Annotated in this window: 52 protein-coding genes and 1 pseudogene (1 of these 53 running past the window's edge); 14 read left to right on the top strand and 39 right to left on the bottom strand. The window is 36.5% G+C overall.

Going from position 1 to position 57671, the window contains the following annotated elements:
* The 17 genes from ACX3PU_RS03595 to rfbB (ACX3PU_RS03515) all read right to left on the bottom strand — a co-directional run.
* Window positions 1–1011, bottom strand: the 5' portion of a protein-coding gene (locus ACX3PU_RS03595) for a DUF4138 domain-containing protein (RefSeq protein WP_459083546.1). The gene continues 39 nt to the left of window position 1, outside the view; 1011 of the gene's 1050 nt are visible here — the first part of the coding sequence; its start codon is at window positions 1009–1011; the stop codon falls past the left edge of the window.
* A 12-nt stretch (window positions 1012–1023) separates the two neighbouring features.
* Window positions 1024–2313: a conjugative transposon protein TraM gene (traM, locus tag ACX3PU_RS03590; protein WP_459083545.1), complete on the bottom strand. Its 1290-nt coding sequence runs from the start codon at window positions 2311–2313 to the stop codon at window positions 1024–1026.
* Entirely contained in the window at window positions 2288–2698 is a 411-nt protein-coding gene (locus ACX3PU_RS03585) for a hypothetical protein (protein ID WP_459083544.1), read from the bottom strand. Before ACX3PU_RS03585 ends, traM begins: the two co-directional genes overlap by 26 nt.
* Complete coding sequence (traK, locus tag ACX3PU_RS03580; protein ID WP_459083543.1) at window positions 2688–3302, bottom strand: conjugative transposon protein TraK; 615 nt, start codon at window positions 3300–3302, stop codon at window positions 2688–2690. Before traK ends, ACX3PU_RS03585 begins: the two co-directional genes overlap by 11 nt.
* Window positions 3303–3331: 29 nt before the next feature.
* On the bottom strand, window positions 3332–4531 hold the full coding sequence (locus tag ACX3PU_RS03575) for a type IV secretion system protein (protein WP_459083542.1): 1200 nt from the start codon (window positions 4529–4531) through the stop codon (window positions 3332–3334).
* A gap of 1 nt (window position 4532) precedes the next feature.
* Window positions 4533–5408 (bottom strand): hypothetical protein, encoded by an 876-nt coding sequence (locus ACX3PU_RS03570; RefSeq protein WP_459083541.1) that lies wholly within the window; start codon window positions 5406–5408, stop codon window positions 4533–4535.
* Between the two features lie 76 nt (window positions 5409–5484).
* The gene (locus ACX3PU_RS03565; protein WP_459083540.1) at window positions 5485–6156 is read right to left on the bottom strand and encodes a hypothetical protein; all 672 of its coding nucleotides are present in this window, start codon (window positions 6154–6156) and stop codon (window positions 5485–5487) included.
* On the bottom strand, window positions 6153–6860 hold the full coding sequence (locus ACX3PU_RS03560; protein WP_459083539.1) for a hypothetical protein: 708 nt from the start codon (window positions 6858–6860) through the stop codon (window positions 6153–6155). Before ACX3PU_RS03560 ends, ACX3PU_RS03565 begins: the two co-directional genes overlap by 4 nt.
* Window positions 6860–7609, bottom strand: a complete 750-nt coding sequence (locus tag ACX3PU_RS03555) for a hypothetical protein (protein WP_459083538.1) — start codon at window positions 7607–7609, stop codon at window positions 6860–6862. The genes ACX3PU_RS03560 and ACX3PU_RS03555 overlap by 1 nt, the downstream gene beginning before the upstream one ends.
* A gap of 43 nt (window positions 7610–7652) precedes the next feature.
* Window positions 7653–10616: a TraG family conjugative transposon ATPase gene (locus ACX3PU_RS03550; protein WP_459083537.1), complete on the bottom strand. Its 2964-nt coding sequence runs from the start codon at window positions 10614–10616 to the stop codon at window positions 7653–7655.
* A gap of 103 nt (window positions 10617–10719) precedes the next feature.
* Window positions 10720–11001, bottom strand: coding sequence for a DUF4133 domain-containing protein (locus ACX3PU_RS03545; protein ID WP_459083536.1), 282 nt, complete (start codon window positions 10999–11001; stop codon window positions 10720–10722).
* Window positions 11001–11291, bottom strand: a complete 291-nt coding sequence (locus ACX3PU_RS03540) for a DUF4134 domain-containing protein (RefSeq protein WP_459084011.1) — start codon at window positions 11289–11291, stop codon at window positions 11001–11003. Before ACX3PU_RS03540 ends, ACX3PU_RS03545 begins: the two co-directional genes overlap by 1 nt.
* 184 nt (window positions 11292–11475) lie before the next feature.
* Entirely contained in the window at window positions 11476–12366 is an 891-nt protein-coding gene (locus ACX3PU_RS03535; protein WP_459083535.1) for a hypothetical protein, read from the bottom strand.
* A 64-nt stretch (window positions 12367–12430) separates the two neighbouring features.
* A complete protein-coding gene (locus ACX3PU_RS03530; RefSeq protein ID WP_459083534.1) occupies window positions 12431–13099 on the bottom strand; it encodes a ParA family protein in 669 nt (222 codons plus the stop codon).
* A complete protein-coding gene (locus ACX3PU_RS03525; protein ID WP_459083533.1) occupies window positions 13096–14625 on the bottom strand; it encodes a relaxase/mobilization nuclease domain-containing protein in 1530 nt (509 codons plus the stop codon). Before ACX3PU_RS03525 ends, ACX3PU_RS03530 begins: the two co-directional genes overlap by 4 nt.
* A 366-nt stretch (window positions 14626–14991) precedes the next feature.
* On the bottom strand, window positions 14992–15852 hold the full coding sequence (gene rfbA / locus ACX3PU_RS03520; protein ID WP_459083532.1) for a glucose-1-phosphate thymidylyltransferase RfbA: 861 nt from the start codon (window positions 15850–15852) through the stop codon (window positions 14992–14994).
* Window positions 15853–16067: 215 nt separating this feature from the next.
* On the bottom strand, window positions 16068–17123 hold the full coding sequence (rfbB, locus tag ACX3PU_RS03515; RefSeq protein WP_459083531.1) for a dTDP-glucose 4,6-dehydratase: 1056 nt from the start codon (window positions 17121–17123) through the stop codon (window positions 16068–16070).
* Window positions 17124–17648: 525 nt separating this feature from the next.
* Between rfbB (ACX3PU_RS03515) and ACX3PU_RS03510 the strand changes: the two genes are divergently transcribed.
* Window positions 17649–18755 carry a Fic family protein gene (locus tag ACX3PU_RS03510; protein WP_459083530.1) on the top strand — a complete coding sequence of 369 codons (1107 nt, stop codon included), beginning with the start codon at window positions 17649–17651 and terminating at the stop codon, window positions 18753–18755.
* A gap of 546 nt (window positions 18756–19301) precedes the next feature.
* Here ACX3PU_RS03510 and ACX3PU_RS03505 read toward each other — a convergent pair.
* Window positions 19302–19892, bottom strand: a pseudogene (locus ACX3PU_RS03505) (DNA-processing protein DprA); the annotation flags it as partial.
* Window positions 19893–20276: 384 nt separating this feature from the next.
* Here ACX3PU_RS03505 and ACX3PU_RS03500 point away from each other — a divergent pair.
* The 4 genes from ACX3PU_RS03500 (at window position 20277) to ACX3PU_RS03485 (ending at window position 23061) form a co-directional block, all read left to right on the top strand.
* Window positions 20277–20687: an Rrf2 family transcriptional regulator gene (locus ACX3PU_RS03500; protein WP_459083529.1), complete on the top strand. Its 411-nt coding sequence runs from the start codon at window positions 20277–20279 to the stop codon at window positions 20685–20687.
* A 57-nt stretch (window positions 20688–20744) separates the two neighbouring features.
* Entirely contained in the window at window positions 20745–21392 is a 648-nt protein-coding gene (locus tag ACX3PU_RS03495; RefSeq protein WP_459083528.1) for an NAD(P)-dependent oxidoreductase, read from the top strand.
* Between the two features lie 310 nt (window positions 21393–21702).
* Window positions 21703–22650: an aldo/keto reductase gene (locus ACX3PU_RS03490; protein WP_459083527.1), complete on the top strand. Its 948-nt coding sequence runs from the start codon at window positions 21703–21705 to the stop codon at window positions 22648–22650.
* 15 nt (window positions 22651–22665) lie between these two features.
* Entirely contained in the window at window positions 22666–23061 is a 396-nt protein-coding gene (locus ACX3PU_RS03485) for an OsmC family protein (protein WP_459083526.1), read from the top strand.
* Between the two features lie 204 nt (window positions 23062–23265).
* Here ACX3PU_RS03485 and ACX3PU_RS03480 read toward each other — a convergent pair whose 3' ends face one another.
* On the bottom strand, window positions 23266–23793 hold the full coding sequence (locus ACX3PU_RS03480) for an SRPBCC family protein (protein ID WP_459083525.1): 528 nt from the start codon (window positions 23791–23793) through the stop codon (window positions 23266–23268).
* A gap of 664 nt (window positions 23794–24457) precedes the next feature.
* On the opposite strand from ACX3PU_RS03480, the gene ACX3PU_RS03475 reads away from it, so the two are divergent.
* Entirely contained in the window at window positions 24458–25624 is a 1167-nt protein-coding gene (locus ACX3PU_RS03475; RefSeq protein ID WP_459083524.1) for a DUF4236 domain-containing protein, read from the top strand.
* Window positions 25625–25896: 272 nt separating this feature from the next.
* Here the strand turns inward: ACX3PU_RS03475 and ACX3PU_RS03470 are convergent, their stop codons facing one another.
* Complete coding sequence (locus ACX3PU_RS03470; RefSeq protein ID WP_459083523.1) at window positions 25897–26685, bottom strand: hypothetical protein; 789 nt, start codon at window positions 26683–26685, stop codon at window positions 25897–25899.
* Between the two features lie 437 nt (window positions 26686–27122).
* Here ACX3PU_RS03470 and ACX3PU_RS03465 point away from each other — a divergent pair, with 437 nt between their 5' ends.
* From ACX3PU_RS03465 to ACX3PU_RS03430, 8 genes are all read left to right on the top strand, one after another.
* Window positions 27123–27314: a hypothetical protein gene (locus ACX3PU_RS03465; RefSeq protein WP_459083522.1), complete on the top strand. Its 192-nt coding sequence runs from the start codon at window positions 27123–27125 to the stop codon at window positions 27312–27314.
* 95 nt (window positions 27315–27409) lie between these two features.
* Entirely contained in the window at window positions 27410–29062 is a 1653-nt protein-coding gene (locus tag ACX3PU_RS03460) for a tetratricopeptide repeat-containing sensor histidine kinase (RefSeq protein WP_459083521.1), read from the top strand.
* A 10-nt stretch (window positions 29063–29072) separates the two neighbouring features.
* Entirely contained in the window at window positions 29073–29738 is a 666-nt protein-coding gene (locus tag ACX3PU_RS03455; protein ID WP_459083520.1) for a response regulator, read from the top strand.
* 627 nt (window positions 29739–30365) lie between these two features.
* Complete coding sequence (locus ACX3PU_RS03450) at window positions 30366–32354, top strand: phospholipase D-like domain-containing protein (protein WP_459083519.1); 1989 nt, start codon at window positions 30366–30368, stop codon at window positions 32352–32354.
* A gap of 13 nt (window positions 32355–32367) precedes the next feature.
* Complete coding sequence (locus ACX3PU_RS03445) at window positions 32368–33348, top strand: hypothetical protein (RefSeq protein ID WP_459083518.1); 981 nt, start codon at window positions 32368–32370, stop codon at window positions 33346–33348.
* A 108-nt stretch (window positions 33349–33456) separates the two neighbouring features.
* Window positions 33457–33582: a transposase gene (locus tag ACX3PU_RS03440; RefSeq protein ID WP_459083517.1), complete on the top strand. Its 126-nt coding sequence runs from the start codon at window positions 33457–33459 to the stop codon at window positions 33580–33582.
* Window positions 33583–33860: 278 nt separating this feature from the next.
* Window positions 33861–34265: an IS3 family transposase gene (locus ACX3PU_RS03435; protein ID WP_459083516.1), complete on the top strand. Its 405-nt coding sequence runs from the start codon at window positions 33861–33863 to the stop codon at window positions 34263–34265.
* A gap of 129 nt (window positions 34266–34394) precedes the next feature.
* The gene (locus tag ACX3PU_RS03430; RefSeq protein ID WP_459083515.1) at window positions 34395–36227 is read left to right on the top strand and encodes an acyltransferase family protein; all 1833 of its coding nucleotides are present in this window, start codon (window positions 34395–34397) and stop codon (window positions 36225–36227) included.
* 337 nt (window positions 36228–36564) lie between these two features.
* On the opposite strand, the gene rfbA (ACX3PU_RS03425) is transcribed toward ACX3PU_RS03430, so the two are convergent.
* The 19 genes from rfbA (ACX3PU_RS03425) to ACX3PU_RS03335 all read right to left on the bottom strand — a co-directional run.
* Entirely contained in the window at window positions 36565–37449 is an 885-nt protein-coding gene (gene rfbA / locus ACX3PU_RS03425) for a glucose-1-phosphate thymidylyltransferase RfbA (RefSeq protein ID WP_459083514.1), read from the bottom strand.
* A 71-nt stretch (window positions 37450–37520) separates the two neighbouring features.
* Window positions 37521–38600 (bottom strand): dTDP-glucose 4,6-dehydratase, encoded by a 1080-nt coding sequence (rfbB, locus tag ACX3PU_RS03420; RefSeq protein ID WP_459083513.1) that lies wholly within the window; start codon window positions 38598–38600, stop codon window positions 37521–37523.
* Between the two features lie 24 nt (window positions 38601–38624).
* Window positions 38625–39170 (bottom strand): dTDP-4-dehydrorhamnose 3,5-epimerase, encoded by a 546-nt coding sequence (gene rfbC / locus ACX3PU_RS03415; RefSeq protein WP_459083512.1) that lies wholly within the window; start codon window positions 39168–39170, stop codon window positions 38625–38627.
* Between the two features lie 5 nt (window positions 39171–39175).
* Entirely contained in the window at window positions 39176–40306 is a 1131-nt protein-coding gene (locus tag ACX3PU_RS03410; protein WP_459083511.1) for a DegT/DnrJ/EryC1/StrS family aminotransferase, read from the bottom strand.
* 30 nt (window positions 40307–40336) lie between these two features.
* Complete coding sequence (locus tag ACX3PU_RS03405; RefSeq protein WP_459083510.1) at window positions 40337–40951, bottom strand: acetyltransferase; 615 nt, start codon at window positions 40949–40951, stop codon at window positions 40337–40339.
* Window positions 40952–40956: 5 nt separating this feature from the next.
* Window positions 40957–41568, bottom strand: coding sequence for a sugar transferase (locus ACX3PU_RS03400; RefSeq protein WP_459083509.1), 612 nt, complete (start codon window positions 41566–41568; stop codon window positions 40957–40959).
* Between the two features lie 11 nt (window positions 41569–41579).
* Window positions 41580–42779, bottom strand: a complete 1200-nt coding sequence (locus tag ACX3PU_RS03395) for a glycosyltransferase family 4 protein (RefSeq protein WP_459083508.1) — start codon at window positions 42777–42779, stop codon at window positions 41580–41582.
* Window positions 42780–42865: 86 nt separating this feature from the next.
* Window positions 42866–44032: a nucleotide sugar dehydrogenase gene (locus tag ACX3PU_RS03390; protein ID WP_459083507.1), complete on the bottom strand. Its 1167-nt coding sequence runs from the start codon at window positions 44030–44032 to the stop codon at window positions 42866–42868.
* Between the two features lie 90 nt (window positions 44033–44122).
* The gene (locus ACX3PU_RS03385) at window positions 44123–44992 is read right to left on the bottom strand and encodes a glycosyltransferase family 2 protein (RefSeq protein ID WP_459083506.1); all 870 of its coding nucleotides are present in this window, start codon (window positions 44990–44992) and stop codon (window positions 44123–44125) included.
* Window positions 44989–45786 carry a glycosyltransferase family A protein gene (locus ACX3PU_RS03380; RefSeq protein ID WP_459083505.1) on the bottom strand — a complete coding sequence of 266 codons (798 nt, stop codon included), beginning with the start codon at window positions 45784–45786 and terminating at the stop codon, window positions 44989–44991. Before ACX3PU_RS03380 ends, ACX3PU_RS03385 begins: the two co-directional genes overlap by 4 nt.
* Entirely contained in the window at window positions 45776–46819 is a 1044-nt protein-coding gene (locus ACX3PU_RS03375; RefSeq protein WP_459083504.1) for a hypothetical protein, read from the bottom strand. Before ACX3PU_RS03375 ends, ACX3PU_RS03380 begins: the two co-directional genes overlap by 11 nt.
* Window positions 46816–48063, bottom strand: a complete 1248-nt coding sequence (locus ACX3PU_RS03370) for an O-antigen polymerase (RefSeq protein WP_459083503.1) — start codon at window positions 48061–48063, stop codon at window positions 46816–46818. Before ACX3PU_RS03370 ends, ACX3PU_RS03375 begins: the two co-directional genes overlap by 4 nt.
* Window positions 48060–48980: a glycosyltransferase family 2 protein gene (locus tag ACX3PU_RS03365; RefSeq protein ID WP_459083502.1), complete on the bottom strand. Its 921-nt coding sequence runs from the start codon at window positions 48978–48980 to the stop codon at window positions 48060–48062. Before ACX3PU_RS03365 ends, ACX3PU_RS03370 begins: the two co-directional genes overlap by 4 nt.
* Complete coding sequence (locus tag ACX3PU_RS03360; protein ID WP_459083501.1) at window positions 48958–50400, bottom strand: lipopolysaccharide biosynthesis protein; 1443 nt, start codon at window positions 50398–50400, stop codon at window positions 48958–48960. The genes ACX3PU_RS03365 and ACX3PU_RS03360 overlap by 23 nt, the downstream gene beginning before the upstream one ends.
* 113 nt (window positions 50401–50513) lie before the next feature.
* Window positions 50514–52874 (bottom strand): GumC family protein, encoded by a 2361-nt coding sequence (locus ACX3PU_RS03355; protein ID WP_459083500.1) that lies wholly within the window; start codon window positions 52872–52874, stop codon window positions 50514–50516.
* A gap of 28 nt (window positions 52875–52902) precedes the next feature.
* Window positions 52903–53724 (bottom strand): polysaccharide biosynthesis/export family protein, encoded by an 822-nt coding sequence (locus ACX3PU_RS03350; RefSeq protein ID WP_459083499.1) that lies wholly within the window; start codon window positions 53722–53724, stop codon window positions 52903–52905.
* Window positions 53725–53979: 255 nt separating this feature from the next.
* Complete coding sequence (locus tag ACX3PU_RS03345; RefSeq protein WP_459083498.1) at window positions 53980–55917, bottom strand: polysaccharide biosynthesis protein; 1938 nt, start codon at window positions 55915–55917, stop codon at window positions 53980–53982.
* 414 nt (window positions 55918–56331) lie between these two features.
* Complete coding sequence (locus tag ACX3PU_RS03340; protein ID WP_459083497.1) at window positions 56332–57192, bottom strand: RteC domain-containing protein; 861 nt, start codon at window positions 57190–57192, stop codon at window positions 56332–56334.
* An 85-nt stretch (window positions 57193–57277) separates the two neighbouring features.
* A partial coding sequence (locus ACX3PU_RS03335) for a helix-turn-helix domain-containing protein (RefSeq protein ID WP_459083496.1) occupies window positions 57278–57671 on the bottom strand: 394 nt, incomplete at its 5' end.

Genomic DNA, 57671 nt, shown 5'->3' with positions numbered 1-57671 from the left:
TTCAAGGGTGAGACTTCGTCCCGAAAGCTCCTCTTCCACGAGTCGAACCCGAAGTGTTTTTGAGTTCGGGAAACTAAACTTCTCGAAGACAAAGACATTGCGGTAGGTAGATCGAAACTCCTTTTGACTGTGATGAGAATACACCGGACTAAGGGCAATGGATTGATGGTTCGTTGCTTTGTAAATCTTTTTGTCTTCTACCGAAAAGAGAATGGATTCCATCTGGAATTTCAGATTGGTTTTGTTTTCAATGAGCACATCCAAAAACACATAATCCCCTACCACATAAAGCCCATTTAGATTTAGGGTTAAGCCAAAGCCTTTTTTTCTAGCCAGAGGCCTTAACTCCTTGCGAGAAAGGATTTTCTCGCAGAAATTTAAGAGCTCCCTTGGCGAAAGAGAATTCCGGCTAAACTCCAGGGGCTGCATATGCTGAGGATAGATATAGATGCTGCTTTGAATCTCGTGAGAGCCCTGGCTCCCATACACCGCTCGGTACTGCGCCATAAAGGATTTGGCTACAATGGTCACAATGCCTAAATCTAGCTCCTGATAGGTGTAAGGCGATCTTTCCGCAAATGAGAAAGAAGATAAATTAGAAGAAAGTCCACTTTCCCCTCGGGATTGCTTTTCTAAAACCGCTAAAGAATCTTCTAACACTTTAATCCGAGCTAAGTTCTCCGTAGGAAGATCTCCAAGTAAATAAGACGTAGAGAGGTCCACAAACTCAATCGGTTCCGGAGATACAATGTGCACATTCACTCCCGGTTTCATTTTCAAAACGGGAAGAGAAGAAAGCGATTTTTCTTTCTCGGTGCTTTGGGATTTGGCTAGCGTACATAGAAGAAGACTAGAGACAAGCAAAATTCGCTTTGCCACTTCTCGATTTCTGCTGCTCATAAAGAAGCAGCATGCGGGTTTCTGAAGCACTCTAGGCATTTGATCTCCGAGAGATTGCGAAGCTTTGGAAAAGGGTACGCGAGTACAGGATAGGGTAAAAAGCGTTTTCATAGTTGATCAAGTTTAATGAGCCTCCTCTAAAAGCAGCACCTGGGTACCGTACTTTAATTTGGCTTTGTTGGTTCGTAAAAGTTTTGCAGCGCTTTGAGAGGCGCTTCGAAAAGCAGTAGACAAAAGACTAGAGTAAAAAGACGGCTCAGCAGAGTCGAGGCTTTGGCCTTGGACGGAGCTCGAACCTAGTTCTTTCATCATGTTTCTAAATTCACTTCCGGGCACGTAGAGTCCTTTTTGTCCATCCAAATCGTACAGCGTTAAATGAATGGGAAGGATTTCTTCTTTGACAAGAACAGAAACGATCGAAAGGTTCGCTCGTTCAAAGGAAAACCCTGAGACTTGTGCATAAAGAATCTGACCCTTGAACAGCTTTTTATTGCCTACAAAAATGTCTTCCAAGAGTCTCAGCCGAATCCGACTTCCTAGGAACCCCGAAAGATCTTCATCGATTACAGCCTTGATAAAAAAGGATTCGCTTCGCTTGTAAACCGCGTTAAAATGCGGACTGTGAGTGGTTTTGCTCACCCGAAGTGTAGAGGATAAAAACTCATTCAATTTTTCTTTATGCGCTAAGAGTTTTTTCTGGGCCCGATTCTCGGCTTGGAACTCAGGATCTCTCGATTTCTCTAACGAATCCATCACGAGCATTTGAGAGCGCAGAATGCGGATCGGATCCATCTTCTCTTCTGCATTCTCACTTACTCCATATTCTGCAAGGTTCTTAACAGGTGTCCTATCCTCACCATACGCATTACTCAATCTCGTATCCGTACTTATACTGCTTCTCGTAGGGTTCTTTTCCAAAGTTCCAAAAGGGGCACTTCCAAAACGAGGGCTGTTTGCTTCCTCTGCAAGGGATGCTTTCTCTACTTTCTCTGCTTCCATGCGATTCGTGCTCTGTCTTTCCCTTGGAGACGCATTTGGAGCTCTTCCAAGTGCCTTTTCATTAAAGAGACGAATGAAATCGCGCGAGTCTTTGGGCAGGCCTGAACTCACTTCCTCTTCTTTAAGAGGATCGAAAGGACTTTCTTCTTCTTTTAGCGAAGCCTTTTTCTCGCTGGAATCCAGCGCGAAAAAGCCGTCGCCATTTTTAAAGAAGGCATCGTACGCCTCGTTTTTAGAAAGGATGGGGTCACTCGATTCCCCGAAGGAAAGCGAAAGTCCAGCCTGCTCACTACGCGCAGGCTGCTCACGCGCTGAAAAGCGTTCAAATTGATACCCTAAAAACAAAAGAAAGGGTAGCATAATAAGTGGAATGACGTAGCGTGGCTTTTTATAAGGAATCCGATTGGTAAGCATGCAGTAAGGTTTTGTATTGGGTATAGAGCCTGTCCATTTCAAGGCTATCGACTTGGGTTAGTTCTCCCTGCTTCTCCTTTGTTAAATAACTCTGAAGCGATTGAATCGTTTGTCTTAATTCCGGGCGGAGCCTTTCTCTTTTGAGGCTCATTTTCTTACGATACTCTAAGCGGTCCATGGTATCTTCCCTTGCAACCAAAAAATCCCTCCTTTCTTTTTCCTCCTTGGAGAGAAAGTACTTGTACTGCGCAAGATTTAGGACAAGAGCAAACAAAAGCACAAGCAATAAAAAGCCAAGTACTTTTTCAGGATGCTTCTTAAGCCGCTCTCGAAGCGGAGAAAGTTTCTTAACAACCTGGGCGAAGAATTTTTTGTTAGTATCCATAAAGCGTTTCGTTTGAAAGTTCAGAATTGTCCGTAATGCGCCAATCCAGAAGAAGGATTCCGTGAGGATTTTGAGGAGTGCGAATTAAGTCCTTGTAATAGCCTTCGGACCGCAGAAGCCTTACCATACGGCGGGTCCTGCGCTGAATCGATTGCTTGCCATAAAATTTAAAATACCTTTTCTCAAGATCGATTTGAATGGAATCCACCTGAATACTCACCATCGAGCTCGAGGAGATCAGTTGATTGTAAAAACCCTTTTCTCTTAAGTTTGAGTACTCCTTCTTTCCAGAATCGTCAATGAGGTAAAGAGACTTTTCAATGTTCTGCTGGATGTACTCATCGTCCGGAGGCAGCGTAAAGAAGAGGCGATGAAAAAGTTCCACTTGAGACTTGTACTCCACTTCTCGATTCAGTAGGGCGCTCGTTTGGTTTAGTAAAATGGGCACGCCCGCATCGAGTACATAAAGGGATTTTCGGCTGTCGCGAACCTGCATGTGCGCAAACAAAAGCGCGGCGCATGAAATGAAAAGGGATATCCATAGGGCAAGGATCCCTAAGTTTCGGTTTTGTTTGAACCTTTGTTCAATAGTTTTTATGATCATCTCAAATACGTTTTAAGTAAGACTTAGGGTTATCCTTTTCTAGATTGTCCCGAACTGCGATAAGAAGATTTTACACTTTGAATTATTTGGCGAGTTGCGCCGCTAGAAGCGCTCAAAAGCTTTCCAGCTCCTGCTTTTCCTTTGCTCATAACGCCCGCACCTGCCGCGGAGACAATGGAATCCGCAATGGTGGGTGTCATTAGAATTCCAATACCGGTTACCAGGTAAGCCACGCAGGGAAACAAAACGGTGTGAATGAGTCCATTGTTCGAAATGTAGTACGAGAGCGTCGTGAGATCCGTCACGGTGCCAGAATCTAAGAGTCGGTCGTAGCGCTCCATTTCGAGGTGGTACCCCGAGATAATGAGCTGCTGCCCCAGACTTACAATGGTAAAAGCCACAAACGTGTACAAATTGACATTAATGAACTTACTTACCCAATTCTGAAACGAGTGTTCAAACCCGGGAATTAGCGAGATTCCAAGTGCAATGGGCCCTAGAAGAATCAAGATGTAAGACCAAACCTTTTGAAGGAAAAACACGAGGTACGTGCACACTCTTAAGAGCGTTAAGCAAATGGCTTCAATCAAATCCGCCGTAAATTTTTGCGACTCAAAGTCCATCCGAATTTTCCATTCTTCAATGGGCTGAAAAAGCTCACTCATCCCTTCAATCATTCGCTGGGAAAAACCACTGTCTTCCCCCAAAGCAAGTTCTCTTTCCTTTGCTTTTTCATGGGCCTGCTGCTGAATTAAAAAATCGAGGAGCTGGGTTTGTTTTGTGAATCTTTCAATTCGAACCTTATTGGCCTCGCGCTCGAGGCCTAAAAAAGCTGCTCTTGAAGGCACAGCAAGCTGCTCAAGTGGATATTGAATCATTTTATAAAACCCGGTCCAGTGCAAAAGGATAAGTCCAATAATGAAAGGACGAAGCATGGGCGTAATCTCCCAAGGTCTAGCCCCTTCCTGCATCTGAAAACCAAGGTAGCCTAAGTAAATAAGCGAACCGATTCCTCCTAGGGTTCTTCCCAGCATACTTGCAGAAAGAGCTCGAGACTCTAAATCGTGGTCCATTTGGGTAAAGACCTCAAAAAACCAACTCTCAAACGCTCCGTCTCCCATCAGAAATTCTAACAAACCGCTAGAGTTAGAAGAGTCCTGAGCAAAGAGTAGTTGTGGCAATAAAACCACACAGAGGGAAATTCCTTTTAAAATAGGCAATGCTTTCATTTCAACTGGTTTGTTTCCATTGGGTTAAAAGTTCTCTTACAATCTGCTTATCGCTCTTTGAAAACCCTTCCAATTGAACAAAGGAGTTTGTAGGGTAAAAGCTTCTGTTTTCAGATAGATAAAAGGAGGAACGGTCATGGACTTCACTTAATAAGACCTCATGCTGCAAGTTCCTTTCAAACGCTCTTAAATCCATTAAACAGGCGTGGTAGAGAAGAATTCGTTTCCCTCTTGGAAGGACCGATTTACTCGCTAGTCTGTATTTACTTTTGATTAGCGCTAGCTCTTCTGTTAGAGGACTTAGTCCCCCATTTCTAGAAAGAGCTAGAAGGCTCTTTTCGGACTTTAAATTCCAGTCTGTGAAATGCGTAGGCACCTGAGGATAAGCTAAAATAGGTTCCAACTTTTCCTTATAATACAGTTGCCAAAGCGGCTCACTCGATTGAATAACACTCGTATGGTAAGAAAGATCAAGCAAACTTTGTTTGTGTAGAGAATCTACGCTTGTTGCTACCCGCTCTGTTTCCTTCTCCTGTACCTTAAGAGACAAGAGCCTCTCAGACTCCGCTCCCCCAAGACGAAGAGGTCTTAAATCCGGTCCTTCTTTATAAGCTCTGTTTCGAGCCGGAGCCCAGAATCCCCAAACGGTCGCATACGCGAAGTTCGTTTGCACTCCCAAAAGGTACTTTGGATAAGGACTGAAATTCCCCCAGCTTTCATAGACCATTCGCTTCTGTTGATTCACAATAGAAGGATCGTTGAGTCTTTTCTGCGCCTCTAGCTTTCCTGCAAAGAGTAAAGAAAACACGAGAAATAAGACGGGCAAAAGTTTCTTTGAAACGTACTTTCGATTCTGTACTGTCATTTGGAATTTCATCTGGAGATGGAATTAAATTGTTGAAATAGAGCGTAGCCAAGAGAATTTGGAAATCAAATCTCTAAAGAGATCTTCTTTAGTTAAATTCACTTCGATATCTTGAGAGTAAATTCTTTACAATCTGCTTGTCTAGATTAATGTAGTCTGCCAGAGCCGGAATCTGACTTAAAGCCGACTTGGGATGCGCAGATTTAAGTCGTAAAATCAGGTAAAGCAAATACCCATGAATGCTTCTCGCGCGGGAAAGTAGCTTCTCAAGCAAAAGTTGCCGGTCGTATGAATTTAACAGAACATCGATGTCTTTCGAAAGAACACTTGTGAGCAGTTCTTCCTGTAGAAGGTAGCTTTGCTTCAAAATAGAAGTGTAGTATCCGGAGAGCAAAACAGCATGCTCAGGTGCTTTCGAAGAAAGAACCAAAAGCTCTGCGCTTTTGGATGAAATTTGCTCCAAATACCAATAAAAGTATTCAAGCTGCTTCCCCGAGAGTATGAGCGAGTTCACCTCATAGAGTTGTTGGTAGAGATATTCCTCAATAGAAATAATCTGCGTCATCGTAGAGGAAATTTGTCCATAGGCTTTTCGTTGTGTTTCCACACTCGCGCGAAGGGCCTCACTGCTACCCAGTCGTACGACTTGGTTCTTTGAAACTTGCTCAAGCAGTTTGTCGTTGACCACGACGGGGACACCCTGCGCTTTTAAGCGAGCTAAGGCCAGAATAAGAAAAAAAGGAAGAGTTTTTGGATTCATGATTTCAAAGATTTTAATTGATTTAAAATAGACTGGACAAGACTCTTGTCACGCTGCAAATAATAGCGGAACTGGGATTTTTGGGTTTCTACTTTCTGCCTTGATTCCCTAAGGGTGAAAAGGAGATAACGACTCTTTGATTCCAACTCCGAAAGTTCCTCAAGCGCAAAATCAAAAAGGATTTTTCGATCGGCGCGCTCCATTTGATTGATTTCACCTAGAGTCAAACTAAGCCCCAGTAAATACCGAAGTAGAGACTCAAAATCCTTTGTCCACTGAACTTTCTCTTTCAACGCCTCGGGAATTAAATAGGGTGCCTGCTTTAATTCCAAAAGGAGATTTTCTTCTAGGCTCTCGATTCGTTTTCCTCTTTCCAGGATGGCCATCGCATAAACGCCGCTTTGCATCCAATTTTCCGCTGTGGAGAGCCTTTTTAAAACTAGGCTGCTTGTCTTCTCGTACTCCTTCCACTGCTGTGAATTGGAGTGCTCAAGAACGACACTTTGGTTCTGGGTTTCTAAAAGGCTCGACTGCCTTTCGTGCTCCTCCAGCTGCGATCGAATCTGCTGATTGAGCATGGGAAAAGAAACATTCTCCCTTTGCCAAGGCTCAGAAGGTTTCCCTCCGCTGGAACTAAGGATTCCTCGCAACAGAAAAAGAACGAGTCCATACGAGCCTACTTTTAGAACCATCCGATTTCCCATCAGAACTCGGATTTATACCTCGTTAATACGGACGAGACAATCGCTTTGTCCGCTCGTATATACCCTGCAAAGGGTTCTAAGGATCTTAGAAAACCGACTCGTTTGGCTCTTTCCATATGAATGGAAATGGACATGAGCCAGAGTTTAAGCGATCGAACTTTCTCACTTACACTGTAGAGCAGTCGATAGCGATCTCCTGCGCTTGCAAGGTTTAAATTCCCAGAGCGTAGAAGCTCCGTAAGATCGCTTGACATCTCTAAGATCGATGCGTAAGTTTGACTAGAAGCTTTCACTCCAAACACAGCGTACTGGGGACTGCTTTGTACAAATTGCTCGATACTGCGGGCCTGCGCCGCGCACTGAGAGAGTTCTTCCAAAAGGGTTTTCACTTGAATCCCATTTTGTAGCGTTCCTGAGACTTCGGAGAGTCCCAGTAAAATCGTATTTTGAATTTCTCCTACTACAGCGAGCTGCCCAGCCACGACCATTTGAGCAGAGCGAAGATTTCTTTTCTCTTGCAAGAGCTTGTTTTGTGCGGACTCGAGTGCATCCGAGTACACAAAAAGAGCCGCCGTCGTGGTAGGATCTATGTAAGTCGCTTGTGCTTTTAGCCTCGCGGGCTCTAAACATAGACTTAAGATCAGCACTGCAGAAAATAGTCTTTGACATGGCCACGCTAGCCAAGGCATCCCTAGGGATTCAAGATTTCTATTGGAATAAACAGCTTTCATCTTATAAGCGGGTTTCATCTGGTAGGTCTTTAACAGGTTTGCACTTTTTAAAAGGACCGAATTAGTTAAGGTCTTTTTGGGAGTCCGTAAAAGAATTGAAATTCAATGCTCTCTTAGGCTTTAAGTCGATGCTTTGACTTAAAGGCCTATCCCGCTCATTTACTTGCTTAACCATCTGACTTAATGTTAGGCCTGAGTTCTTCAGATCCGATAAGAAATTCTCGAGTGCCCATTCAAAATCAGAATAGAAACTTAGGTACACTTCAAAAGCGGTTTTTTCTGGCTTTTCGGTCGTAAAGGTCATGTACTGGGCGAGTGAAACTTCATTCCCATACACTTCCCCACTCGCGCCTCGTTTTATATAGAATTCTTTGAAGCGGCTTCGATTCTCTTTGTTGTCAAGTTGATTCAAAGTGAAAATCTTATTCTGCTCCACTGGATTTAAGGCAAGTAGGGAAGCAATTTTTGAGAAATTATCCCGGAATTTTGTTTGGTCCAAGAGAATGAGTGTATCCGAATTGTTCAAAATCGAATCCTTCACAATGGGACTTGAAATTACATCGTCCAATTCTTGGGTGACCACAATGGCCTCTCCATAAAATTTCCGAACCGTTTTGTACAAATACAAAATATAACTTCCCATAAGTTCTGAGGCAATGGCTTTCCATGCTTCCTCAATAATGAGGGCTTTTCTTCGGTTTTTACGGAGTCTCATTTTCTGTAAAAACGTATCCATGATAATCAGCGTGACGATGGGAAAAAGCTTCGGATTATCCTTAATGGAATCAATTTCAAACACGAGAAAAGATTCTGTCAAAAGACCTCGATCTGCTTTTTCGTTTAGGGTTCGAGCATACCTTCCCCCACGATAGAAATCTTTTAAGACTAGAAAGAAGGTACTTAGGCTAAATTCCCTCTCGGAAATCTCATACCTCTTTCCTCGTAGGAAAAGCGGTAAAAAGACCGAAGCAAATTCATAGAAAGAATTAAAACTAAGCTCGCTTACGCGAAGCTCTTTGTGCAATTCAGTTACTTTTTCAAGCAGCAATGGACGGATCGGTTCCAATTTGAAAGAAGAAGAAGAAGAAGAAGAAGAAGAAAATCTACCACTTCCAATTCCTTTCCCAAGGGTTCCAAAAGAATTTCGAACTCTCGGGCTAGTTTTCTTCTCCCGCGCTTCGATCGTTAGAGGTTCTACGCCATACTCTGCGACGGGATCATTTAGTTGACTGTAAGGGATTTCAAGCCTTGATTGTAAAGCCTTTTTCGACTTTTTAGACTCTACTTTTGTTTCCGCACTCTCTTTGTCAAAAGCGAAGGTTTCCACCTCAATTCCAAAGTCTTTTAAATACTCTGCGAGTTCCATTGGGGTAAGCGATTCAAATCTCTCAATACCCGAATTAAAGTAATGTTCATAGTAAGTGAGTACTAGTTTATCTAGGATGGATTTTTGAGCGCTAGACATAGAGCTTTCACTCCCCTTCCAAACCAGAAAAACCAAGCTTGTCAAAAACTCTATTTTCTCGAGTGTTAATTCTTCCTTTGAAATCAAAAAGGGATTCATGGTAATCGGATCCGCCTCCGTATACTGAATGTATCTTCCCTTCTTATAAAGGCTCAGACCTTTGTAAGAATCTCCGGTATCGACAATCACCACATCGTAATTGTAATTTAAGTACTGCTCAACCAGGCTGTTCATCAGAAAGGATTTTCCGGATCCCGAAGGACCTAAAACAAACTTATTCCGATTGGAGATTCTTCCATTTTGCATCGGAAGGTCCGATGGGTCTAGTTTAATCGGCACTCCTTGCCGATCGGTAAACTCAAGGAAAAAATCAGAATCTTCGCTTTGTAGATAGCGCTCATTAAAAAAGAAGCATAGGGCGGCACTTCGGCTTGTCAAAAACAAGTCGTACGATTTTAATTCCGCCGCATTACCCGGCAATGCGCAGCGAAACAATTCCAACTGATTGTACGAATTTTTTGAAATTAAAATCCCTTGGTTAAAAAGGTTTTGCTCGATCTGAGACTGCACTTTCGATAGCTTTTCTAGGTCTTCACAGCGCACCGCAATAGAAAAGTGCGCTTCCACCAGAAGTTCAGATTCAAACGCTAAACTTTTGATAAACTCCTCGATTTCCTGTGCGACCAGCGCGTTTGAAGGGGCGCTAGAAGCAACTCCTTCATGTTTTTTCCTTTTCTTCTCTAGAGACCTCAGCGTTTGTTCTTGCGGAGGAATCCGAATCATTTGATGGTATACCAGGGACTGAGATTCCTTTACATGATGCAAAAAAGAAAACTTATCTACAGCTCCCTTGAGTCCGCTACCCATGGAACTGCCTAGAGACATTTCGCCATAGGGTTTCACTAGGCTCGGGAGCTCTACTTTCTCCACATCCACAAGAGAAAATACTTTGATGTAGCTCTCCCCGATTCGAAGATGCTCAGAGGTACTTAAAAGAGTATCCCAACTTGGCACCTTTGAAAAATTCATGGAGAGCACTTGGTTTATTTTCGTCTCAAATTCTTTTTGCATTAGAAACTTCGGTTCAAAACGACTGGATTCTAAAAGAAGAAAAATCCTCTCCGCTTTTTCGCGCAGCAACTTGTAATTTGCATTTGCCACTTTAAACAAGTTCTTCTTTTTAGAATCCTCGAGATACGGACTTACAAGAAGCAAAGTTTCTAGTCCACTAAAAATCCTTCCTTCAAAATGCTCTTTAAATTTCTTTTTCAAAAAGGGCTGCTGCGGTTCTATCTCCGAAGCGTAGGTTTCTTTTGAAAAAAGATCTAATTTTTGAAGCGTAAAGCCTTCGCCAAGAATACTCACGATTTGACTTAAGACACGATGCTGCTCTAGATACAGATTTGGATCGCAACTATGCTGGGGCGACAGATTCTGAATCGAGAGACCGATCACAGGCATTCCGTAGGAATCGATGAGGACATCATAATCCCATCCGTTCTTAAGTCCCAAATCAAACCCTAAGTAGGGCGACTGAAAAATCGTTTTTTTGAGTGTCATGGTTGAAATTTAAAAAGTGAGAGGCTATTTAGAATCAGAAGATTCTTTCCAAAGAATTGAATTGATAAAGAAGCATTGTCTTCGTTATTCCCAGAGAGCAACGCTAGAAACGAGCATTGATTCTCGAAGCGCGCACATAGAGAAAATTCTCGTTTCTCGTTTTGCGATACAAACCTACTTTCGTCTGCCGTCTAAAAGTGAACAAGATTCCCGCTGCAGAAAAACCTAGACCTAGGAATAGTCCCATAAGGCCGATTAGGCTCGAAAGAACGATGGCAAGGCCTGCGCCTGTGGCCGCAAGGCCAAAAGCCCAATAAATATAATGGTCTTTTAAGCCCAGCAGAAGCAGGGGCTTTTTTACGCCCCTGAAAATCTCGAACTCCATTAGACCATTCCGAAAAAGGATCCGACAAAAGAAGGAACGATCACTAAAAACAGACAAGCACCACTCCATCCCAGAATTTCTTTATTGATATCCTGATCTCCATTGGTCCATTTGTTATAGATGCGAATGCCTCCAATTAAACCGACCAATGCTCCAATCGCCTGAATGATCAGTTTGATCGGATCCCAATACAACCGGATCGTGGAATTCGCAGAAGTTAATGCGGCAGCTCCCGGGCCGCTTTGAGCTAGCAAAAAGTCTGTTGTGCTTAGCAGAATGGCGCAGGCCATTAATTTGATGAACGTCGAGTTCGAAATTGAAATTGTTCTCATAAGATTAAAAATTTAGATTAATATTCGTTTTGTTAAAATTGAGTTCTTTGATTTTTTAAGAAATTCTTGTGCTACAGAGTGCCTCTCAAGTATGAAAAGAACACTTGAGATTCGCTTGAATTCTTAGCGGAAGAAGTCCTAATCACGATTCATTTTCCGTATCCGAATCGAACAGTGTAGATTTATAAACTTTGATACCATCCACCCTCTCCACGACAATACTCGTTTCCGCTAAATTCATAAGATGTCTCCATCTGGCTTTGGTATCTTGCGCTTCCACCTTTTCCCCTTTTCCGATAGGTATTTCAGATTCTACAACAGGATCCTCGGGCAATGGGGTATCGGGTTCTGATACGAATATCGGTTGAGTGGAGGGTGCATTCCTGCTTTCCTTTGCACTTACTTTCTTAGCAACTTTTGAACGAACCTCAGTTATAGGTTGCAGCAGCACATTTTCAGGCATTTCATGGACTTGTGAAGGCTTTGGAGATTCGGTGCTTTCACTCAGTCTAATTTCCTTTTGCTTTGCTCCCTGCCGGTTACGGTTAATATTTTCAAAGACTCGCCTTGAAACCGCATCTAATCGTTCCTTGCGCGTCCGTTGGTCAAACAGTTCTACAGGTACGCTAGCGTGAAATCTGCTGTTCTCTTCTTGTACCCTTGCTTCTGCCTGCTCTATTTTTTTCCTCTTTGCTTCCTCACGCCACCGTGAAAAACGGCTAAATTTAGAAGGGGTCAGATTCCTCACTGGGGGAGTAATCGTTTCCCCCGTGAAAGAATGGGAAGAAGTTCTCGGATTAGAAAGAGGGGCCGTGGGAGACTTCGAAAGTCTAGGCGAGTTTGGCTTGAGTATACCAGCGAAATCCTTTTGAAGAACTTCTTCCCTTTGGCTTTTTTCAGGTTTATCGATTTCGTATTGAACGAAATAATTGGGATCCTTATCTAGTTTCGGACGATGGACTAAATCGTAATAAATATTGAAGCCGAAATAGAAGAAATAGATCATTAATATGAGCAGCACGATTGTAAACATAGAGGCATGGGTTATTTTTTGTGGTTACAGTTAGATTAACAAAGGCATTCAAAGACTTACTTCGTCATTTTGAAGCTTCTTCTACAGCATATTTTTTTCGAAGCATTTGAATTTCATCGATGTACACAAGCAGCTCGTCAAATACGCGATAGACTGGCTTTCGCTGCTCTTTGCTCATGCCCGTTACGGAAATATCCGTGAGAGAGGAGAAATCATAGACCGGCTGCATTAAGAAAGAACTCGCTTCACTAAGCATTAAATCGCTAGCCATTTGATTTTTATAGTTCCGTCTTGAATCCAATTTCCAGCGGACAAGAAGGTTTTTGGTATTGCCACCGATGAGTTTCAAATAGTTTAAGTACTGCATCGTAGATTTGATTGTAAGAAGAGAATACTCAAAGGGAATCAAATGAATATCACTCAATTTCAGAACCTTCTGATGTTTTTCCTCAAGGGAAGAAGGTAAGTCCACAACCATAATGGTGGAACTGTTTTTTAAGCTGAGAAGAAACTCTTTCTCAAGCGCTAAGGACTTCCCTTTTCCCGATTGAACCGTATAGGGAAGCAGTTTTCGGTCTGACAGTTCTTCCTGATAGAGTCCCATCACGGCTGAGTTTTGTCCCAAATCGAGAAGCTGCACGTCACGCGTATTCTTTGAAAGATAGTTGCACAAACTCATGGCGAGCGTACTTTTCCCAACCCCTCCTTTTGTATTTCCTACACTTAGTATCATATCGATCTTTTTTTACGTTTTCTCTTTTGCTCTTCTTTATCTGTATTCCCAACCAGCGTTGGGACCAGCAGATCTTGCAGAATAGTCACAAGGCCTTTCTCCTCAAGTCCTTGCCTGTCATCCGGCTCGAAATCAGGGTCAAGCTCACACTCATGCAGAGCTCCCTTTGTAGGCTCTATCTTTTTCACTGTCAAATCAGAACTTTCCTTTTGTGCTCCAAACTTGCGCTCCATTTCTAGGTATTTATTAACAACCTTTGGCTCTACTAGACTCTCTAAAGCCTCCACATGATGCAGTCTTTCGTGGAATGCGTAATGCTTGTTATCACTAGGAAACTTTAGGATTCGGACTCCCGATTGGAGGGGATTGTGGATGTACTCAAGAACCTCTATTCTCGCGGTCTGGCGTAAGGAAGGGTGAGGCTTCTCTAACTTCTTAAAAAGCATGTACTCTTTTAAATTTGATTTAGAATTTAGCGACAATACGAGCTTCTTTTGAAGTGCTCCTTCAATATTGTACGCATTGAAACTAAAAAACTTTGTAGCCTCTAAGTAGGTATCCGTCCATTTGAAAAAATTGACAAGTGCTACGGTATGTTCTGGACCAAAGACGCTTGAAGTCTTTGGATCGATTAATGTGCCCTCAAGGCTCCCGTTTTCGGGATTCATTTTCAGAATTAAATCCAGCTGATAAAGGCTTTTCATTCGATACCCAAGTTCCGATAGGTAGAGAACTTTTGAATCCTTAGTGGGTCTCTTGGGCACTTCTTTCCTACTATTAGCAAAAGGTTTTCGAAACTCGATCGCACCAAATACGAGATTGCTCGCATTGGATTTCTCGCTTTCAAAGAGCTCTTGTACTGCTTGCAGGCGAGAAAGTGGTAGTTCCTGGGAAAAGGAAATCTCGTCAACCTTTCGGCGAAGAAGAGTACCAAGGCCGTACACAATTTTAAAATCGTCGTTTCTTTTGCTATAGTACAGTTGAAAGTAGTTTGAAGCGAGCAGCGTCTTTAAATCTTGCCGCGTTGAGTATCGATAATTCAGTAGAGCTTCCGCCTGGGCTTGAAAATCAAGTCCATGGGCATCCTTCAAAGCCCTTACTAGAGCGTCATTCAGAGCGACCATTTCATAAAAGTCTCTTAATTTGAAACCTGTTTCAACGGAGATTCGAGTGGAGACGATATGAACATGATTATGCTCTGTGTCTCGATGAAAGATTATAACATAAGGCTGCTTTTCATACCCATGCTCTCTCATGAGTGCCTGCGCTACTTTAGAAAGTTCTTTTTTAGAATTGGTTTGCTGAAAAGAGGTGACTACCGCATGAAACTGGGGCTGCTTTGAGCGACTTTTTTGACTTACCTTTTGTAAGTAGGCTCTAATCTCGGCTGGCTCTTTTGATTCCATGATTGACTCTGGAAAATTCTGAATGGCCATCAGTTCTCCTGTCTCATAATCCAGTTTGTCCCGATGGTATCGAACCACCGCAAAATCTGTACTCTTTGAACCTAATAAAAAGACTCTCATTTCTCCCTTTTAGTTTAATGATCAGAAGTTGAGATGGTTTCATTTACGATCTCTAAAAACTTCTATATCAAACTTCGAGAGTTCGGATGAATTCTGGGTACTTATGCTAGAAATTCGAACTATAAAGGACTCATTTGAACTATATAGGACGAATTGTTTTGTAAATTCAAACTATGCTGAACTTAAATGGACGAAATAAAAACAGAAAACGAAAGGGAAAAGTGCGAGTCGATTACGAAAATAAAGGACCATAGGGCAAGAATGGAAAACAAAGGTAAAAAAAACTAAAAAAAAATGCGAGATTTTGTCGAATCTCGCATTACTTTCAATTAATAAATTATTCTTCTTTATAAATCCCCTATAAACCTATACTAGCAGAGACTTAAGGTAATCGCCATATCCACTTTTACCGTATTTTTCAGCTGCTTCTAAAAGCTGCTTCTCATTGATAAAGCCTTTACGAAAGGCAATCTCTTCGATACAGCAAACTTTAAAGCCTTGCCTCTTTTCTAGTACCTTTACGAATTCTGAAGCTTCGTGTAGAGAATCAAAGGTACCTGTGTCAAGCCATGCGGTTCCTCGACTCATCACTCCTACCTCAAGATTTCCTTTTTCAAGGTAAATCTTATTGATGTCGGTGATTTCTAGCTCTCCTCGTTTCGAAGGCTTTAAATCTTTCGCATACTGTACGACAGAATTATCATAGAAATAAATTCCGGGTACCGCAAAGGTTGATTTTGGATGGGAGGGTTTTTCTTCAATACTAATCGCTTTTCCATTTTCATCAAATTCAACGACACCATAACGTTCCGGATCTCGAACTTGATATGCAAAAACACAGCCTCCCTGGATATTTGTTTTACTTTCTAAAAGAGCTTCTAGACCTGACCCATAGAAAATATTGTCCCCAAGGACAAGGGCTACGGAATCTTTTCCGATAAACTCTTCTCCTAGTACAAAGGCCTGAGCAAGTCCATCAGGTGAAGGCTGTACTACGTACTCAAAACGACAACCAATTTGACTTCCATCACCAAGCAACTTTTTGAAAGCCTGCTGATCATCCGGCGTCGTGATTATGAGAATCTCGCGAATCCCAGCAAGGAGTAAGACTGACAAAGGATAATAAATCATCGGTTTGTCATATACAGGCATTAACTGCTTACTTACCGCAATCGTAAGTGGATAGAGTCTAGTTCCGGATCCGCCGGCAAGTATGATTCCTTTCATCAATGGCTTGGTTAGGGTTGAAATAAAATTCTTCGATGAATTTTATTTATTACAAATTTAGCTTTTTATACGACAACAAGAATAGCATCTTTTTCTGTGCTAGATTTTACTTTGTGAAAATTTGCATCAAAACTGAACGCCTAACATATGTAAAAAATTGACTAAAAATCTGATTCTATGAGTCAAGTCCTCTGATTAAATTTTTCAATCGAGATTTAGATTTGTCCCCGTGATTTAAGATTCTCTATCCACTCAGGATTTGCCAGATACCAATCAATGGTTTTTGAAAGCCCTTCTTCAAATGTGACCGAAGGGAACCATCCCAAATCTTCATTTAGTTTAGTGGCATCTATTGCATAGCGTTTATCGTGCCCCGGTCTATCCACTACATATGAGATTAGTTTTGTTGAATACCCTTTGGGTCTTCCAAGCTTTTGATCCATCTGCGAGATTAGTTCTTTAATAAGATCAATATTTTGCCATTCGTTGAAACCTCCAATGTTGTAAGTGTCTCCTGTCTTTGCTTCATGAAACACTTGAAAGATGGCTCGCGCATGGTCTATCACATACAGCCAGTCTCTAGTGTATTCTCCATCACCATACACAGGAAGTTGTTTTTCTTCAATTATGTTTGAAATAAAAAGCGGGATTAGCTTTTCAGGAAAATGATTAGGGCCGTAATTGTTCGAACAATTTGAGATTATAAAAGGCAGGCCGTATGTGTTCCCATAGGCTCTGACCAAATGATCTGATGCGGCTTTGCTTGCAGAGTAAGGGGATTTGGGATCGTACGATGTTTTCTCTGTGAAAAGTCCAGTTTCTCCTAGCGCTCCATAGACTTCGTCTGTAGACACATGATAGAACAAATTGGTTCGAGGTTCACTGGGGAAGTTTCCATGAGAATGCTCCGCATTAAGAGTCCAAAATTCCCGACAGGCATTTAAAAGATTGGCTGTGCCCACTACGTTTGTATTAATAAAGGCATTGGGATCCGTTATGCTTCGATCTACATGGGACTCTGCAGCTAAGTGAATGATTGCATCGGGCTTATACTTTGCAAAAACTTTGTGGATCTGCTCTGGCTCCGTAATGTCTGCTTTTTCAAAAAAATAGTTTTCACGAGATTCTATATCGGTTAAATTATTTAAGTTTCCAGCGTAGGTCAGAGCATCTAGATTAATGATTTTAGTATCCGGTAAACGAGTGACAAACTCACGAACCACATGTGAACCTATAAATCCTGCACCGCCAGTAATAACAATCGACTTCATTCTTTATTATTTTTGAATTAAAAAAATCACCAACCCAAATTAGTGATTTAGAGTTCTAAGCAAAGATAAGTTTTTCAAGTGGGAAAGTAGCCAGGAATAGCTTCCGCAAAAGCTTTGGCTTGCGGTCTGAATTATGAATTCATTGTTGCAAAAAACTCTGTAGTTTTACTGTCCCTTAACAAAGAATCACATGGTTCTAATTTCGTTGTTATATTATACATAACACAAGTATAAGGGCCGATCTGATTGTAGCACTTTATAAAAAACAGGTAGTCAAAGTAGAAATACCTTACGATATTGTATAAATTAAAAAACATTTCCTAGATAAAACCCAATATTAATTTAAGTTTTAATTAGAGTAATATTTAATTCAAAAAAAATTACTATTTTTAAAATATTCAGAACCAATTTTAAAACAGATTTGAATTGCTGTTCTAAAATTAGTTCATCACGTTATAGAATCGCAACTTCGTTATGCACCTGTTTGCATTCAAAAAAATTAGATCCTTTATCAAACGCATGAAAATGAGTAATTATATAATCCCCAATTTGCCTTTGGCGACAGAGGTAGAAACTAAAATTATTTTGAAAAAATTAGTTTCTGCTAATAAAGCATTGGCAGAATTAAATGGAGTGTCAGAAACAATTCCCAATGAGCAAATTATTTTAAATACACTTTCATTGCAGGAGGCGAAAGATAGTTCTGCTATAGAAAATATTATCACAACACATGATGAACTTTTCAGTAGTGATTCTTTGTCTCAACAATTTACAAGCGCTGCTGCCAAAGAAGTGTATAATTATGCATCTTCTTTAAAGTATGGCTTTCAACTTGTAAAGGAAAAGAATTTGTTGACATCGAATAATATCATTGATATTCATGCCGTACTGGAACAGACCAGAACAGGATTTAGAAAATTGCCAGGTACTTCATTGAAAAATCATCAAACAGGAGAAATCATTTATATACCCCCCCAAAGTTTTGCTAAGATAGAGCAGCACATGATTAATTTAGAAAACTTTATTAACAATGAAGCCTTGTCAGATTTAGATCCTTTAGTGAAAATGGCGATTATCCATCATCAGTTTGAAAGCATACACCCATTTTATGATGGAAATGGCAGAACAGGTCGTATTATTAATATTCTTTATTTGGTGAAAGAAGATTTATTGAAGTTACCTATTTTATATCTGAGTAGATATATCAACCAAAATAAAAGAGATTACTATCGATTGTTACAACAAACTCGAGAAACCAATGAGTGGGAAGATTGGATATTATTTATTTTGGATGCAATTGAAAAAACATCAATTCAAACCATTTTTATTATCAGAGGTATTAAAGGAATTTTGCAGCTTTGTAAGGAAAAAGTAAGAACAGAATTACCTAAGATATATTCTCAAGATTTAATTAATAATCTATTCAAACATCCTTATACTAAAATCGATTTTCTAGTGGAAGATCTTGGTGTAACACGTCAAACTGCATCTCGGTATTTAGAACAATTAATGGAATTAAATATTGTTGTTAAGCAAAAAATCGGAAAAGAAAATTTTTATATCAATGTTGAACTTTATAAGTTTTTGAACAAGGCAACTCAATTACATAAATTGACCGAAGATATGCGATAATAATTAGAAATGTTGCAATTATTCTATGTTGCAAAAACTTGAAATAACTAACATGTTTTTGAAACATGTTACAAAAATTCGAAAATTGTAACACATTAAAAAGACATGTTGTAAAAACAACAAAAATAAAACTTAAGGAATTTAAACATGAAATAAAGAAACTAACTCAAAAACGCATTCATAGATCTTCAGAAAACAGAAAGATACAATTATGTTTTTGGTCAAAACATCGAACTTAAATATCCAATCCACAAAGGTTAGAAATTTAGAAACGAAAAACTGAAACTTAGAATTAAAAGACCAATTTACAGACAAGAAGATCGTGTAAAAAGTAAAATCAAATTAAGCAAGCATGCTTTCGACAACGAGCGAGTATAATGGAGGTGGACTTCTAACCCGAGCTTCATTTGGATAAGAACAGGTTTATGTGGCTTCGACACTGGACCTTTAAAAAGGAATGAAAACCTAATCAATACTGGAGCACCAGAAACCAGTAAAAGATGTTGTAGAAAACCTCTTGGAGAATAGGCTAGAAAAGTAAGAAACTCAAAAGGCATACTCTTTCTTTGTAGTTAAGTAAGGAATATCTCCAATCAAAATTTCAAAGTTATCATTCGTCAGTACCTGTGCGCCAAAGTTTAGCATTTCTTCTGCCCACGATATTTTACTGCTAATGACATTTTCCATTATAAACAACTGCCTCCCCAATCTTAACGCTTCCCAACCCTGATGTTTGGTTCCGCTTTTCTCACTTGCTTCAATGATAATGGTCGCATCGCTTATCAGTGCCATCGTTCGGTTTCTGATAGGGAAATTCTTAGGCGTTACGGGATAATCTTCAGGGAATTGAGAAATCAGGAGATGATTTTTCGCAATATCTTGCTGAAGATCTTTATTCTCAGCAGGGAAATACTTATCCAGTGGGGTCCCAATCACACCAATTGTTCTTCCACGAAATTCAATCGCTGTTCTATGAGCAATTGAGTCAACTCCTTCGGCCAAACCACTGACCACTGTCATCTCATTTTCCACCAATAGCCGTGCAATCTTCCTAGTTCTCCTTACCCCCAATTCAGATACTTTCCTGGAACCTATGACCGCTACCCTCCGACCGTTATCCAATAAAGAAAAATCCCCTTGATAAAATAATTCTTAGGGACTGTTTTTTTTCTCAATGGGAGTCAGTTTATGGTAGTAATCATTAAAAGCACTGATCTTCATTAGTATTCAAGATTTTAAATAGACAATATAAATATAGTGTATTTACTATGCACATACAAATTGAAAAACAACAAAACCGACCAAATACGAAAACATATACATAGCGCAAAATGAACAATCTGCTTAATATTCTTGTGCTGCATACGCACATGCATTCAAGCAAATCGTAGAACCACATATTTTTTAAAGTGTTGAAGCCTCACATCAAAACTTTACCATCAAAACAACTATTGCTATAATAGATTTTATAATGTAACAATTAATGTTACATTATAAAATTATTTATATCTTTGTACCCTGATGAACAACACACGCTTTGCAACACATATCCATATTCTGACCCTACTCGCCAAATTTCCTGACGAGTGGCTAACCTCGGAATGGATAGCAGAGAGCATATGCGTCAACCCTGTAATCGTAAGAAAAGAACTGTCTATCTTAAAACAATTTGGATGGGTTCATTCAAAGAAAGGAAAAGACGGTGGTTCGCAGCTTGCGGTTGCCACTACTGAAATTTCGATAGGAGACATCTATAACGGCGTAAAGAACTCAAATGTACTTGGAAAGAAAAACAATTGTGATTCAACTAAGTGCCTTGTGGGAAAAGAAATCAATTTAGAATTAGAAACTCTATTTAAAGACACAGACTCAATCGTCTCAAATTATTTGAAAACAAAAACTTTAACTGATTTTGTAAAACAATTTCAATAAAAAAAAAATTTAAACCCAATTGTAACACATATTGTTACAATATTAAAATACCCTTTTATGAAAGTAACCATTATTGGCGCAAGCGGATTCGTAGGATCCAAATTAGTACAAGAAGCAGCAGACAGAGGACTGGAAGTTACAGCAATTGCTAGAAACATCGATAAAATATCCACTGAAAACGCACGGAAGGTATCTCTAAATGTAAACGATACGGATTCCTTAGCGCAAACTTTAGAAGGTCAAGACGTTGTCATCAGCGCCTTTAATGCCGGATGGACCAACCCAAATCTTTACAATGATTTCCTAGAAGGTTCTAAATCCATTCAGTCGGCAGCGAAGAAAGCAGGCGTCAAAAGACTTATCATCATTGGAGGAGCCGGAAGTTTGTATGTCAATGAAACAGACCAACTTGTAGATTCAGAAGATTTTCCAAAAGAAATTAAACCTGGAGCCCTTGCAGCGAGGGATTATTTAACGTCTCTCAAAGATGAAAAAGACATCGACTGGGTTTACTTTAGTCCTGCCATCGAAATGCATCCCGGCATTACAGAAGGAAGAACCGGAAAGTATCGCTTAGGAAAAGACAATCCTGTCTTTGATGAAAATAAAACTTCAAAATTATCGCCAGAGGATTTGGCGGTCGTATTAGTAGACGAAGTGGAAAACCCAAAACATCATCAAGAGCGTTTTACAGCTGCATATTAATTATACCCTAAATAAATCTACCCTCATTCGTTATCAATCACTTTAATGGTTGAAAACTATTCTAGTACCAATATTCACTACGCAAAGCCGTTGAATAGGAAATAGAAAAGGGCTGTGGAGTTTGCGTCGCAATATTCAGAGCCACAGCACACCCCCCTATTTGAATCTCCAATTGGATAGTGATTACGAGCGAGAAGGCTTGGATTTCAAATTAGAAACTGGCAAACAGTTCCACTCTACTTGGCAGATAGTAGGATGGGACAATAAAATAATATAATATAGACACGAAACGATTTAACAAAAATAAAAAATGCAAAAAATAAAATTAGGACAAACCAATTTAGAAGTAGTCCCTTTCAACCTAGGAGGAAATGTGTTCGGATGGACCGTAGACGAAGAAAAATCATTTGAGATCTTAGATGCTTATGTGGCAGCGGGCTACAATTTTATTGATACGGCTGATATCTACTCCTATTGGATCAATGGAGGTGAAGGTGGCGAATCCGAAACCATTCTTGGAAAATGGATGAAATCCCGCGGTAACCGTGATCAAATAGTCCTTGCCACCAAGGTCGGAGCAGCCAACGGACTTCACGATGTGGATTCTAGTAGAAAGCAAATTTTAGAAGGAGTTGAAAAATCATTAGAAAGACTACAAACCGATTACATAGACCTATACTACCTACATAACGACGACGAAAAAACACCCGTAGAAGAAACCATAAGAGCGTTTGATGACTTGGTAAAAACAGGCAAAGTTAAACACATTGCCGCTTCAAACATTTCCCCGGAGAGACTAAAGGAATCTTTAGAATTCTCAGACAAGCACAATCTTGCGAAATACCAAGTCCTCCAACCCCTTTACAATCTAGTAGAAAGAACGGGTTATGAAACTTCTTATGCACCTATCGTTAAAGAGCATAATCTAGTCGTTTATCCTTACTACGCCCTAGCTTCAGGATTCCTTACCGGGAAATATAGATCCGAAGCGGACCTAGGGAAAAGTTCTCGTGGGCAAGGGGCTGCTAAATATTTGAATAAGCAAGGATTTGCAATCCTAGACGCGTTAGATCAAATTGCGGCAAAACACAATACCGCAACAGCAAGCGTTTCCTTAGCTTGGCTATCCGCGCAGCCTAACATTGGTGGACCCATTGCCAGCGCCACATCGGTAGATCAATTGAACGAGCTTCTATCAAGTACAAGTTTAAAACTAGATCCAAGTGATTTAGATTTGCTAAATTCGGTGAGTAAATAATCTAAACCCAATCCCATGGCAAAAATTGAATCTTCCATAAAAAACCAGCCGTACAAAGTTGAAATCAAAACCCCTACTGGTAATTCCATTGTAGCGGACGAACCGATCGACAAAGGAGGCAAAGATCTTGGATTTTCACCAAAAGAACTCCTAATTTCTGCACTAGCTGCTTGCACCAGTGCAACGGTAACTATGTATGCAGAAAGAAAACAGTGGGATCTACAGGAAGTAAAACTCGAGATTGAGCTAGAAGAAAATACGGCAGAAAAGAAAACCATACTTAAACGAAACATTGAGCTTCTCGGAAATTTAGGCGAGGATCAGCGAACTCGTTTGCTTCGTGTAGCGGAAGCCTGTCCTATACATAAGATCCTAACTGGATCCATTGAAATTGAAACTCAATTGACATAAGGTGAGATTAGTCTTGAATTCAAAGTTCATCCCACACGACTGACAATAAAGATTGGAAATCGATTTTATCGTGGATCAAAAACCAAATGCCCTATAGCTGCTTTGAGCAATCTTAACAAGCTATAGGGCATTTATATAAATCAGAAAATTGAGTGTGCGAGAGAAAGACCAAAAGGAATTGCGATTGGTTTGGATTCAAATCATTTAAAAGCTGCCTCTGGTCAATAGATCATCTAATTGATCTAAAGTTTGAGTAATCCCTTCTTTAAATCCCATTTCCAATAATTTCTCTAAGTCCTCATATCTTTTGTGGGTAATAGAGATCGTTAAGTCGGTTCTAAGTTCCCCTTCTACATAATCCTGATCGTGAACATTGTTTTCAAACTTTAAGTCCCAATGGGAATCATGCATCTCTGTGATTCGATTACCATTTTCATCGCTAAACCAATCGATCCAAACAAGATGATTTGGCTTATCTAGGGTAAGATACTCGACAGTTCCCCAATGCTTATCCCCCTCAGGGCTAACCATGGCATAAATCCATCTTCCACCCACACTTAAATCGCTTGATTTCGTATCGACTCGGTAAGGCAATGGTGCCCACCATTTATTTAATTGTTCAGGCTCTGTAAAGGCATTCCAAAGGCTTTCAAGAGAAGCATTAAATACTCTTTTTATCACGACGGATTTATATTCTTTATCTAGCGTGAAGGTGGTTCTATGTGGTTTCATATTTAAACGAATTTAAAATTTAAAAACTTAGGCAATCCGGATCGAATTTCGACTTTGATAATACGTTAACTCCAAGGATTAAATCTGCAATACCCTTGATTACTAAAAATTTACGAGCAAAAATTACGCCATGGACCCCCAAGATAATCGATCTGAAAGTTGATCGTTTCTCGCCACTTGTTGACAGTGAGCTAAAAGGAATCAACCAAACACTCCACCACGTAGAGATTACTAGTTTTCTAAACACTCTTTCAATTTTAGTTCGTACTTGATAATTGTCATTTTCAAAACACATTTCCCCAACAATTATAACTTCACCGATTTTTCTTCGATTGAGGTAAACCGTAAGGAATTTAAGGCAAACCGTTTTACTTTTACTTCTTTAAGCATGAATCTTTTCTAATGAGCTATACATCATCTAAAAAGGACCACTAGACTCAACTAAGATTGATGAAAATTGACTGCAATGACCATCGCACTTTAGACCACGGATCGGAATCGTTTGATACTGGTGCAGAACGTGCTAAAGAGCGATAAAAAAAATTAAAATTTCTGTCGAAGAACGAGGTACATAGGAACCTCAAGTTGCTCACGCAATAAATAGTGTATACTGCAAACCTCGACCGACCTTGATTAAAAGAATAAGTAAAAATAAAACTAATACATGGCTTGGAATTATCGTAAAAGAATCAAAATTATTCCCGGAGTTAATTTGAACTTTAGCACAAGTGGAATTAGCACCTCTATTGGCATAAGGGGAGCCAACATGACTTTTGGTAAAAAAGGAACCTATCTAAGCACAAGCATACCGGGTACAGGTCTATATCAACGGCGAAGATTTGCTAATAGGAGTGGAAATTCATCCTCCAACGATTTCAATCCTAAACCCATCCTGTCCACTGAGTTTGGAGACACTATTTTCAGTGCAGACATACTGGATATTACCAGTCAGGACATGCAAGGCATTAAGGAAGCAATTATTGCCGCGCACGAGCAAAGAATAGAATTAAAAAAAGACTTGCAAAAAGTTAGAGCGTCGCTCACAGGATCTATCTACAAATTAAGACTGACCTACCTAACCCTTATTGGACTTTTCAAAAAATCCATTGCACGAAAAATCAAGGCCGATATTAATGCAAAAAAAGACGCGATAAAACAATTGGTCCAACAAATTGAAAAGTGCCATGTGGCACTTGACATCGAGTTCGACCCTGAGTTAAAAGCAAAATATGACCGTTTAGTTTCTACCTTTAAAGATCTCTCCACTTCTGAAAAAATATGGGACATAAAAGGTTCTCAATTTCAGAATACAAAAGAAACTCGCTTCGGAGCTTCAGCAGTGGTAAAAAGGACAGAAGTTAGTTTCGGGATTGAAAAACCCCAAGATATAAAATCTAATTTTGAGCCTTTGTTACTTAAAAATGCAAACGGTTCGGACTTCTACTTTTATCCCCATTTCATTGCGATGTATTCTTCTCAAAGGGAATTTACATTGATCGCGCTTACCGAAATACAATTTACTCACAAGGCTGTAAGATTCATTGAAGCAGATTCAATTCCTGCAGACACTAAAATAATTGACAAAACGTGGGCAAAAATAAACAAGAACGGTAGTCCCGATAAACGTTTTAAAAGAAACTATCAAATCCCTGTTGCTCAATATGGCGTAATCAATTTAAAAACAGATACTGGACTAAACGAAGAATACCAATTCAGTCACTACGAATATTCAAAGGAGTTTGGAGATGCTTTTTACGAATATCAAAATACAATCAAAAGCATACAACAAAAATCACAGCTGAAACAGGAGAATTCGCTTGCACTTGCCTGAAGAAACTTATGATGTGCACCTGTGATATACAAGATTTGGGGAATCGTACCCCCTCTTACCTATTTGAATACACGCTAAAACCTGACGCCCATCCACACGCCCACCATTACACCAAATTCTCAAGAAAATATTACTAAAATTTACCATTTTGGATAGGAAGCAGCACATATATCTACAAAAATAACCCGATAACTTCTATTCAATCATGGCTAGTGGAGATTCTGTACCACAGTAAGCAAGTTTATCTTAATCCTGACGATATTTGTATAAATTCATTTTTCAATGGACTTTTCTCCCGCATACTTTTCCAAAATTCCTCGTGACACAGGTTTGAGTTCTTTTTGATTATCAGGATTAATACCATCCATGGTAAAGAACTCAACCTTGTTCTCATATTTTGAATACCAAACTTTATTCATTCCATTGTCTACATTTAAGGTATCTGGACGAGTATTTTTTTTGAAATAAGTATAAGACTCATTATTCAGAGGAATAACGGAATGTGCTGGATTTCGGTCCTGTAGATCAGTCAGTTTATACTCTACTCCGTTCCAATACATATGGTCTTTTTTCTGAAAATACCCTTCAAAATGTGCGAAGGAAGCAGTTGCAATGAGTACACCCAATACCCCGACACTCATTCCCTTATTATTTTTGATAAAATCCGGAAGCTTTATTACATTTTGAATGTTGATATGCAGGCCTCCAACTTCAATTTTTGCTTGGTCATGGGAAAAATCCAGTGTACGATGGACGTGCCCTATGTCAACACCTTCTAGCACAAACTCATTGGGATTACTAAACTGTTCAAAATCCAGATACCCAATGTATTGACTCAGCTTATTTAAGGTATGAGAATCAATTTCTATTTCATCTTTATGCGCATTTTTCACAACATAGGTATCGTAATAACGAATAAGTGTGCGTTCCGAAATATTAAAATTGAACTTTTCTTCCAATCTTATCACGAGATACTCAGACAAACCGTTCTTCGTACTCTTAGCTGATTCCCTTTTAGCCTTATCAAAAACTTCTTGCATCAATTGTTCTTTCATCGACATAATGGATTATTAATCTTTTACAAAAAAAGGGATTTTTATTTACATTTTCTTATGGCATACCGTAAAATAATATTTTCTCAAACAACATTCTAGGACGAAACCTTGCCTAAATCATTTTTGTAGATCTAGAATAAGAATCACCCTCAAAGTCAGAAGGGTGTCAGTCGGTGTCAGAAAACTGTCAGTGTTTATGGCTCCTCCACGACGTTACTTTGTCGTAGAAATCAAGGGAAGGTAAATATAAATCCATACCCTGATTTCTGAATATCTAAGAAAACGGAGGATTAATCTCTGGTTTGGGAAGCGGAGCTTCTCTTCTGTTTTCAAAGAATTCACTTCCCAAAATTTAAGAAGCGCTCTTTTCTAAAATCGTGTCACACTACTCGCAATCCGTTTTGCGAGGAAATACACCAATGCCAATTTTAAATTTTAAAACGATGATACAATTCATATTAATGCTATTAGGTTTAGCATGGGGAAATCAGACCGGATACAACACCTCAGATAGTGGGGGAATGCAAACTATAAGTATGACTTCTGAATCCGGAACAGAGGATGATGGAACAGTAGAGGATACTGAGATACCTCGTGGATCCATTGGCGGTAACACAGGCCAGACTCCACCCTAACCCTTGAACAATAATTAAATTAGTAACAGGCAGATACGAAATATCTGCCTTTTTTCATTATTTTGCATGAAAAACTAAGTATGCTCAAATTTATATTGATAATAATAATCTGCACCTTCTGTTCATGTAAACAGGACGATCCAGTAAGTATAAAATCCGTCAATAGTAAGAATCACGACAAAGCCAATTTATTTCGAGGTGACAAGATTTCTGATTCCGCTTTCTACTATTACAGCATTGCTAAGGATGAATATTTAATTGATAGAGACAGTACAAAAGCGGCTCAAGCTCTAATCAACATGGCAATTATACAATGTGATAACGGAGATTATTATGGCAGTATTGAAACTTCGTTAGAAGCGGACACGTTACTTATAAAGAAAAACGACGAAGTGTCTAAAAGCTTTTTAGCATCCAATTACAATAATCTGGCGATCGCCTCTGCTAAACTTACAAACTACAAAAACGCAGAGAACTTTTATCAATTGGCTTTAGAAAATGTGCGCGATCCTGAAAACAAGTATGTCTATTATAATAACATTGGAGATGTATTAATAACAAAAGGGGATTATAAAAATGCTGTTCTCAAGTTGCAGATCGCGCTTAAAGTGAAAGACAGCATCCATTATGCAAGAGCTTTAAACAATTGGGCTTACGCCAAGTATTCTAGTGATAAGAGTTTTAATCCTACTCCCTATTACCTTGAAGCATTAGAGATTAGATTAAAAAACAGTTTACCTATCGATTTAAATTCAAGCTATATCAATCTTTCTGATTACTACGTTAATAAAGACCCCGTACTCTCGCTACAATTTGCAAAACAAATGAAAAAGGCGGCGATGGAGGCTGGAAGCACCCCGGATGTTCTAGATGCCCTAAAGAGAATAATTATTTTGGATAAGAATAATTATCTGGAAAATTTTCAGACTTACAATGCTCTAAGTGATCAAATTCTACTGGAAAGAAGCACAGCTAAAAACCAGTTTGCTTTGATAAGGTACGGAGTAGAAAAAAGCAAAGCCGAAAACAGTATTCTGAAAGTAGAAAAACTAGAATCTCAAAACAAACTAATTTATCTAGCGATTTTAGTAGTAGGACTAGTAAGTACAATTATAATTGGCATCGTATATTTTAAGAAAAGGCGCAAAAGATTGCAACAAGAAAAAGATTTGGAAGTAAAAAAAACAGAATTAAAATACTCCAAAAAGGTTCATGACGTGGTATCCAACGGAATATATCAAGTGATTACCAAATTAGAAAATGGACTAGACATTAGCCGAAATGAAACTCTCGATGATTTGGAGTACCTCTACGACAGATCCCGGAATATATCCTATGAAGATTTTGAGCACCCTGAATCAAATGAGTTTTTCAGCGAAAAAATAAGAAAACTGATAGGATATTTTAACACCCACAACGTACAAACAATTATTGCGGGAAATGATGCTTCTATTTGGGAAGGAGTCAGTCCATTCAAAAGAGGGGAAGTCTATCTGATTTTGAGAGAACTGCTTGTTAACATGAAAAAACACAGTCATGCAGATCGTGTCACATTAAAATTTGAAAGAATTGAAAACAGGATTACCGTTACCTACAGCGATACAGGAATTGGACTAAAAGAAGAAACTATTTTTAAAAATGGAATCCGAAATGTGGAATCCCGTATTGTTAATCTAGAAGGAGTAATTAATTTTGACGAAGAAACAGAGAAGGGATTAAAAATAGATTTTTCATTTTCTGCCATCTAAATAAAATCCTATGTTTAAAAAAGTTTTAATTGCGGAAGATCACGAGATGCAAAACCTTTCCTTACAGAAAACACTACAAGATCTGAATATCCCTGTAGTTGATTATGTGCATTATTGTGATGACGCAGTTGCAAAAGTTAAAAACAGCATTAGGGACAATTCCCCTTACGATCTTCTAATTACAGATCTCCATTTTGACACGGATCATAGGGAACAGAAATTAAAAAATGGTAGAGAAATGGTCGACGCAATTCGAGAAATCCTCCCCTCAATAAAAGTAATTTTCTTTTCTGCGGAACATAAATCCGGAATCATTGATACGTTATTTAAGGAAAGCAGCATTAACGGATATGTTCGTAAAGCAAGAAATGATGGGAAAGAATTAAAAAAAGCAATCGATACGGTATATGCCGGTAAAAACCATCTTGCTTTGGATATAAATCAGGAAGTAAAAAAATTAAACAGCTATGAATTTACTTCCTATGACATTACTTTAATCTCGCTTCTCTCACAAGGTATTTTGCAGAAGAACATACCCACCTATCTCGCAACCAATGATATCAAACCTAACAGCCTTAGCAGCGTGGAAAAAAGATTAAATAGTCTCAAAGAGGAATTGAGTATGAACAACAATGAACAGCTGATTGCATTTTGCAAAGATTTAGGGGTAATTTAAAAACACATTTCAACATATAAATTTCTAGTGACTTTCTATTTTATAGAAAGTCACCTATTTTATGGGTAACCGTAAGGACGTTCAAGGAATTGGCAGTACTTTTAAAATGTAAAAGCTGGTAAGATTATTTAATCATGAAAAGATATTATGTTAGCAAAATAGCACAACGAAACGGAGATCACGTGGTGCATCACGAGGATTGTAAATTCCTACCTAATATTTCTAATAGACTGTACCTTGGGAAATTTCAATCTTGTGAGCCTGCTACAAAAGAGGCAAAAGTATATTTTCCTCAATCCAACAGATGCAAAACCTGCAGTACTAAATGTCATATAGCTTAATTCTGAAATTTGATTAAGCATCATCGCATACATGCATTTTCTAAGGCTTCTATTCCTTCTTATATCTGTGCTAGGGAGATGGAATCCCGCCAGAAAGAAATTTGATATTTCAAACTACCAACACAAATAGAAGAAAGTACACAGCCAATAGACACAAGTATAAAAGTAGCAAGTCGCGCACCTACATATGTAATTATAAATTGATCACCATGTATTTAATTTATTATCACCAAATGTGAAAAAGAATTAAATTAGAATAACAAAAAACTAAAAAAATTCCTGAAAAATGAATCAAATTATCACAAATGGAGTAGAAATTAAACAACGAATAATCTCCGAAATCAACACTGCGAGTAAAAACATCTATATCGCAATGGCATGGTTCACTGATAGGGACATCGCAAATGCTCTTATTAATGCCAATTCAAGAGGTGTTGATATCGATGTAATACTTTCCTCAAATTCTAGTAACGATGTCGTTAAGGGAATGCTTAGAGAAGCAACAATTCCTATCCATGCGTTTGATACTGATGACGAACGTGGGATTATGCATCATAAATTCTGCTTATTAGACAACCGAATTTCAATTAACGGCTCATATAATTACTCGTACAATGCCAGTAGTAATAATGTTGAAAATATACAAGTTTCGGATGACCCGGACACTTATAGGCAATTAATCAGGGAGTTTGAACGTATTAAATATGCTATTGACCATAAAATTAGTGTGAACTCTTCGAAAAGCACTGATAATTTTATCACGCCAGAACCAGTAGTCGCTACTTTAGGATTTCAAGAAGAGTCGCTTCAAGATTTGAAAAGCGTCCTCGATAATATTATCGCAACTGAAGTGGGTTCCCTCGATAAAGAACTTCTTAAAAATAGTGGATATAACCGTGCTAAAGAAAACAACGGAGACCATCAAGTTCTACCACAAGCGATGGATAGCCTATATTCAAATTTCATAAATGAAATAGAAGTAATAGACGAAAAAAAATCACGACTTAAATCAAAGATCGAAGAACAAATAAAAATTTCAACGGGTAATCTTGAATCCAAAACAGAAAATGAAATAAACACCATCAAAACGTTAAGTAGGATAGAGTCTGAAAAGCTTCAACAGAATAAAATAGAGATTGAAAAAGCTATCGAGAAAAAAGAAGCATCAATTTTGTCTAATGAGAAGAATCAAATCCCATTTCTAAAGGAAAAAATTGCAAGCCTTCGTCAAAAATTAAACGAGCTTAATCTCGTTTTCGTTAAACCACCTATCAATTGGCTAAAAACTATACTATTATCGCTTCTACTTATCCTACTGACTTCTTATATTTTTATATTCTATTCCTCAGTAGCCTATATCTTTATATTCTCAAAAGAGGATATGATGAGAACCCTCACATTAGGGCTTGCCAACTATGAAATGCCTGAAATATTTAATCCGCACGCAATCACAAAAATATGGAGTAAAGGTGCAGGCGGCGTGATGTTTCTATTTCTTTTCGTAACTATTCCGTTGGCATTAGGCATGTTCAAATATTTGGTTGATATACCTGAGAAGGCCCATGAAAATTGGTCTCAAAAGTGTATTAGCAAATATGGCGGGTTTGTTCTTATCCTATTAGTTGACATATTCATTGCGTACAAAGTGTCAAAAAACATAAACACAATGGATAATTTACGAATGAATAAAGAGGTTCATGACTTAACACTCAAAGATATGCCTCAAGACAGTAATTTCTGGCTAGTATTCATACTTGGCACCTTAGGGATTTACTTATTTAGTATTGTGTTTGAGAAAATAGTTATTTCAACACGCAAAAGAAACATTACTCACCAACAATTTAAAATTAAAATCCAAGCTGGATTAGTTCAAAAAGATATTGATAACCTAGGTGAAAACATAAATTCAATTTCCAAAGCAAATACTGAGCTTAACAGCGATATTAATCTATTGCAAAAAGACTTAGATATTATAAAAGCGAAAATTGACAGTGTACCAGTAAATGAAAACGAAGACATTAACTCACTATCCCAAAAACTCTTGACCTACATTGAAAAAGTAACAAATCTTGGAAATATTTTTAAAAGTCAAGTTGATAATGACAAATTACCCATATCAAAAACTGAGATGGAAAATAGAGTAAATATTTTCATGGAAGGTTGGAGCAAATATTTACACGAATTTCTCTCAGTAAACATTGCGGAAACCAAAACCCAGGAGGCAATTCATGAAATTGAAACTTGGCTAAATAATTTAACTACAGAATCCAAATAAGCTTGCCCAACGAATGAAAAAGTCAATACTTTATCTAGTTATTCTGATCGTTTGTACCTCTTGTAGTAAAAAACAATTGATTCAACCCATAAGTACAAATGATACAACACAAATATCCGACTTCAATATTATTATAGCACCTGATTTATCAAACCGAATCAACCCAGCAGTACATCCGAAACCTGTCAATGACACCCTCATAATAGCAGAATTAGTTGATAACATTCAAAATATACTTCTAATCAACCATCGGCAATTAAACCAAGAAGATTCTTATAAATTTGATTTTATTAACAGAGGAGTATTAAACCAGAATCTGGTGAATCCAAATCTTTTGTTCATTGATTTTTCAAAATTTAAAGGACAGCCAGGGGATCTGGTGGACTACGTCCGAAAATATTTAAAAACTGATGTCACTTCCTTTAAAAGAAGCGTTGGTGAGGTGTACAATAATGCATTAGAAAATCCCTCAGGCTCTGACATTTGGAACTATATTAACGAATCGATTTCATTGTCTCTTTCAGAACAGTCAATCAGTGACATCACCCCAGAAAACAATCCACCCGGAGATCCAATCCTCATTAAAAAGAAAGAAAATGTCTTAATTTTGATTACAGATGGGTATATAGAAAATATAAATAGTATGCCTAAGTACACATTTAACCAAAGGAATATTCAGGAAATTCGCGAGAATTATAGAGAAAGTGGTTTACAAGACTTGGAATCTTTTATTTTGTCAAACCCAGACTACCATTTAAAACCTACAAAGAACACTCTAGCAGGCGTTAATGTTTTAGTCTTAGAGCTTTACGATAGATCACTGGACGTGAATGGTGTTGCTAAATTCCATCCTACAGATTACCAAATCATGAAAGTCGTTTGGGAAAAGTGGCTCAAAGATTCAGGCGCCAAAAATGTAAAATTAGCTCCTCTAGTAACCAAAAAAGAAGAAGTATTTCCAATTCTAAATACCTTCCTATCGTCAATTAAATAGTCAGCACTTAACAACCGCTTACTTGTATGACCTTTTCCCAAAAAGCAGGATCAATTAAAAGTATAGATTTTTCGATAAAATAATTAATTTTAAACAAAGGAAAATCTAATGCAAAAGAGCAGATTTACAGAAAGCCAAATTGTTTTCGCATTGATGCAGTCTGAAACGGGAGTAAAAGTAGGAGAAGTATGTCGCAAAATGGGCATCAGTGAGGCAACTTTTTACAATTGGTAGAAAAAATTCGGAGGCTTGGGCATAACGGAACTTCGCCGTTTACTTCATCTGGAGGAAGAGAACAGGCAACTTAAAAAGCTGGTAGCGGATTTAAGTTTGGATAAGCAGATTCTTCAGGATGTTCTGAAAGAAAAGTTCTAAAGCAAGTTCAGAAGCGTGAACTGGCGAAAGGGATACAGCATGATTAATGGGTTTCTCAGCAAAGAAGCTGCCGTTTGGTATTTACAGCCCAGTGTTTACTATTACCATGCAAACAGGAGGATGATACGGCACCTTGAATGAGGCTCGTAGAACTTTCTAATATTCGTGTACGCTACGGAGTGCAGCGTTTACATATTCTTCTTAGGCGAGAAGGTTGGAAGGACAATCACAAAAGGATCTATAGAATCTATTGTGAAGAAGGTTTGAATCTGAGGAGAAAACGAAACAAAAGAATAAAATCTGCACGCTTCCCGGTTTCTACCCATGGCATTGCTTCTAGTTTACACGTGTGCTGCATCATGGACTATATGAGCGATGCCCTGTTTAAGATTGATAACGGACCGGAGTTTATCAGTAATGCATTGGACAGAGATTGGGAAAGTGGAAAATCTAGTGTGGTTGAGATGATTCATAAATCATATGAATGGAACGAAGATTTTTTATGTATAAAATTTAATGGATGGATATTTGAGGAAAGATAACGAATTAACAATTAAACATATTTTGCAAATAGAATTAAAATAGAGTACTTTCAAAATTGCAATATCCATTTTATAGGAGACTATCCCAAAAAATGAGTAATATTGCAAATTGACTAATGTGAAAAAAAAATGAAATTTAGAAATGATATTCAAGGATTAAGAGCAATCGCAGTACTTTTAGTATTTTTATTCCATTTAAAATCACAATTTCTTCCTGGAGGATTCATTGGTGTTGATATATTTTTTGTCATTTCTGGCTTTTTAATATCTAGCATCATTATGTCCCAAAAAGAACAAGGGAAATTTAATTTCATGGACTTTTATATTGGACGTTTTAAAAGGATCGTACCAGTATTAGGTATTGTATTACTTACAGTTCTTTTATGTTCAATATTTATATTTCTACCGACCGATATCTATGAGTTAAGAAAAAATGTATTCATGTCTTCGGTCTTTAATTCAAATAATTACCTAGCAACTTTAGATAATTATTTCGGAGCAAGCAGTAGTGAAAATCCATTACTTCATACTTGGACTCTTTCTATAGAAATGCAATTCTACTTTCTACTACCTCTTTTCATAATTTTTATTAATCGTAAATATCTCGCATTTTTTACAGCTGCAATAATTGTCGCCCTCCTTTCATACTCCTATTACAACAGTACATTCCTAAATCAGCAAGGATTGATGTATTTTTCTTTATTTGCGAGAATACCAGAATTTTTAATTGGAACTATTTTTGCGATTTTATTAAAAAAAACAAAAAGTAAAGGGAAGAAGATTCCTCGACAAAATGAACTATCTCTTATAGCACTAATACTAATTATTGCCTGTGCAATAATATTTAATGAAACTGATAATTTCCCAGGTTTAATAGTCTTGTTTCCTTGTTTAGCAACAGGTATATTACTAGTTTGCGAAAATTCTATTATATCCAAATTCCTAAGCAATAAATTATTCGTGCACATAGGAGAACTGTCCTATTCTATTTATCTTTGGCATTGGGTCATCATGGCCTTTATACGATATTATAATGTAGAATATGCGTTCAACTTATTCGAAGTCGTAATTATTATTATTTTAACCTATTCTCTATCCTGGTTATCATACTATTATATTGAAACACCTTTTCGAAAATCAAGCAATAAAACATTTACACTACGATTATCAGCTATATATGCATGTCTTGCTATTCTGGTTATTACGCTTCCAAATCTAAATTCTAAATTCATTGAAATTCCAAAAAGGTATTCATATACACAAATTGGAGTAGCATCGCATGCACATAATTTTGAAAAGGTTGAAGTACTTGGTGATATTCATGCTAAAAGCGACTCAATCCTCCTTTTAGGTGATTCACACGCGCTAATATATAAATCAATTCTTGATACAATTGGTAAAGAAAATAAATTTAAATTCAGGACAATCACAAATAATCTATATCCGACCATTCCTGGAATATCAGAAACTGACTTTTCAGAAAAAAGATTTTTCAACCAATACAAAAAGTTAATTGCAAAAACCAATCACGAAATTAAACAAAGTAAAACTATAATTATTTCATCTATCTGGTCAGATAAAATCCCTTCCCTACCAACTGCCGTTAACAAATTACTAAAAAACCTCAATAAAGATCAAAAAGTAATCATTTTAGCTGATTTTCCATCTCTAAAACAAAATCCTTTACGTATTTATAGAGGAATTACGACTGAAAAACAAAATTATAATTTTGAACCTACAATTAAAGAAATACCTAATGCTATTTTAGCGTTAAAGGATATTTATTCAAACTTATATATTTTAAATATTGATTATCAAAAAGAATTTCCAAATCTTCCATTTATCAATGATACAATAGCGTATTATGATCAGGGGCATCTAAATCAATATGGTAGTCAAGCATTTGGAGTTGCGTTTAGTAAAAGACTTAACAAATCATTACAAGAAATCATCAGTAAATAAAAACTATAATATTCTTCGAAATTTACATTTTGAACATATACAGCGGACTTTCACTGCTGTGTTACAACACACAATATGAGCACCCTGCCTATCCCAAGCATTTTAATATTGATAACGCATAGTATATCAGTAAGTAACACTGGACAAATAGGACCAAATATCTAGGCGAGGTCAATACCTAAATCATTCAAAAGGTAGTAGAGAATTATTTGTCGAAGTCAAAAAACGGATCAACAAATACCATTAAAAAAGCTCTTCAACGAGTTGATTGAATGAACCCCAGTTACAGGTACAAAAAGGCAGCTTAAAATCAATTCAGAAACCTTAAAAAGGCGATCTAGAACTGTTGAGGAATTTCAACAGGATAAGTTAATTTTATTAAATATTCCCCATAACCACTCTTGCCATATATAACAGCAGACTCAAGCAATTGATCTTTATTAATGAATCCTTTTTTATAGGCAATTTCTTCAATACAAGATATTTTAAATCCTTGACGCTTTTCTAGGACCTTAACAAATTCAGAGGCCTCATGTAGTGAATCGAAAGTCCCCGTGTCTAACCAGGCTGTTCCCCTGCTCATAACCCCAACTTCTAATTGATTTTTTTCTAAATAAATTCTATTTAAATCAGTGATTTCAAGTTCCCCTCTAGATGACGGTCTTAAATTCTTAGCATATTCCACAACAGAATTATCATAAAAATATAATCCAGGAACGGCATAATTAGATTTAGGTTCCGTCGGTTTCTCTTCAATAGAAATTGCTTTATAGTTGTCATCAAATTCAACAACTCCATAACGCTCAGGATCAGATACCTGGTAAGCAAAAACACAACCTCCTGTGACTTTAGTTTTACTTTCGAGTAGACTTGGAAGGCCTGCACCATAAAAGATATTATCACCTAATACCAAGGCGACTGAATCTTTCCCGATGAATTCCTCACCAAGAATAAATGCTTGCGCCAATCCATCCGGAGAAGGTTGAACTTTATACTCAAACTTGCAACCAATTTGCGAACCGTCTCCAAGTAGTTTTTTAAAAGCATCTTGGTCATGTGGCGTTGTGATAATCAATATTTCTTTTATTCCAGCCAGTAGCAATACCGACAACGGGTAATAAATCATTGGTTTATCATAAACAGGCATTAATTGCTTACTTACTGCAATAGTGAGTGGATATAGTCTTGTTCCTGATCCGCCTGCTAATATTATTCCTTTCATAATGTGTATTTTTGGTTGCTGAATGTTCTACAGGTATTTCCCAAATAGATTAGAAAATCGTCTTCGGGAGTCTACTTATATTGGTTCTCATAATACTTTTGATATCCTCCCGAAGTTACGTTATCGAGCCATTCTCTATTTTCTAAGAACCAATCAATGGTTTTACTAAGTCCTTCCTCGAATGTCACAGAAGGTTTCCACCCTAAATCGTTGGCAAGTTTAGTCGCATCAATCGCATAGCGCTTATCATGACCTGCTCGATCTTTCACAAACGTAATTAAATTAGTTGAGTGCCCCACTGGTTTGCCTGCTTTTTCATCGACTTGCTTTATCAATTCCTTGACCAAATCTATATTCTGCCATTCATTCCATCCACCAATGTTATATGTTTCACCGGTTTTTGCTTCGTGGAAAACCTGAAAGATTGCTTTAGCATGATCAATAACATACAGCCAGTCTCTAGTGTACTTTCCGTCACCATAGATTGGTAGAGGTTTTTCATTTAAAATATTGTGAATACATAGGGGTATCAATTTTTCAGGAAAATGATTTGGACCATAATTATTGGAACAGTTTGATATAATAAATGGAAGTCCATATGTATTCCCGTATGCTCTAACTAAATGGTCTGAGGCTGCTTTGCTGGCAGAGTAAGGCGATTTCGGATCGTATGCAGTATCTTCTGTAAAAAAGCCAGTTTCTCCTAAGGCTCCATAAACTTCATCAGTAGAGACATGGTAAAAAAGATTCTTCCTTCTCCCATCCGGAAAATTGCCATGAGTATGCTCCTGATCAAGTGTCCAATGATCTCTACAAATATTAAGCAGATTGGCAGTTCCCACGACATTAGTATTAATAAAAGCATTAGGATCTGTGATGCTTCTATCAACATGTGATTCGGCGGCAAGATGAATCACAGCATCCGGCGAATATTTATTGAATACTTCTCGGAGTTCTTCGGGTTTCGTAATATCTGCTTTTTCAAAATCATAATTTGATTTGCTTTCAATATCCTTAAGGTTTTCTAGATTCCCTGCATATGTAAGTGCATCAATATTAATAATTTTTGTTTCGGGTAAACGAGTTACAAATTCGCGAACAACATGCGAACCTATAAATCCAGCACCCCCTGTGATAATTATCGATTTCATCTCTAAATTTCTTTTATAAATTATTTAAAAGTCAGCTTGCTCAAAAGTATGTTGATTCTTATCTTTTTCTGAAATAACTGCTTCGGCACTTGGAATCTTCCAATCTATTTGCAAAGTGGAATCATTCCATAAAACACCACCTTCGGACTCTTTATTATAATAGTTATCGCACTTATAAGCAAAAACTGCACTTTCACTTAAAACTGAAAATGCATGCCCAAACCCTCGAGGAATATAAAATTGAAGTTTATTTTCAGCGGAAAGTTCAACACCAAACCACTTTCCAAAAGTGGGGGATTCTTCGCGCAAATCAACTGCAACATCCCAAACGACACCTTCAAGGCACGAAACCAATTTGGCTTGCGCATGTTCTCCCTTTTGTAAGTGTATACCTCTAACTACACCATATGATGATTTTGAGACATTATCTTGTACAAAATGTCCGTTTTGTCCTGTAAGTTCTTCGAATCTTTTTTGATTGAATTTTTCATAGAAATACCCACGTTCATCAGTAAAGACTGTAGGTTTTAATACTACGCAACTAGAAAGCGGGGTTTCACGTATTATCATATTTATTATTTTAATTGTACAATCACGTTTTTAATACGCTTCCGGTCATCGTTAGATAAGTTGGATCCAGACGGTAGACATAAGCCATTACTAAAAAGGTCTTCTGCTACTGAAGCACCATAGTAAGGAGAACTTTGAAAAACGGGTTGCAGATGCATTGGTTTCCAAAGTGGTCTAGATTCAATATTATCTTTCTCTAAGGCTAATCTTAGATCTTCTCTATTAAAGCCTGCAGTGGCTTCATCTACGACAATTGCGGATAACCAATGGTTTGAAAAATAGTCTTCACTCGGTTCATTAAACACAGTTATACCTTCAACATCTTGTAGTAGATCTTGATAAAATTCATTCATACGTCTTCTAGCCTCTACTCGATCGTCTAAGACCTCCATTTGACCTCTTCCTATTCCTGCTGAGATATTACTCATTCGATAATTGTATCCAATCTGAGAGTGTTGATAATGCGGAGCTTGATCTCTAGCTTGAGTTGAAAGAAATACGGCCTGATCTTTATCTTCTTTAGAATGACAAACTAGTGCACCTCCACCAGATGTTGTAATGATCTTATTTCCATTAAAGGATAAGACACCAAATCTACCGAAAGTTCCACAAGCAATTCCTTTATAGGTGGATCCCAATGCTTCAGCCGCATCTTCAATCACTGGAACATTGTACTTTTTCGACACAGCCATTACTTCATCAACCTTAAATGGCATACCATATAAGTGTACCGCTATAATAGCTTTGGGTGTCTTCCCATTTGCGATTCGGTCTTTTATCGCGGTTTCCAAAGCTATTGGACAAATATTCCATGTTTCAGGTTCGGAATCGACAAATACGGGAAGTGCACCTTGGTAAGCAATAGGGTTAGCCGAAGCTGAGAAGGTCATGGACTGACAAATCACTTCATCTCCAGCTTTAACGCCGCACTCAATCAACGCCAAATGCAATGCAGCGGTCCCGGCTGAAAGTGCGGCAACCTTAATATCCGCCTTTAGATATTTTTCGATATCTTCTTCGAAACCATTTACATTAGGACCTAGTGGAGCGACCCAATTAGCATCGAATGCTTCATGGATATATTTCAATTCATTGCCTCCCATATGTGGAGACGAAAGCCATATTTTTGAGTTCATATCTGTTTTGTCTTATTTCGTTGATTTTATTCAGTGAAAGGGGTTCAAGTTACTTTTAATTATTCGACCTGGATTTCCAACAACGGTACTATAATCCGGTACAGCTCCTAAAATTACAGCTCCTGCACCTATTGTACACCATTTTCCGATCTTAACGCCTTGAATTATATTAGCACCAATACCAACATGAGTACCTTCTCCAATTGTAACATTTCCGGCTAATCCTACATTAGGAGATATATGGGCAAAATCTTCTATTACACAATCGTGATCAATCGAAGCATTTGTATTTAATATGCAGTGCCTCCCAATCATGCATTCTGAATTTACGATAACTCCTGCCATCACTACGGTACCTTCTTCTATTTTTGCACGATTAGAGACAGTAGAATTGGGATGAATCAATGTCCGAAATGACATATGGGTATTTGCCTCACATATTCTCTTTCTAATCACATTATTGCCAATACATATGGTTGTCATTACATTATTTTGTGGGAACGTATGTTGTACAGGATAATCCATGAATGAATTCTTTGTCTTGTCTTCATCAATAAATGCCAGTATCTTGAAATCATTAAGCTCAGCAATATCTGCAATTACTTTTCCATGACCACTAGCACCAATTAAATAAATTTCTGCCATACATTCTACGTTTTAATGTTCCCTCTAAATGGTTCAGCAGTTACTTGTCCGTCTTGGGAAATACCTTCACTTTTAAACACTTTTGAGATTGTTCTAACAAATATAGTAAGATCCGTTCTAAAGCTAACATGATCTACATACCAAACATCAAGTTCAAATTTTCTCTCCCATGATATGGCATTTCGACCATTTACTTGTGCCCATCCTGTAATTCCTGGACGAACCTCATTCCTTCTACTCTGAAATTCATTATATAAGGATAAATATTGCGGCAGTAAAGGTCTCGGTCCAATTAAGGACATATCCCCTTTCAATACATTGATTAGCTGCGGAATTTCATCTAGGGATGTTCTTCTCACAAATGCTCCAATCGGAGTAAGGCGATCAGCATCAGAAAGTAAATTGCCCTGGATATCCTTCCTATCATTCATAGTTTTAAACTTGATAATTTTGAATATTTCTTCGCTTTTACCAGGTCTTCTTTGAAAAAAGAAAGGTTTTCCTTGGTTTGAAAAAAAAAGCCCCAGCATCACAATAATAAAAATAGGACTAAGTACTACAAGTCCAATCAGCGAAAGTATAAAATCGAAAACACGTTTAAAATAAAGTCTATACATATTAAAAAATTCTACCGTAGTTTACCGAAAACATTTTGCACCACCTCAACAAACTCTTTTGTGAGTATAGATTTATCATATTTATTTTCTGCCAAAGCTCTGGAATTTAGACCCATTTCTTTAACTACCTCAGGATGGTTTTGCAAGTATTTTATCTTCTCCACTAAATCTTGTGGTTTTTCTGGATTTACATAAACGCCACAATTAAATTCTTCAGCAATATCCTTTGTCCAACCTGCAGAATTAACAATAATAGGTTTTCCAGCAGACAGGGAATCAAAAAGCTTGTTTGGTGAATTTGTATATAAAATTGGTAAATTTTTAAACGAAATAATCGAAGCATCCGCAATATTTACAATTGCAGATGTCTCGCTCATAGAAAACTTACCTAAAAACTTTACATTATTTAATTCATTCAATCTACATTCTTCAATTAATTGTGCTTCTGTAGAGCCACCACCAACAAAAAGAAACTCAATCGAATTGTCATCTTTTAAAATTTTTGCAGACTCAATAATAGTATCTGCTCCATTCGCAATCCCAAGTGAACCAAAGTGGATTATTTTGAAACTCTTCTCTTCGAGACCCAGCTGATCTATTAATTGATAGTCCTTTACCCGTGGCCAGAACTCATTAATTTTGGCCATATTAGGAATCATTGAGGTCTTATTTTTAGAAATATACTTAATCACACCATGTTGCATTCCTGGAGAAAGCGCTACAACATGCCTAGCATTTTTATAAAGCAGTTTTTCCAAATAAAGTGCTATTCGTCTAATTGTAGTATTATTAAGCGCACCCATCTGAATTGGCACCTCAGGCCACAAATCTCTTACTTCAAAAATATATGGAATCCGTTTGAACCATTTCAAAAGAAGTGCTGGAATACCAATAGTTAATGGTGTAGATGTGGCAATAACTAGGTCAACGTCCTTTTCCACTATTGCAATCCTACTTGCTTTATACATAAAACTCATAAATGCAGTTAGACGTTTCATTACACTCATGTTTTGATCATATCCCTCCTTGACATAAATGACATCTATACCATCTACATTAACCCTTTTCATTTTCTCATCAAACTTGCTTGAAGAAGTAATCATAGTGACATTATAACCATTTCTAATAAGCTCTTGGGCAATCCAATACGATCTTGTTCCACCAGGTTCTTTTGGAGTAACAAAATATTGATGGATATATAAAATTTTCATACAACTAAAAAATTATCTGCATTAAGTTTGAAAAGAAGAAAAGTATTTAACTAATTGTCAATCTATATTATTGTTAATTAAATATATTAATCACTACCAAATAAATCTCTAGTATAAACCTTATCAGAAACGTCAAGTAACTCCTCTGATTTTCGATTAGAAATAATCACATCGCAATCTCGCTTAAAAGATTGTAAATCACTTGTCACTTTTGATCCGAAAAACAATTCTTCTTCAAACGCAGGCTCATAAACTATAACTTCTACTCCTTTAGCCTTGATACGTTTCATAACACCTTGTATTGCGGAAGCTCTAAAGTTATCTGAACCAGATTTCATGATTAACCGAAATACGCCAACTGTACGCGGGTTCTTCGCTAGGATTGAATCTGCAATAAAATCCTTTCTTGTTCTATTGGCATCAACTATGGCTTGCATAATATTATTCGGGACGGACGCATAATTTGCAAGCAATTGTTTGGTGTCTTTCGGTAAACAATATCCTCCGTATCCAAATGAAGGATTATTGTAGTGGTTTCCAATTCTTGGATCCAACCCAACACCTTCGATAATTTGTTTTGAATTTAAATTATGCACTTGAGCATAACTATCTAATTCATTAAAATAAGCCACACGTAAGGCAAGGTACGTATTCGAAAATAATTTAATTGCTTCCGCTTCATCTGAATCAGTAAATAGAATTGGAATGTCAGTTTTTACCGCACCCCCAGTTAATAAATTCGCAAATGTCTTAGCACGCTCACTTTGTTCACCAACTATTATCCTCGATGGATATAGATTATCATACAACGCTTTACCCTCGCGAAGAAATTCTGGAGAGAAAATAATATTATTAAATGAAAGTTTCTCCTTTATTGATTGTGTAAATCCAACAGGAACTGTAGATTTAATTATTACAACAGCAGAAGGATTATATTTGATAACATCATCTATTACCGTTTCCACCGATTTCGTATTGAAATAATTTGTTTTAGTATCATAATCCGTAGGCGTTGCAATAATAACAAAGTCAGCTCCAGTGTATGCGTCTATCTTATCGGTTGTCGCCTTAAAATCTAATTCACGATTTTTTAAAAAATCATGAATTTCCTTGTCTTCAATTGGAGAAACCCCATAATTTAGCATTTCAACTTTTTCAGCAACTATATCTAATGCTACCACTTCATTATGCTGAGCTAATAACATAGCATTGGACAGGCCAACATACCCAGTACCAACAATTGTAATCTTCATTCTCATTATATTTAAAATTAATTTTATTGCAATATTCTTTAATATAAATATGTAGTCGTAAAACCACTTATTCTACTAACATTTAACATCTCAAATATGACGTTTTACGACTTGAAAGCAATTATAAATGAAAAGTTTAGGTGAAATTAGAAAACTTTTAAAAAAGTACTTTAAAATTAAACCAATAGACATAGGCCTTATACTTTTGAAAAAAATATTGAAATAATGTATAAAATAAATCTCACGCTGATCATCTAAGGGTAATTTATCGATTTCAAACCTAAATTTATTTAAAAAATAAAGTTTAGTAACTTCCAATTTCTTCCCATACAATATATTTTCTCCATCTTTTACTCCATCTTTCACAAGAAATTCATTTACAAACCCAAGCTTGCTAGTTTCACAAAAACGTAGCACTAAATCATAATCTTGATGCCTTTCTAAATTCTCATCAAAGCCTCCGATTTGAAGTAATTTCTCCCGCTTAAACATCAATGTAGACGTTGGACATAAACTTATTTCTTTCAAAATTGCAATTGAAAGGTCGCCCTCGAGATAAGAATACTCGAACTTATTAACGCGATCTAATTTGCAATAAACCCCATCAAACTCATCTAAATTTGATCGTAAATACTCTAATTGTTTCTCGACATTCTTCCTCATAAATTGATCATCATCATCCAAGAAACAAATAAAATCACCATTGGAAGCCCTGATTCCCTGATTACGCGCATATGCTCCATTCACATTTGAAGGGTAATCGATCAATTTCACCCTAGGATCTTTATGATTAGCAAAATTCTCAATGACAAAATCGGAGAATGCTCCTGGACCATTATCATTCACTATAAAAATCTCCAAATTTTCAAAAGATTGTAAAATTACTGACTGAACAGCATCAACAAGCAACTGTGTTCGCTTATATGTTGGTATTACAACACTTACAAGAATATTTTTCATTTGTTTCTAATAATTTTATATTTATTCTGACCGCGCAGAAAAGCAGTAGTTGCCTGAACAATGGATATTGTTTTATTATATTTTCGATATTTTCTAATAAGAAACTGGAGCAAAAATAGAACTGAAAACGCACCAAAAAACTCTTTAGAAAACGCACCCTTAGACTCAAAATATTCCTCATTAAATCCTTTGAACCAAGAGGAAGAATCAAAATAAACAAAGCAAAGGTTTGCAGGATAAAAATAAATTTTAAGTCCTTTATCACGGCAATCCTTTAAAAATAAATTTTCTTCCCCGGAAGTAAAGATAGAACCTGCACCAAATAAATTATTAAACTTTATATCATTAGAAACAACTGAATCACGTTTAAAGGTAATTCTGACAGAATTCACCTTTAATAAATCAAAAAAATTAAGCAATCGCGCTTTTGACCCGAGATTTGATGGACGACGATCTTTATCATTAGTTGAGTAGTTGAAAATGATAATATCTGCATCAGGCAATGACTCATATGCTTTGCAAATAACCGTTTCATATTCTGAGACATATTCAATATCATCATCAGCTATAACACATACATCACCGGAGCTACTTAATAATGCCAAATTTCTACTTTTGCTTAGTCCTCGGTCTTCGTTACTTATAATACGTCCATCTTCATTACTACATTGTAAATTAGGGTATCTCTCAAAATCAGTTTGATTCACAACAGTATAACTAGAACTCACTTTCATGTTATCAAGAAATTTCATGTCGGTTCTAAACATTGTCGATATCAGCATTTCAATCTTCATAGTTGAATTTTTTATTTAATAGTAAAACAGATACGGCGTGTGATACGCGAAAATACGTTGTGCTTTTCTGCAGAATAGGAATGCGACTGACTAATTGTTCTGCAGAATTCCCATATCTTCCTAATTTTAAAAATCCATCTATCATCCATCTATTATCACCGATTATTGGTCCACTTCCATCAAGATAATATGTCACAGTTCCATTAGGTTTTATGATATTTGCTGCAAGTAATTTAATGAATGGATTAATTGCAACTCCTTTCCTCGTTGAAATATATTCATCATATGATATAAAATATGAAATTTCAGAATTAGCATGTGAAACATCTTGCCAACTTTGATTTTCACCATTTAATTGAAAAAACAACCGCCAAGGCTTTCCCGTAGAATAGAAATTCGATGAGTAAAATTGACGGTTAAATTCTTCATATAGATTTTTATATTTTAAATCTCTTGTAATCAGCCATAAATTCATTCCAATATGGGCCCACTGCGCAAATAGATTTGCCGTATTACGATAAACATTCCATTTTCCTCTATGAAGCCATTTTTCGTATACATTACGTTCAACAAAAGTAACTAGATAATGTATTTTTCGGAGACTAACTGATCCTTGATTTTTCGCTAAAAAAAGAGTATTAGTTCCATACCTCCACAAGAAACTATCATGTAATGAATATTCTTTACCATCATCGCCAAATTGTGAATGGCTTAAATTCTCCCACCCATAAAAATCATCTCTAAATTGGCTTCTTTTGAGATTTTTTGAAATTCTTGCATTAGAGGCCACTCGCTCGAGAATACTTAAGGCTTGCATTAGATACTTCGGATCATTAGAGTATCGATACATATTATTAAATGTGTCAATATACTGCGCTAATTTGTAATTTGACCAACTATCATTACTTATAATTAGCTTTTCGATTTCAAGTTTATCAAGTCTAACCTCCGAATTATATAATGAAATCAAATCTTGACTTCTCAAAAGTGTCGAACTAAGAACAAAAAAAATAATAAAAAATAACCCTCTCATTTTAGTTTCGGTTTTTGAAGTATTATTATCAAAAACGTAATGATACAAAATAATATAAATACACCACCACTTGGTTGCCAAAAAGGATAATAGAACAAACCTTGTAGAAGAATTAGAGATACGACAATCAGTATAAAAATATTAGCACCTGCATACCTAGATCTTCTGCGAATGAATACTATATTGCATATAATCATTAGAAATATAAATATATATAATCCGACATGCCCTAGGTCAACAAGTATATCTCCCAAAAATGTGTAGAAAATACCTATATCCATGCCTGAAAATCTATAAACATAATTTCGATATTCTTCCAAACTAAAGTCTCCACTAAATAATAAGTCGATTAGTGGGAAGATACGACTAAACTCAATAGTGACGTTCGAATAATTATTGAAAAAATAATTAAAATTTATAAATGGCTGTCCAATATACTCTAAAATGCTTTGATACATATCTTCATGCCCCCATCTAGATATAGTGATTAAAGCAAAATAAAATAAAATTCCTACAAATAAAATTGTGATTAGCGCCTTAATATATCTATTTGCTTTTGAACTTAAAAACCTATTAAAAAGTAAATAGAAAAATACCATTGTTAATATCCAGTATACAATTTGCGTTCTTCCTGCAATTGTAATACTGCTAATTACTGTTGATAAAGAAGATAATAACAACAACAATTTCATTAATATTTGACTTTTCTTACATGATAAATAGAAAAATATTAATATTGCGATTGGCCACAAAGCACTAATATAATTTGACACTACTTTTAAATAGTAATAAATACCACTATATTCACCAACATTAATTTGGTCCGAATACACTTGTGACCTTATGTCGGAAAAATCGGAAAAATCTAACTCCTGAATATCTTGAAACGTAAAATAGCAAACAATAAACAAATTCGCTATAAAAAAATATTTCAAAACATTCGCAATCTTAGTAAAGCGATTACTACGTAGTAAGTTACTAATGCCAAAATTTACGTCATAATTAAGTATAGGTTTTGTAATAAAAAAAATGGCAAAGCAATAAGTAAAAATGGGAACGATTGTGATATCTCTTTTAAGCAAAAACAATGGATCTCTTCGAAACCCTTCACTATTGAATAATAAAATAGAAAAAAATGCACTGAAAGTATATATTACCATAATATATACACCAACATTTAAACCATGTTTTCTCCAATAGAAAATGGTCAAAATTAATAAAATTAGAAATGGTAAATATATCATAAAATCCAATTTACATTCTCTAACTTTTCTAAATTTCGTGATTTAGAAATCTGCGCAGCATTTTTTAAAATATTAAGTATTGCTTCGAATTGAAACTGCCCTCTTTGGAACTTAAACATCATAAAGAAAGCTGGAACTTTTACGATCGCAATAAAATTGATGCAACAAAGCTCAAGCACATTTCGATTTATATCTAAATTATTCAACAATAGTGTCCTGTAGACTTGCCTGCTGTTAAATAATTTGACGTTACCAAATTGAACTCTATCATGACTAATAAATGTCTCAAATACCAACTTAACTTTTAAGCCATGATAATTCAATCTATGCAAATAATTATTATCTTCTCCATAATGATAAAATAAAGGATTGAATCCACCAACTTTCCTAATAACTGAAATGGGCAAAAACCAAAAAGCTGCATTCACAAAACTAATCTCTTCTGCTTTATGCTGACCGCATACATTTAAATCATCTATACCATTACCTCTATCAGTAACTGGAAGCGTATTTAAATAAAAATTATGGTCAAAAGCTGAATTATCACCGTTTAAATGTAAAGGTGATAAAACAGTACCTCTGTCATCATATTTGAGAAGGCAGCTAATAGTATCTGACTGCAGATAAACATCTTGATTCATTAATATTACATGAGTAGCATTAATATTCAATGCATATTTTAGTCCTAAATTATTCCCTTGTCCGAAACCTAAATTAGTTGTATTAGGTAAAATTTTTACATCCTTAAAATTACTTCTAATAAAATCCGTAGTACCATCTGAGGAACCATTATCAATTATAACAGGGATTAACTTGACTTTCGAAGAAAAAAGTGATTCAAGACATCTCTCTATCCATTTCATTCCATTGTAGGTTACTATAATTACAACAATTTTATTCTCCGTTTTTTCTAACATAATTTTTTATATAATTGAAAATTGAAAAAAGCTGACAAAAATGAAAGCTGACAGATATAGCTGCTACCAACAAGAGGAGCATAACAATGAAATTCAAGAGCAAACTTCCAAGAGTGGAAATAATCAGTAAACTAATGAAAATGTACACTAACGTAATTATACAAGGTATTCCAATTACCTTGAAAAATACTCCTATCCTACTTTTAAATACAAATTTATATAAAACTATAAAACTTTTTAAGAAGTTAAAAGTAATCGCAACATTATACAAAATTAAAGTGTACTCAAGTGATTTTAGAACACCCAATCCAATTACTAAGGATAAAATAATAAAAAAAGTTGACAATAGACCATCAAAAAATAATATTTTAGTCGAGTTCGTAGCTTGAAATATGCTCCCCGCTGACGAAACAACCATCTGTAATCCAATAGTCAGACTCAATAATTCAAAAATAGGAATCGCAGGTTGCCAATTAGGACCATACACGGTATCAATAATAAATTTGGCATTAAAGAAAAGCAGAACACTTAAGGGGAAACCAATTGATGCTAACGCGCCAACTATTTTTTCATATTTTTTGCGAATAACTTGCACGTCATTTTGATAATCTGAAAGGATAGGATGTGCAACTAAGTTAATAACATTGCTAATATTAGTAACAGGTAATAACATTAGCCTATATGATTTCTCATAGTAACCAAGGACACTGAATCCTAAAGCTTTCCCAATAAAGATATTATCTAAGTTTCGGCTGAAATAATTAAAAAATGTGAACAAAAACTGGTAAATGGAATATGAAAATATTTTATTTATGGTTTTACTTACAGATGCGAACGAAGGGACAAGTTTAAAAGGTAGATAACTTACCACAAATAGAATAAAGTTCCCAAGTATTGGCGAAATTAATAATGCATAAATCCCCCCACCTAGAAAAGCATATATAATTGCAATTATACCACACCCAAATTGAATTATAGTATTTCTAATACTTATAAATTTAAATCTTCTTTCCCTCAACAGTATACCATTGGGAACCATATTTACAATAGCAAAGAATAAAGAAATGCACAATAAACGAAGAATCTTTGTTAAATTGGCTTCCTCATAAAAAGAAGAAATTAATGGGGCAAAAAGAAATAAAATTAAACTAAAAATGCTCCCAGCAATAATTGTTAAGCTAAAAATGTTAGACATATCTATCGCTTTTAATTCCTTCTTCTGAACAATTGCGGAACTAATTCCAGATTCACTTATGATAGAGAAAAATGTACTGAAAACTATAGCAATAGTTATAATTCCAAAAGCTTCAGGTTGAATTAATCGCGCTAGTATAGCCGTTACTAATAAATTCATAAATATACCTGAATACCTGGAAAGCGCAGTAAATAACACACCTCTTACAAAAACAGATTTACTCATTGAAAAAAATTAATAACATCAATTCGCCTTATATTTAGCGGAATATGTCCGCAAATGGTATAATCTTGTAGCTTCAATTTGCCAATTGAACACTTGAAAAAAAATATAAACCATTAATTTTTTAACCTTTCTTTAAATTTTTGATAAATACTTTTCTCTTTAGCTCCGTATCCATAACCATATTTATTCCCATAACCAAAGTGACTTTTCGGTACATCATTAATAACAAATCCCACATTTTGGAGCTTATTCGAATCGATATTGTTGTTAGCGAACTCTAGCAATGATTTTTCAGTATATCCAGATCTTGTAACGTAAATAGTCGCATCCGCTAGGTCAGAAATCAAGAACGTATCCGTCACCAGCATCAAAGGAGCCGTATCAAAAATAATATAATTGTACCTGTCCTTCAACTCATCCAATAGCGTAGCAACTCGACCATTACTCAGTAGTTCTGTTGGGTTTGGAGGAATTGTTCCAGTATAGATAACATCCAAATATGGATTATTCTCTGAAGTATGAACAATCGAATCTAACTTAGTTGATTCATCGTACAAATACTCAGTAAATCCATTTAGTTTCTTTGCAAACGCCCCATAACGCTGAAACTGTGGATTCCGCACATCAGCACCAATGATAATAACACGTTTAGTAGGGGCTGCTAATACCATTGCAAAATTGACTGATACAAACGTTTTCCCCTCTCCCTTTACTGACGATGTTACCATAATTACATTGCTGGAGCGATCTTTAGGAATCATGAAATTTAAATTTGTACTCAATATTCTAAACGCTTCCGCAAGTGGTGACAAGTCATTCAATGTCACAACTTCAGACTGACCCTTCTCAACAGATGGAATTTCTGCAAGTACTGGGGATTTTGTGAGTTTTTCGATATCATGCTTGGAATTCACTTTATTATTAAATAGTTCTAACAAATAAATTATACAGAAAGGAATAAGCAATCCAACAAAAAGTGCTCCTAAATATATTAACTTCTTTTTAGGAGAAACTGGCTCTTCACTACTATAAGCTTTATCAATAATTCTAGCTTTTGGAGCTGTGATTGCGAGTGAAATAGCGGTCTCTTCCCTTTTTTGTAATAGCAGTAGATACAAACTCTCTTTAATTTGTTGCTGCCTTTCAATACCTCTAAAGATTTTCTCTAAAGATGGTATTTTTGAAATCTTTCCTGCAACTTTATTTTGTTCTTGTTGGTATTCTCTTGTAGCAATATTTAGCCCATTTCGATTACTTTGTAAACTTTGTATGACAGAAGACCTCATGGATTTAATCTGCTTGTTCAAATCAATAACGCTTGGGTGTTGTGCTGTAGCGGATTCTAAAAGGCGATTTCTCTCCATCACCAATTGATTATATGTCATGATAGAACTTGCTACTTCAGGATTGTTCAATCCAATGTTGCTTGGTAATATCCCTGTCTTCTGCCTATTTAAATGACTTATAAGAGCATTAGTAAGTTCTAATTGTGCATCCACTTCTAACTGTTTGGATCTAGCTTCTTGCGCAGTTTGTAAACTAATCTGTGCTTCTGTAGCTAAATCTGTAATTCCATTAGATGCCTGGAATCTCTCCTTCTCCGATTCCACGTCTCCTAATTCGGCTGCAAGAATATTAATTCTTTCGTCAATAAATTCTTTTGTTTTCTGAGCTTCCGAATTTTTATCTGCAATCGCATCTTCATTATAAGCAAGTACTAGACTATTCAGAATTCGCTCTGCTTTTCGTTTCTCTGGATAATTTATACTTAATTCAATCACAGAGGTATTCTTACCAACTAATGTAGCATACAGAAGATTTTGTAATTCATTGATTCTTTCTTCTTTCGTTGTAAAAAATAATTTTAAATTAGAATACCGATCTATTCCATTATATGCAGGGTTCTTAATGATTAAAATATTAGCATAGGGTAAACTAATAGTCCTATTATATGTCGTTTTAATGTCTTTTTTTAGTTCTTCAGAGCTCAATAATAAATTCTCTCCATCAATATTTATGTTAATTGGTAATGAAGGTCGAATAGCATCTGCTTTTTCAGAAATAACCTTTATCAACAAGGGAGCTGTGACATCAAATAACTCTGTATTTTTTATCGTTGCGTCGGTAGTAATTTTAGTTTGAAGATTGTTATTTACAACTACCTCACGCATCAATTTTTTAGATTTGAAAATCTCTAATTCGTTATCAACACTACTACTTTGCAAACCACCAATACCTGACAGATCTTGCAAGAGGCCTTCTTCTAGTGATGAAGCTTTTTTGGCATCTTTTATTAATACAGTTGAAGTAGTTTTGTAAATAGGTGTTGTATACCGCAAGTAAATAACTGCGAGGATGAGTAAAATAGCTGCTGAAACCACGAACCAAATCCATCGCCTTAAGTAAGGTTTTAGAAGTTCTTGTAAGTTTAATTCACCAACTGGGGTGCTTTCGTTATAGGTATCTTGATTCATTATGGAACTAATTAGGAATAGCTTATTTTTATTTTCTGACCACTAATGCGATAATAGTAACTAAAATGGATGCAATCGAGATGTAAATCGAATTATTCGGATCTCTTTTTGATATTCTCTCTTGAGTTTTATTTGGTAACACATAAACTACGTCACCTTGAACCAAATTATAATAGGGTGAATTTATAAAATTGGCATCTGTTAAGTCAATTCTAGCCTGAGACACTTGCCCACCTTCATTTCGAATTACTAGGACATCATCCCGTTTCCCATAGACGGTTAGGTCACCCGCCATTCCAAGAGCTTCCAATAAAGTGGCACGGGCCTCTGGTACTAAAAATTTACCAGGACTACGAACTTCTCCTAAAACAGAAACTCTATAATTAGAAAGCTTAATATTAACAGATGGCTCTTTAATATACTGTTTGATTTGAGAACGAAGAGATTCCCCTAATTGATCAACCGTTAGACCATTTGCATTCACTTTACCAAGTACTGGAAAATCAATCTGTCCATCAGCTTCAACCCTGTATGTCGGTACTGCTATTGGGTTTTTTGTAGCAATCTGATTACCAGCAGGTGTACTTCCATCCCTAATTGTTTGTCCTGAAGAGTAATTTTGGTTGAACGGCTTTGCTACATCAACATCTAATGCGGAAATAATAATTTGAACTTCATCCCCAACTTGTAAATGGGATTGTGTGTTACTTTTGGATTCTTGCAGCGCTACTTCTTCAATATTTTTCATATAATGAAGTGCATTCTCGTCCTTGTTTGCATTTCTACCTTCAAATGTTTTGCAGGAAGAAAGAATCAAAAGAGCAAATAACAATAAATAAGCGTATTTCATAGTTTAAGGGTATTGTAAAAGTAACATTTATTTTGAGTCGAACTTAATAGAATGTATTAAATAATCTATAATAATTCACTTACATCAATTAATTTCAAACTAAGGTCGGAAATTAAATCAAAAATGCAATCTATGCTATTCTTTTTAAATATTATTGAGGTAGCTACAATTAGCTAAAATTAATTCTTTTAAAAATAAAGTCTCTCTTACAAATAGCATACCACCTTCAAATTAAAATGTAGCACATGTATCATCTTAGAGATGTGCATCTAATTCTTCGTATACTGAGTTATTACTAATATATTCTGGTACAATTTGTTTTAAAGCTCTTACCACTTCTCTTTTCTCTGGTCTTTCAGAAACTGCCACCAATTTTTCTACCATGTAACTGATATCCGCATAAATCATTGTTGGATCTTTTGATATCATGATTTTATCATTATGCGTTGGGAGTGTTTTTGTATCGTCACTTAGTAATTCTTCGTATAATTTTTCTCCTGGTCTTAACCCGGTAAAAATAATTTTGATATCTCTTTCTACTTCATAACCAGAAAGTTTAATCATTCGCTTGGCTAAATCTAGGATCTTCATAGGTTCTCCCATATCGAAAACAAAGACTTCACCACCTTCTCCCATTGTTCCCGCTTGAAGTACAAGCTCACAAGCTTCAGGAATGGTCATGAAATATCGGGTGATCTCAGGATGGGTAATGGTAACTGGACCACCTTCTTCAATCTGTCTTTTAAACAATGGAATTACTGAACCATTTGATCCTAGTACATTGCCAAAACGGGTGGTGATAAACTTAGTAGTATTTCCCTCGATATTTTGAAGAGATTGAACAAAAAGTTCGGCCGTTCTTTTTGTAGCACCCATTACATTCGTTGGGTTCACTGCTTTGTCTGTGGAAACCATAACAAAGCGGTTCACTTTAAATTCACTTGCGAGGCAAGCTAAATTCTTACTTCCTAGAACATTCGTGAATATAGCTTCGTGCGGATTCTCTTCAACCAACGGCACGTGCTTGTATGCAGCAGCATGGTACACCATGGAGAACTTATACAATTCAAAGACGGAACGAAGTCTTGAATAGTTCGCCACATCTAGCATCACAAACTTGAAATTAATGTGTGGGAACAATTTTTTAACCTCGTGCTCGATTTCATAAAGAGGAGTTTCCGCTTGGTCCAAAACCACAACAAGGGCTGGATCAAACTGTGCCACCTGACGAACAATTTCACTACCAATAGATCCTGCGCCTCCAGTAATTAATATATTCTTTCCGTGGTGTCTTCTCTTTACTTCTTCACTTTCGATCTTAATCGGCCTACGGTTAAGCAAATCTTCAATTTGGAGATTCTTAATCGTATTCCCCAAATCGTTCTCTCTTAATTTCTGAACAGAAGGAGCTTTGTAAACTTGAATATCTTTAGCAAGAAATAGGTTCACCCAGTCATTCATTTCTTGGCGAGACATCATTTCCTTGATCACAAGTACACCATCAATATTAAGTTCTTCCCTGGTACAACTCTCAATTTTGTCCTTCGTCAAAATGGGTTTTCCAAGGAGTCTCACACGATTTGAATCTTGACGAGAAGTCAAAAAGCCAGCCAAGTGATAAGGCAAATGCGTATTGTCTAATATTACTCTTGCTATTGCAACCGATTGATCATCTATTCCAAGTACAAGAATTCTTTTTTTCGATGCGCTTCTTTTAAATTCTCTTGCTAATTGAAACACTTCCTTTACAATAAGTCTGAAAACAAAAAGCAGTGTAAAAGATACTGCGAAATACACCACCAGAACCGGCGTTCTTACCACTTTCATATCTGCAAAAATAGATGCAAACAGATTGGTAAGCTCAAGTGTAACCGCGCTACAAAAACTCGCGGCAAGTAGTTTAAATAAGTCAATAAAAGTAGAATGCCTAATAATACCTGAATAGGTGCGAAAGAGAAACATAAAAAATACGTTCACTCCCACAATTAAAAGGTATTTGCTAAAAAGGCTTAAGGAATTGTATGGCGAAACCCCAAGAGTGAAAAGGATTCCATAAGAAAGAACCACGGAAACCAAAAGAATGAGCACGTCAATAAACAAGATGATCCATCTAGGTAAATAGCGAATCTCTGTCAAGTTTACAACGTTGTCTCCAACATATATTTTTTTCAGAAGCTCCCGGATTGTCTTCATCTTATCATTTGTGTTTTCAGATCTTAATTAGTTTATCGTATCTAAAATTAAGACTTCTAATTTTTGCAATAGAATGAGATCACTTTCAATTGTGTACGCATCCTTTGATTTGCAAATATAGAAGTTATTTTCAATACACTTACGTTGTCTATTCGCCGAATATTAATTATTAAATTGGTATAACTTCGGATTAAGTTTAGAAATAGTTAAATCAATTAATATAATTTAACGTTAGCTACCAAATTTCGTGCCTTTATACAGCCAAATATACAATTATTATTCTACTACGATAGGAGGCATTAAGAAATCTAAAATGATATGCAAGAAAAATTTAAATGCATAGCATGGTATTTTAGGATGGAGAGAAACGCAAAAATTGATCGGTTTCCAGTTTCAGGTGCTTTTACTCAGAAATCATTTCCCATCCGTCTCTTCAAAAGCCTTCACCAGCACCTCACTCATTTGGTTTAGAAATTTCGTTCTCTCTGTTTTCCTATCTCTAATTTCCCCAAGGGTTTTGTGGTAATTTCCAAGATCAACGTTGAAACATGTTTCAAAGGTTTTGACCACTTTGGAAAATTCTATAGCTCCCTGGTTAAAGGCCTTCATTTGCTGAAGTCCATAGAGCACTTCTACTAAACCTGCCTTTGAAGCACTCCACTCTAGCGGCGATTTTTGAGATATTATATTCTGCATGTATAAATCGTCCAGTCCTTGCAATCGTTGACTAAGGTATAGTTCGTATTTATCATTTGCGATTATGAGAGCCACAAGTCCATCATGGGATGTCGAAAAGTTTTCATCGTGACTATGCAAAGAAAGTGACTGAGTTACATACAGATCATAACTAGACCTAAGGAAAAACGGATCATCCAAATAGCTTGCTCCTTTTCTGAAATAAGCTATGAAATCTCTATTTTCAATCGCAAATTGCCCTAGCATTTCAAGTTGCTTTTCTAGGACCTCCTTTACATTTTCTTTCCCTGCTTTGGGAATGGTAGATTCAAGTTCAATTATTTTTGATAAAAAAATAAACTCCGAAATGAATTTTGGTTTAATTTTTTTAAAGAACTGAATCTCTGAGGCCATGTTACTAAATACATGGAAATGAACCAAGGACTTAAGTCGTCGGATGTACTCATCCGTTCTCATTAAATTGTATTGATAATTTTCTAAATTCGATGAACTGTTCGACAGAGGGTCTACGTCTTCTAGTTCGCTGGTTAGTTCAAGCCATAAAGACTCAGCCCCTTCCAGTAGTTGGGATGATTGCATGTTAGGTGGTGGTTTGTTTTTCTTTCTATTTTAATTTGCTTTCTTTCATTGGTTGTGTTTTTATTTTTGTGCATAGCTATCTTGCTTAGCCATCTCGCTCCTTTTTAACTCGCTGCATATATTCTTTTGGACTGACTCCAAAAAGTTCGTGAAACAACTTCGAAAAGATTTGACGACTTGCAAAGCCGGCCGTCTCTGCAACGCCCTGAACTGACAAATTCATGAGTTTTGCAGACTCATTTATTTGCCTTGCCGCATACTCCAATCGAAGTCGATTGATATAGGAACTGAAATTTTCTTTTTTTGTAGTCTTAATCACATAGCTAATAAGCCTAGGGGGTAATTCAAGTTGTTGTGAAACATCCTCTACTTTAATCCCTTTCTGTACAAAACCTCGATCTCTCTCAAATTGATTTAATGCAGGTATTGCGGAATTAATTTGATTTTCTGTGAAAGGTTCGGAGGGCCCCTCTACTGTT

Source organism: Chryseobacterium sp. A301, assembly GCF_054489425.1.
Note: the sequence above shows the minus strand (reverse complement) of the source record. Positions and strands in the feature narration are given on the sequence as shown.

Coding starts and splice junctions, on each gene's coding strand:
- ACX3PU_RS03360 (WP_459083501.1), bottom strand. CDS start 50,400: ATGAGTAAATCTGTTTTTGTAAGAGGTGTGTTATTTACTGCGCTTTCC.
- ACX3PU_RS03390 (WP_459083507.1), bottom strand. CDS start 44,032: ATGAAGATTACAATTGTTGGTACTGGGTATGTTGGCCTGTCCAATGCT.
- ACX3PU_RS03345 (WP_459083498.1), bottom strand. CDS start 55,917: ATGAAGACAATCCGGGAGCTTCTGAAAAAAATATATGTTGGAGACAAC.
- ACX3PU_RS03350 (WP_459083499.1), bottom strand. CDS start 53,724: ATGAAATACGCTTATTTATTGTTATTTGCTCTTTTGATTCTTTCTTCC.
- rfbA (WP_459083532.1), bottom strand. CDS start 15,852: ATGAAAGGAATCATACTTGCCGGCGGATCCGGAACTAGACTCTATCCA.
- ACX3PU_RS03445 (WP_459083518.1), top strand. CDS start 32,368: ATGAAAAAGTCAATACTTTATCTAGTTATTCTGATCGTTTGTACCTCT.
- ACX3PU_RS03575 (WP_459083542.1), bottom strand. CDS start 4,531: ATGAAAGCATTGCCTATTTTAAAAGGAATTTCCCTCTGTGTGGTTTTA.
- ACX3PU_RS03435 (WP_459083516.1), top strand. CDS start 33,861: ATGAGGCTCGTAGAACTTTCTAATATTCGTGTACGCTACGGAGTGCAG.
- ACX3PU_RS03370 (WP_459083503.1), bottom strand. CDS start 48,063: ATGATATATTTACCATTTCTAATTTTATTAATTTTGACCATTTTCTAT.
- ACX3PU_RS03470 (WP_459083523.1), bottom strand. CDS start 26,685: ATGTCGATGAAAGAACAATTGATGCAAGAAGTTTTTGATAAGGCTAAA.
- ACX3PU_RS03395 (WP_459083508.1), bottom strand. CDS start 42,779: ATGAAAATTTTATATATCCATCAATATTTTGTTACTCCAAAAGAACCT.
- ACX3PU_RS03455 (WP_459083520.1), top strand. CDS start 29,073: ATGTTTAAAAAAGTTTTAATTGCGGAAGATCACGAGATGCAAAACCTT.
- ACX3PU_RS03540 (WP_459084011.1), bottom strand. CDS start 11,291: ATGGCCTGCGCCATTCTGCTAAGCACAACAGACTTTTTGCTAGCTCAA.
- ACX3PU_RS03465 (WP_459083522.1), top strand. CDS start 27,123: ATGATACAATTCATATTAATGCTATTAGGTTTAGCATGGGGAAATCAG.
- ACX3PU_RS03490 (WP_459083527.1), top strand. CDS start 21,703: ATGCAAAAAATAAAATTAGGACAAACCAATTTAGAAGTAGTCCCTTTC.
- ACX3PU_RS03570 (WP_459083541.1), bottom strand. CDS start 5,408: ATGAAATTCCAAATGACAGTACAGAATCGAAAGTACGTTTCAAAGAAA.
- rfbB (WP_459083513.1), bottom strand. CDS start 38,600: ATGAAATCGATAATTATCACAGGGGGTGCTGGATTTATAGGTTCGCAT.
- ACX3PU_RS03440 (WP_459083517.1), top strand. CDS start 33,457: ATGCAAAAGAGCAGATTTACAGAAAGCCAAATTGTTTTCGCATTGATG.
- rfbC (WP_459083512.1), bottom strand. CDS start 39,170: ATGATAATACGTGAAACCCCGCTTTCTAGTTGCGTAGTATTAAAACCT.
- ACX3PU_RS03410 (WP_459083511.1), bottom strand. CDS start 40,306: ATGAACTCAAAAATATGGCTTTCGTCTCCACATATGGGAGGCAATGAA.
- ACX3PU_RS03380 (WP_459083505.1), bottom strand. CDS start 45,786: ATGAAGATTGAAATGCTGATATCGACAATGTTTAGAACCGACATGAAA.
- rfbA (WP_459083514.1), bottom strand. CDS start 37,449: ATGAAAGGAATAATATTAGCAGGCGGATCAGGAACAAGACTATATCCA.
- rfbB (WP_459083531.1), bottom strand. CDS start 17,123: ATGAAGTCGATTGTTATTACTGGCGGTGCAGGATTTATAGGTTCACAT.
- ACX3PU_RS03405 (WP_459083510.1), bottom strand. CDS start 40,951: ATGGCAGAAATTTATTTAATTGGTGCTAGTGGTCATGGAAAAGTAATT.
- traM (WP_459083545.1), bottom strand. CDS start 2,313: ATGCTTACCAATCGGATTCCTTATAAAAAGCCACGCTACGTCATTCCA.
- ACX3PU_RS03545 (WP_459083536.1), bottom strand. CDS start 11,001: ATGGAGTTCGAGATTTTCAGGGGCGTAAAAAAGCCCCTGCTTCTGCTG.
- traK (WP_459083543.1), bottom strand. CDS start 3,302: ATGATCATAAAAACTATTGAACAAAGGTTCAAACAAAACCGAAACTTA.
- ACX3PU_RS03450 (WP_459083519.1), top strand. CDS start 30,366: ATGAATCAAATTATCACAAATGGAGTAGAAATTAAACAACGAATAATC.
- ACX3PU_RS03530 (WP_459083534.1), bottom strand. CDS start 13,099: ATGATACTAAGTGTAGGAAATACAAAAGGAGGGGTTGGGAAAAGTACG.
- ACX3PU_RS03480 (WP_459083525.1), bottom strand. CDS start 23,793: ATGAAACCACATAGAACCACCTTCACGCTAGATAAAGAATATAAATCC.
- ACX3PU_RS03555 (WP_459083538.1), bottom strand. CDS start 7,609: ATGAAACCCGCTTATAAGATGAAAGCTGTTTATTCCAATAGAAATCTT.
- ACX3PU_RS03385 (WP_459083506.1), bottom strand. CDS start 44,992: ATGAAAAATATTCTTGTAAGTGTTGTAATACCAACATATAAGCGAACA.
- ACX3PU_RS03475 (WP_459083524.1), top strand. CDS start 24,458: ATGGCTTGGAATTATCGTAAAAGAATCAAAATTATTCCCGGAGTTAAT.
- ACX3PU_RS03340 (WP_459083497.1), bottom strand. CDS start 57,192: ATGCAATCATCCCAACTACTGGAAGGGGCTGAGTCTTTATGGCTTGAA.
- ACX3PU_RS03355 (WP_459083500.1), bottom strand. CDS start 52,874: ATGAATCAAGATACCTATAACGAAAGCACCCCAGTTGGTGAATTAAAC.
- ACX3PU_RS03485 (WP_459083526.1), top strand. CDS start 22,666: ATGGCAAAAATTGAATCTTCCATAAAAAACCAGCCGTACAAAGTTGAA.
- ACX3PU_RS03560 (WP_459083539.1), bottom strand. CDS start 6,860: ATGGGAAATCGGATGGTTCTAAAAGTAGGCTCGTATGGACTCGTTCTT.
- ACX3PU_RS03495 (WP_459083528.1), top strand. CDS start 20,745: ATGAAAGTAACCATTATTGGCGCAAGCGGATTCGTAGGATCCAAATTA.
- ACX3PU_RS03525 (WP_459083533.1), bottom strand. CDS start 14,625: ATGAGAGTCTTTTTATTAGGTTCAAAGAGTACAGATTTTGCGGTGGTT.
- ACX3PU_RS03430 (WP_459083515.1), top strand. CDS start 34,395: ATGAAATTTAGAAATGATATTCAAGGATTAAGAGCAATCGCAGTACTT.
- ACX3PU_RS03500 (WP_459083529.1), top strand. CDS start 20,277: ATGAACAACACACGCTTTGCAACACATATCCATATTCTGACCCTACTC.
- ACX3PU_RS03375 (WP_459083504.1), bottom strand. CDS start 46,819: ATGAGAGGGTTATTTTTTATTATTTTTTTTGTTCTTAGTTCGACACTT.
- ACX3PU_RS03400 (WP_459083509.1), bottom strand. CDS start 41,568: ATGTATAGACTTTATTTTAAACGTGTTTTCGATTTTATACTTTCGCTG.
- ACX3PU_RS03565 (WP_459083540.1), bottom strand. CDS start 6,156: ATGAATCCAAAAACTCTTCCTTTTTTTCTTATTCTGGCCTTAGCTCGC.
- ACX3PU_RS03550 (WP_459083537.1), bottom strand. CDS start 10,616: ATGACACTCAAAAAAACGATTTTTCAGTCGCCCTACTTAGGGTTTGAT.
- ACX3PU_RS03535 (WP_459083535.1), bottom strand. CDS start 12,366: ATGTTTACAATCGTGCTGCTCATATTAATGATCTATTTCTTCTATTTC.
- ACX3PU_RS03365 (WP_459083502.1), bottom strand. CDS start 48,980: ATGTTAGAAAAAACGGAGAATAAAATTGTTGTAATTATAGTAACCTAC.
- ACX3PU_RS03510 (WP_459083530.1), top strand. CDS start 17,649: ATGAGTAATTATATAATCCCCAATTTGCCTTTGGCGACAGAGGTAGAA.
- ACX3PU_RS03585 (WP_459083544.1), bottom strand. CDS start 2,698: ATGGATACTAACAAAAAATTCTTCGCCCAGGTTGTTAAGAAACTTTCT.